This is a genomic window from Actinoallomurus iriomotensis, assembly GCF_030269445.1.
Classification (GTDB): Bacteria; Actinomycetota; Actinomycetes; order Streptosporangiales; family Streptosporangiaceae; genus Actinoallomurus; species Actinoallomurus iriomotensis.
In genome coordinates this window covers 114,019-157,857 of sequence record NZ_BSTJ01000007.1, presented here as the reverse complement: position 1 = coordinate 157,857, position 43,839 = coordinate 114,019, and the positions used below count along the sequence as shown (strand labels likewise).

The following is a 43,839-nucleotide window of genomic DNA, read 5'->3' as shown; positions in this document are numbered from 1 at the left end:
GGACGAAGGAGGGCCCATGACCGGCGCCCGCCTGTATCGGGGGCCGGATTGTCCGAGGGGCCTGAGGGGCGGGCGCCGGGCGGCTAAGGTGGGCGACCGTGCGTCTCGTCATCGCCCGGTGCAGTGTCGACTATGCCGGCAAGCTCACCGCCCACCTGCCCATGGCCCCTCGGCTGATCCTCATCAAGGCCGACGGATCCGTCTCGGTCCACGCCGACGACCGGGCGTACAAGCCGCTCAACTGGATGAACCCGCCCTGCGCCCTCAAGGAGGAAGAGGGCAAGTGGACGGTCACGCACGGCAAGTCCGGTGAGCAGCTCATCCTGACGATCGAGGAGATCCTGCACGACACCAGCCACGAGCTGGGCATCGACCCGGGGCTGCAGAAGGACGGCGTGGAGGCCCACCTGCAGGAGCTGCTCGCCGAGCACATCACGACGCTGGGCGACGGCTGGAAGCTGATCCGCCGGGAGTACCCGACCGCGATCGGCCCGGTCGACATCCTCTGCCGCGACGAGGCGAACGCCACGGTCGCCATCGAGATCAAGCGGCGCGGCGAGATCGACGGCGTCGAGCAGCTGACCCGCTACCTGGAGCTGCTCAACCGCGACCCGCTCCTGGCCCCGGTCCGCGGCGTGTTCGCCGCCCAGGAGATCAAGCCGCAGGCGCGCGTGCTGGCCGCGGACCGCGGCATCGGCTGCGTGACGCTCGACTACGACGCCCTGCGCGGCATCGAGCGCGACGACACGCTGTTCTGAGCCGGCGTCGGTCAGTCTCCGACAAAAAGATCAGCGTGCTGGGTCTCGGCACGATGGGCACCGCGATCGCTCGCGCATGGCACGCCGCCGGATACCAGGTGACCGGCTGGAACCGCACCGCGAGCCGAGCCGCGCCTCTCGCCGCCGAAGGCGCGAAGGTCGCCGCGACGGCTCGTGAGGCGCTGGCCGCGAGCGACCTCGTGGTCGCCTGCCTCCTCGACGGCGCCTCCGTCGGCACGGCCCTCACCGACGCCGACCTGGCCGGAAAGGACCTGGTCAACATCACCACCAGCACCCCGGGTACGGCGCGGGACCGCGCCGAGTGGGCGGCCGGACGCGGCGCCCGCTACCTGGCCGGCGGGATCATGGCCGTCCCCCCGATGATCGGTGCCCCGGAATCCGGCGCCTACGTCTTCTACAGCGGTTCGCCGGAGCTGTTCGCGGACCGTCACGACGCGCTGGCCGTCCCGGCGGCCACCCGGTACGTCAGCGCGGACCCCGGCGCGGCCGCCCTCCACGACGTGGCGCTGCTGAGCGCGATGACCGGCATGTTCGCCGGGGTGTCACACGCCTTCGCGCTCATGCGCGGGACGCGGGTCGCGCCCAAGGAGTTCGCGGCCCTTCTCGTCGAATGGCTCACCGCCATGGCCGGCCACGCGAACGGGGTCGCCGTGCACCTGGAGACCGGCGACTACCCCCTGGGGTCACCTCGAACCTCGCCATGATGGTGCGGGCCAACGAGACGCTGCTTCGCACCGCCGAGGAACGGGGCGTCAGCCCGGAGCTGCTCAGGCCGTTCCTGACGCTGATGGAGCGCCGCCTCGCCGACGGGCACGGTGACGAGGGCACCACGGGCGTGGTCGACCTGCTGCTGCGCTGAGCCGTCCCCCGGATCCCGGCTCCGGTCTAGGCGGTGAGGTCGGCCGCGTGGTCGCGGGCCCACTGGGCGAACGTACGGGCGGGCCGGCCGGTGACCGCCTCGGCGGTCGGCATCGGGGGGTACTCGGAGGCGTCGCCGCGCGGTGCCGCGTCCGGTTCGACCTCCTGGCCTTCGTAGTCGGTGAAGCCGAGCAGGAAGTCGGCGTTCGCCGCGGCGAACCCGCCCATGGCCCGGTAGAGCTCCCGCGCCTCCTCCCGGCCGATCCGGTCGAGACGGACGTCGCGGCCCACGGCGGCGGCGATGGCGGCGACCTGCTCCCGCCGGGTGATCCACTCCGGCCCCAGGACGGTGTACGCCGCGCCGGCGTGGCCGTCGTGGAGCAGCGCGCACACGGCGACGTCGGCGACGTCCCGCTCGTGCACGGGGATCCCGCCCTGCTCGGGGAGCGGGTCGCGCACGACGTTCTCCGCGCGGATCGACTCGCCCCACAGCCAGAGCCGGTTCAGCATGAACTCACCGGCGCGCACGTGGGTCCACTCCAGCCCCGACTCCTCCACGGCCCGCTCCACCGGCAGGTGGAAGCCCGTGTCCAGGCCGGCGGTCACGGCTCCCGAGGACAGCACCACGATCCGCCGTACTCCCGCGCGTTTCGCCCGGTCGACCACGTCCTGGGCGGTCTCGGGGTGCGGGAACAGGTACAGGCGCTCGACACCGGTCAGCGGCCCGGCCAGCGTCGCCGGGTCGGCGAGGTCTCCGTACCGGGCCTCCACGCCCTCGGGGAACCGGGCCTCGTCCGGGCGGCGGGTGATCACTCGCACCCGCTCCCCGGCCTCCACGAGCCGCTCGACCACGATCCGCCCGATGTTCCCGGTGCCGCCGGTGACCAGGATCGTCATGACCCCTCCTCATTCTCGTATGACCTACGGGAATATTAACCGTACGGCATACGAGAAATTAGGATCAAGTCATGACGGTGGAACACAGCGGCGGCGGTGACCCGGAGCGGACGCTGGCGCTGCTGTGGCGCGACCGCGCCGCCGGGCGGACGGACGGCAGGCCGCCCCGCGGACGCCGGCCCAAGCTGACGGTCGACCAGATCGTCCGCGCCGCGCTGGCGGTGGCGGACCGCGAGGGCCTGGCGTCCATGTCGATGGTCCGGGTCGCGGACGAGGCCGGCGCCGGCACGATGTCGCTCTACACGTACGTGCCGGGCAAGGCGGAGCTGATCGACCTGATGGTCGACGCGGTGCTCACCGAGCGCGACCTGCCCGGCCCGGGCGATCAGCGGCCCGAGGGGTGGCTGGAGCAGATCGAGCTGTACGCGGAGCGCACCCGCGCGGCGTACCGCCGTCACCCCTGGCTGCGGGAGATCTCCACGGTGCGGCCTCCGCTCGGCCCCGGCCTGATGGCCCAGCAGGAGTACCTCCTGTCCGCGCTGTCCGGGATCGGCCTGTCACCCCGGCAGATCACGGCGGCGGCCGGAACGATCGTCACCTTCGTCCACGCGGCCGCGGCGGCCGAGGCGGAGTACGAGCAGTTGGAGCGGACGGGCGAGTCGGCGGCCGACTGGTGGGCGGCGCGCGGGTCGTTCTGGGAGGACTATTTCGACGTGACCCGGCATCCGACGATCGCGAGGCTCTGGCGCGAGGGCGGCTTCGACGCGGGCACCAAGGGCGCGAACGCCGAGGCGTACGAGTTCGGCCTCCGGCGGCTGCTGTCCGGCATCCAGGCGGCCGTGGAGCAGGCCCGCGACGAGCCCGCCCGCCCCTGACGGCGGAATACCTGCCGTCAGCTGTCAGGAATCTCCAGCAGGATCGTCACCTATGACAAAGCACGCAGCGGGAACCTTCGTCCTCGACGCCTTCGACGCCGGCGAGCCGTACGACGTCCACCAGGAGACCAAGATCGCCCGGGTGCACGTCGAGAAGACCTTCAGCGGCGATCTCACCGGCACCAGCACGGCCGAACTACTCACGGTGGCCACGGGAGAGACTCCGCGGGCGTACGTGGCGATCGAGCGGTTCGAGGGCACGCTGGACGGGCGCAAGGGAGGATTCGTCCTCCAGCACAACGCCGGCGGCGAGAACGGCGAACCCTGGCTCTCCTGGAAGATCACCGAAGGCACGGGCACCGGCGACCTGGCGGGCATCACGGGCGAGGGCCGAATCGTCATCGGCCCGGACGGCGGCCACTCCTACACCCTCGACTACAAAATCGCCTGAGCCCAGCGGACAACCCGCCCCGCCCGGGACACGCCCCGCCCGGGACACGCCCCGCCCGGGACACGGCCCGCCCGGGACACGGCCCGCCCGGGACACGGCCCGCCCGGGACACGGCCCGCCCGGGACACGCCCCGCCCGCCCTGGGGCTCCAGCCCACTTCCATTGTCCAGTGCTCGGGCTCGCCGTAGGAAGGTGGCGGGGCCACCTGTGGAAAACCTCTGGCGTGCGTACGGCCGGGTAACCTGCGGGGCATGCCGCAGGCTTCCCAGGTCCGTCAACGGATCGTGAACGCCGCCGAGGAGTGCTTCGCGCGGTACGGCGTCGCCAAGACCACGGTCGAGGACATCGCGGCGTCCGCCGGGCTCTCCCGGGCCACCGTCTACCGCAGCTTCGCCGGTGGGCGGGACGAGGTGATCCTGGCCGTCGTCCTGCGTGACCTGCGGCGTTTCCTCGACCGGCTGTCGGAGCGGCTGCGGCATGAGCGGTCGGTGCCGGACGCGATCGTCGAAGGCGTCGTGGACGCCGTCGCGTTCATCCGCGGGGAGCCGCACGTCGCCGCGCTGCTGGCGCCCGACGCGGCCGGGCACACGCAGGCCGCGGTCGTCGGCGGCGCCGAGCGGCTGCTGCACCTGTGCTCCGACTACGTACGGCCGCACTTCGACGCCGCTCAGCGGGCGGGAACCCTCCGGGCGGACATCACCGTTGAAGGAGCGGTGGAGTTCCTTTTCCGCATCATCTCCTCGATGATCGTCATGCCGCGCGAGGATGAGCCGCGCGAGTTCCTCCGCACCTACGTCGTGCCCGCCCTGGCAGAGAGCAGCTGAAGAGTTCACCGATGAGCAACGTCACCGCCCTGCGGTCCTCCGTGCGGCCCAGCCCCATCTTCCTGTTCGTCGTCGGCCTGTTCGCCCTGTCCGGCCTGGCCACCTGGCGGTACGGCACGGACGTGGGGCACGCGGCCCGGTTCCTGCTGTTCGTCTTCGTGGTGTCCGGCTGGATCGTGTCCCTGTGCCTGCACGAGTTCGGGCACGCGTTCTTCGCCTGGCGTTCGGGCGACCGCAGCATGGCCACCAAGGGTTATCTCACGCTCAACCCGCTGAAGTACACGGACATGGCGCTGAGCTTCCTGCTGCCGGTGCTGTTCCTGCTGCTCGGCGGCATCGGCCTGCCCGGCGGCGCGGTCTACATCGACCGGGGGGCGATCCGGGGCCGGCTGCGGCACAGCCTGATCTCGGCGGCCGGCCCGCTCGCCAACCTCGCCTTCGCGATCGTCCTCGGCGTCGTGCTGACACAGCTCGCGACGAGCCTGGACCACGCCCTGTTCTGGAGCGGTCTGGCGTTCCTGGCGTTCTTGCAGGTCACCGCCGCGGTGCTCAATCTCCTGCCGGTGCCGGGCCTGGACGGCTTCGGCATCGTCGAGCCGTACCTGCCGCGCAGCTGGGTGGCCCAGGCGAACCGCGTCGGCGGCTACGCGTTCATCGCCCTGATGGCGCTGCTGTGGATCGGCCCGGTGAACCGCGCGTTCTTCTCGGTCATCTACCACCTGACCGACCTGTTCGGCATCAACTCCGACCTCACCACGGTCGGCCACGCGCTGTTCCAGTTCTGGCAGAAGGTCGGGCTGGGCTGAGGTGTCCGTCGTTCGGTGGACACCGGAATGACCGGTTCGCCGATCGCGTGAGGCGCCGGCCGCCGCGACGCTGGCGGTATGGACGAAACGGCGGTGCGCATCCGCGGTCTGCGCAAACGGTACGGCGACGTCGACGCGGTGGACGGCGTCGACCTGGACATTCCCCGGGGTGAGGTGTTCGCCCTGCTCGGACCGAACGGGGCGGGCAAGAGTACGACGGTCGAGATCCTCGAGGGACACCGGCGGCGGACCGGCGGCGAGGTCGCGGTGCTCGGCGCCGACCCCGGGCGGCCGACGCGGCGCTGGCGGGCCCGCATCGGCATCGTGTCGCAGACCTCGGAGGAGCGGCCCCAGCTCACCGTACGGGAGACGGTGCGGCACTACGCCGGCTACTACCCGGCCCCACGCGATCCCGACGAGGTGATCGAGGCGGTCGGGCTGACCGAGAAGGCCGGCGCGCGCCTGGCGCGGCTGTCCGGCGGACAGCGGCGGCGCGTCGACGTCGCGCTCGGCATCGTCGGCGACCCCGAGCTGCTCTTCCTGGACGAGCCGACGACCGGCTTCGACCCGGACGCGCGCCGGCAGTTCTGGAAGCTGATCGAGAGCCTCGCCGGAGACGGCACGACGATCCTGCTGACGACCCACTACCTGGACGAGGCCGAGGCCCTCGCGGACCGGGTCGGCGTGATCGCGCGCGGACGGCTCGTCGAGGTCGGCACGCCGCGGGAGCTGGGCGGCCGTGCCACCGCGAAGGCGCACGTGAGCTGGACGGGCCCCGAGGGTCCGCGGACGCTCGAGACCCACTCCCCCACCCAGGTCGTGGCCGAGCTGAGCCAGAAGTTCGACGGCGAGGTCCCGGAGCTGACGGTCACCCGGCCCACCCTGGAGGACACCTACCTCACCATGATCGGAGCGGCGCGATGACCGCCCAGGCGATGCCGTCCACCCTGCGGATCGGGCTCTCGCGCGGCGCACTGGAGCTGAGGACCTTCATGCGCGACCGGGAGGCGGCGGCCTTCACCTTCGCGATGCCGATCGTCCTCATGCTCATCTTCGGCACCATCTTCAAGGGCGAGATCAAGGGCACGGGCGTGGACTTCCGGCAGTACTTCGCCGCCGGCATCATCGCGAGCGGGATCGCCTCGACCACGTTCATCAGCCTCGGCGTCGGCATCGCGCAGGAGCGGGACGACGGCACGCTCAAACGCCTGTACGGCATGCCGATGCCGCCGGCCGCGTACTTCATCGGCAAGACGATCACGGCGCTGGTGCTGTCGGTGGCCGAGACGGTGGTCCTCTTCCTGCTCGGCCACGTGATGTTCGGGCTGAACCCGCCGGGCACGCCCGAGCGCTGGTTCACCTTCGTCTGGGTGTTCGTGGCGGGCGTGACCGTCTGCACCCTGCTCGGCATCGCGGTGAGCAGCGTGCCGCGCTCGGGCCGGGGCGCGGCGGCGGTGCTCAACGTGCCGTACCTCGTGCTGCAGTTCATCTCCGGCGTGTACTTCACCTTCACCGAACTGCCGAAGGGCGTGCAGGACGCCGGCGCGGTGTTCCCGCTGAAGTGGATCTGCCAGGGCCTGCGGTCGGCGCTGCTGCCCGACACCCTGCTGCCGGTCGAGCCCGCGCACGCGTGGGAGCACGGCAGAATCGCACTGGTGCTGGCGGCCTGGGCTGTAGCAGGCTTCGCACTGTGCCTGACGACCTTCCGCTGGAAGCGACGCGACGACGGATGAGCGGCGAAGACGCGTGGGAGCTGGGACTCGGGCGGTGGGAGGCGTACTTCGCCCTGGTCCTGGCCTCCACGGTCCTCTATGTGACGACGGAGAACGGCTCGTGGCCGGACGGCCCGATCGCGGTCGCTCTCCTGTTCGCCATGGTCCCGTGGTACCTCTTCCTCGGCCGGCGGCTGCTCGGCGCGGAGCGGGGCGGGATGCTGCCGTACGTGTACGTCGCCGGGCTGGTCGTCCTGTCCTCCGCGGCGTCGTCGGCCGTGCCGGAGAGCGCGCTGATCCTGTTCGCGCTCTGCCCGCAGTGCTACATCATCGGCGAGTGGTGGCGCGCGAGCATCGCGGTGATGCTGCTCAACGCCGCTCCGGCCGTACGGTTCCTGCGGGACGTGCACAGCGGCGGCTCCTTCGCCTCGTTCCTGACCTGGACGGTCGTCAGCATCACCTTCTCGGTGTTCTTCGGCCTCTGGGTGGAGCGCATCATCCGCCAGAGCACCGAACGCCGGGAGCTGATCGAGCAGCTGGAGGCGACCCGTACGGAGCTGGCCGAGGTGAGCCGGGAGGCCGGGGCCATGGCCGAGCGCGAACGCCTCGCCGCCGAGATCCATGACACGCTCGCGCAGGGCTTCACCAGCATCCTGATGCTGGTGCAGGCGGCCGAGCCGCGCATCGACTCCGACCCGGAAGAGGCGAGGCGGCAGCTCGGCCTGGCCGTCCGTACCGCGCGGGAGAACCTCGCCGAGGCCCGTGCCCTCGTGGCCGCGGTACCGCCCGCCGCCCTCGGCGACTCGTCGCTGGACGAGGCCGTACGCCGGCTGTCGGACCGCCTGGGAGAGGAACTGGACGTGGACACCGAGTGCGTCGTCTCCGGCGAGCCGCGCCGGCTGGCCGCCCGGACGGAGGTGGTCCTGCTGCGCGCCGCGCAGGAGGGCCTGGCGAACGTCCGCAAGCACGCCAAGGCCGGCCGCGTGGAGATCACGCTGCACTACGCCGAGACGGCGGTACGCCTGGAGGTCCGCGACGACGGCCGGGGCTTCGACCCGGCGACGGCGAGCGGCTTCGGCCTGCGCGGCATGCGGGACCGCGCCGGGCAGGTCGACGGCACCGTACGGATCGTCAGCCGGCCCGGCGAGGGCACCTCGATCAGCGTGGAGGTACCGGCGTGATCAGGATCCTGCTGGTGGACGACCACCCGGTCGTACGCGAGGGGCTGCGCGGCATGCTCGCGGCAGAGGACGACCTGGAGGTGGTGGCCGAAGCGGGCGGCGCCGCCGAGGCGGTCGCGGCGGTGCGCGCGCACGAGCCCGACGTGGTGCTGATGGACCTGCGCATGCCCGGCGGCGACGGGGTGGAGGCGACCTCGCGGGTGCTCGTCCAGCGTCCGGGGACGCGGGTCGTGGTGCTGACGACGTACGAGACCGACGCGGACATCCTGCGCGCCGTCGAGGCGGGCGCGGCGGGCTACCTGCTCAAGGACGCGTCGCGGACCGAGCTGGCCCAGGCGATCCGCGCGGCGATGCGGGGCGAGACCGTACTGGCGCCGTCGGTCGCGGCCAAGCTGGTGTCCCGGATGCGCTCGCCGGTGGAGCTGTCGCGGCGCGAGATCGAGGTGCTGCGGCTGGTCGCCCGCGGCCGCACCAACGCCGAGATCGGACGGGAACTGCTGATCAGCGAGGCGACGGTCAAGACCCATCTCCTGCGGACGTTCGGCAAGCTGGAGGTGTCCGACCGTACGGCCGCGGTCACCGCCGCGCTCGCACGCGGCATCCTGCCCCCGCCAGGCGGGTGAACGGCGACCGGCACGCCGGCCGCCGAGACGCTAACATCAGCCTTCGGATCGCGGCATTCACGGTTATGCGGACGGCGAGGTCATGACTGGAGAACAGCCCTTTCACGAGCTTTCGTCGGCCGACGTGATCGACACGCTGCCCGTCATCGTCGCCGTGGATGACGACGACGGCCACACGATGGGCCTGTTCTCCGGCGCGGACGGCGCGGCGGCGCTGCGGCAGATCCCGGTCGACGCGCTCAAGGAGAACCTCCGGCGCACCGTCGGCTCCCTGCGGGCCGTCTTCGACGAGCTGGCGGCCGAGGCGGGCGATCTGCCCCTCAAGGAGGCCCAGATCGGGCTGGAGGTCTCGGCCGAGGGCGGCGTCCAGCTCGTCGGCACCGCCAAGGTCGGCGCCAAGGCCGCGATCACTCTGGTCTTCGGCCGCTGAGACCGGCGCGATGGACCGGTTCCGCGCGCTGCTGCTGGGTGTCGCCGAGTACGACGACCAGGGCATCAAAGACCTCCCCTTCGTCACGGACGACCTGGTCAACGTGGCGATGGCGCTGGAGTCCCGCGGATTCTCCACCGACATCCCCGGCGACGGCGGCCGGCTGGGCCAGATCCGGATCAGGACCGAGGTCAGCCGTTTCCTGGCCACCGCCCGCGAGGGCGACACGCTCCTGGTCTACCTGAGCGGTCACGGCGCCCACGGCGACGGCGTCGACTACCTGCTCCCCAGCGACGCCGACCTGCGCTGGCTCCGGCTCGCCGACGTGGCCGTCCCCCTGACCGCGTGGGGATCCGCGATCGACGGCAGTCCCGCGGTCGGCATCGTCTTTCTCGTGGACGCCTGCCGGGAGGGTTTTCACGAGAACACCAAGTCGGTCGCGGCACGCACCGCGTGGGCCCCGGAGAAGATCGCGAGATCGGCCCGGCGGAGCGTCGCCTGGCTGTTCCCCTGCTCACCGGGCGAGGTCGCCCGGTACGTCCCGGACGAGCCGGAGGGCAAGCCGTTCAGCCTGTTCGCGCGCGCCGTCGAACGCACGGTCGCCGAAGGATCGACGTCCACCACCCTGGCGCGGTTCGCCGACGCGCTCGCCGACCACATGACCGCGCTCACCACCGAGCACCGCCTCCCGCCCCAGCGGATCCGGCTGGCCGGCGAGGCGGACCACGACGCGTTCGTACTGCTCCCCGGCCTGCCCTCCGCCGACCACGAGGCCGACGACTGGGTCGCGGCGGCGACCGCGCACGTCGCGTGGCAGAAGGCCGACGGCGCGCACGGGTACGAGTCGCTCCGCGACGACGTCATCGCGCTGGTGCGCACGCTGGCGGCCGAACGCCGGACGGCCGGGGCGCGGCTGACGGCCGACCCGTGGGACGACACGCGGTTCGCCCTGCGGATGACCGAGCGGATGAACTTCATCCTGGGCTCGCTGCTGACGGACCTGCGCCTGTCGGCGGCGGAGGCGGCCCTGCTCGTCGCCCTGCCGTTCGTCCATGACGCCCACTGGGCGCGGGTGGCGGCCGGCGCGAGCGCGGTGCGGCCCGCGGACCTGACGGACGGCGCCGCGCCGGTCCCGGAGCGGGAGGCGTTCGAGGCCTACGCGCGGAAGCATCCCCGCCTCCTGCGCCGCGCGGCCGGTGCCGCCCAGACCGGCGATCGGGAGGTGGCGGGCCAGATCGGCTGGTGGTTCCTGCACCGCTGGATCACCGGACGGGCCGACGCGCTCACGCCTCGGGCGGTCGGCGCGTCGCTCCCCGGAGGCGCGGCGGGCGGCCCCCTCGCCAAGGAGGTGCTGTCCGCCGACCGGCTCAGCGAGATGATCCGGATGCTGTACGCCGATCCGGGCTTCATCGCCCGCACGGACCGGCCGCAGGGGCTGTCCTCGACCCTCGTCATCGCCCCGGGCCGCATCGGCGAACAGCGGCTCCGCGAACGCATGGTGAGCTACCTGCTGGTCGTCGCGCACCGCCTGGCGATCGAGGTCACGCGCCTGCCCGCCGTGGTCATCGAGCACGCCGGAATCGCCCACCCGGTCGTACCCGCGGCCGTGAAGCAGGCGCTGGAGGAGGCGCGCTGGGAGCCCAGGGGCGCCGGGCGGGCGCTGCGGGCGGCCTGCCCGCATCCCGCGGTCGAGGTCGCGCTCAGAGAGCACGTCACCGCGCTGGAGCGGCTCCTCACCGACATCAAGAACTCCGACGACCCGTCCCTCCGAACCCTCGAAGGCCTGCCCGGCCACGTCGACGCCGCGCAGGTACGGGCGGCCGAGGTCGACGGGACGGCCGCCTACACCTCGGCCGGCATCCGGTTCCAGCTCGACGAGGAACGCGTGCAGGAACTCCTCATGGGCGAGCAGCTGTACGGCGACGTGAACCTGGCCATCCGGGAGATCTACCAGAACGCCCTCGACGCCTGCCGCTACCGGCAGGCGCGCACCGAGTACCTGGGGCGCACCGGAACGGACCTGCCCGAGTGGACGCCGCGCATCCGGTTCACCCAGGGCATCGACGACCAGGGCCGCCCGTACATCGACTGCGAGGACAACGGCATCGGCATGGAGGTCCGCGAACTCCGCGACGTCTTCGCGCAGGCGGGCGGCAGGTTCGCCGAGCTTCCGGAGTTCATCGAGGAGCAGGCGGAGTGGGAGGCGCTGGAGGATCCGGTGCGGCTCTACCCGAACAGCCAGTTCGGGATCGGGGTGCTGAGCTACTTCATGCTCGCCGACGAGATCACGGTGACCACCTGCCGCCTCGGCCGGGACGGCACCCCGGGCCGCCGCCTGCGGGTCTCCATCGCCGGACCGGGCACTCTCTTCCACATCCAGTCCCACGGCCCGGGCACGGACGCCGGCACCGTCGTACGGCTCCACCTCCGCACCACCGGCGACCAGAGCCCCGTGTCATGCACCGTGATCCTGAGCCAGGTGCTCCGCTACTCGGAGTTCCGGACGGACGCGGCGGATGGAGCGTTCGTCGAGCGGTGGGAACCCCGCCGGCTGCGGGACTCACGTGACGACGCGCTCCATCCCGTGGAGGGCACGTCCGTGTGGTGGTGCGACGGCCAGGGCGCCGTGCTGGCCGACGGGCTGAACACGCTCGAGGACTGCTTCGGTGTCATCGTCAACCTGACCGGCGAGAACACTCCGCAGCTCTCGGTCGACCGCACGCGGCTCCTCGAATCCGCGCGGAACCGGAAGATCCTCACCCGCGTGTTGTCAGGCGCGGTCCACGTCTTCGCGGAGCCCGACCGCGCCTTCCCCACCTTCGACTGGCTCTGCGAGTTCGCGGAAGAGCAGCCGGTCGTCGCCGACCTGGCCTTTCACACGATCGTCGAGTCCGGGCGCGCGCTCACCCCGTGCGGCTGGGACCTGGACACCACCGCACTCGGGTTGTTCGCTCCCGATCGGCACCTCATGCGGCCGCACCGCTCCTATCGCAGGCCGGAGTACGCCCTTCGCAGCCAGGCCCGACGCCGCGAGACGCGGGGCGCGGAGCCCCTGCCGGACCACCTGGTCGCGTGGCGGGTGGCGGCCATCGAGTCGGCGCGTGGCACCCGACCCTCCGCGCCGGGCGTACGGGCGCGCCCCTCGGACGCGAACATCCTGGACACCGAGCCGCGACAGGGCTACCTCGCGCATGGGCGGGAACACTGCTGGCTGCCCGTCGACGCCCCCGTTCCCACCCATCACATCGTCACGGCGGCGGCGCACACCGGGTACTCCATCGGCGAGGTGGCACGTCGTCTCGGCGAACTGGGATACGACGTCCCCGCCATCGCCGACTCCATGGGAGACGCCGAGCCGGCCGATCTCATCCTGCTCAGCCGCGACCTCGACGGCGTCTGGCCATGGCTACGCACCCACGACGGCGACGCGACCCCGATTCCCGTCGACATCGGACACATCATCGCCGCCGCCGCACAACTGGGCCGGCCGATCAGCCAGGTCACCGACCGGCTGGAGGCCTTCGGATTCACCATGCCGGCCGAGCCGCCGGGCACCGACAACGCCGAACCGGCGGACCGCATCCTGCTCAGCAGGCATCTGGAGGGCGGGGCTCCCTGGCTGAGGCGGTACGACGAAGCGGGCCGGCCGATCCAGGTACCCGCGGGTCACGTCATCGCCGCCGCGGCACAGCTGAACCGCGACGTCGGCCGCGTCGCCGCGCGTCTGGCGGAGTTCGGCTTCACCGTCCCCGACGACCTGGTGGACGGCGGACCGGTCCCACCGGAGGATCGCCGGTTGATCAGCCAGAGCCTGGACGGGCGCCCCCCGATGCGGTCCGGGACGGCGATCGTCCCGATCGGGCACGTGATCCTCGCCTCGCAACGGCTCGGGCTGAGCGTCGGCGAGGTGGCCCGGCGCCTGACCGGACTCGGATTCGACGTCCCGGAGTCGCTCGACCAGGCGAGCGTGCCCGACCTCGCGATCGTCAGCGTGAACTGTGACGGCGAGGCGCCCTGGCTGTCCATGGAGCACCGGGTCCTCTCCTGGCAGGTGATCGAAGCGGCCAGGAGTACCGAACGTCCGGTGGGCGAGGTCGCGGGACGTCTCGCGGAGCTGGGAGTCCACGTCGCCGCCGGGCTGCCGGACGCCGGAGAAACCCAGCCGGGAGACCACCTCATCGTCACCCGGAATCTGACGGGAGACGGCCCGGTTCTGCGCCAGTGGGACGACGACGGTGTCCCCATTCCCGTCTCCGCTGGCCATGCCGTCGCCGCGGCCGAGCGGCTGGAATGTTCCATCGGAGCGGCCGCGCGCCGGCTCGCCCAGCTCGGGTACCTGGTGCCGCCGCACCTGCTCGACCTCGGCGCGCTGCGACCCGGTGACCGCGTGCTCATCAGCCGGGACCTGACCGGTGAATGGCCCTGGCTCCCCGACGAGGTCGTCCCGGTGGGCCATCTGGTCACGGCCGCTGAGCGGTCGCGCCGGACGACGGCGGAGGTGGCCTTCCGTCTCGAGGAGCTCGGCTTCGCGCTTCCGCCTCTTCCGGGGAGACGGGTCGACACGAACGACCTCATCCTGATCAGCCGCGAACTCGCCGTTCTGCCGTCGCCCGACGCGCTCCACTCACGCCGTAACAGCGACTGCGGCTGGTGGCTGCGCCAGGAGGCGTCGGTACCGCTCTGGAACCTGGTCGCCGGCGCCGCCCAGACGAACCTCCCCATCCCGGATATCCGGGATCGTCTGCGGTCGCTCGGCTTCGATGTTCCGGAGACGCCCTTCCCCGAGGACGTGTGGTCCTTTCCCGGCGGCTAGCTCTGGTGGCCGTACTCGGGGTAGCCGTAGCCGACGACGTTGTCGGTGCTCCGGGTGCGGATCTTCACGGCGTCGTCCGTGTTGCCCTCGACGGTGCGGATGGTGCCGTCGTGGTTGTCCTTGATGACCATGCCGACGTGGTCGATGTCGCCGATCGACCTGCTCCCGCTCCAGGAGAAGAACACGACCGCGCCGGGCTTGGGGACGGTCCCCCAGCGGCCCTGGTCCTGGAACCACCGGGCGTGCGACGGGGTGAACGCGTCGCCGCCCATCCCCTTGACGCCGGCCTGGACTCCCACCCAGGACACGAACATGTCGCACCAGCTGGCGTTCGCGTAGTCGCCGACCGACCCGCCGTCCCGCTCCACGCCGGCGCGGGCGTACGGCGAGGACATGAACCACTCGTTGAACTTGCTGCCGCCGGCGGCGTTCTCCGTGGTGCCGACCTGGGAGACGGCGACCTTCAGCGCGTCGGCGGCGGTGGGGAGGGGGCGCTGGATCCCGACGACCGCCGCGATCACGATGGTCACGGCCGCGACGAACGCCATGACGCCGGCGACGACGACGGCGAGGCGCCCGCGCAGCGGCATGGCGAGACGCCCGCGGAACGGGTCGGCGAGACGCTCGCGGAGGGGGATCGCTGCGTATCGGGGGGAAAGGGACACGAGGGCACTCCTTGGCTTCCCGCCGCATCCGGGATCAGGGGACGGAGAGAAGACGATCTACGGCACGAGGGATGTGCTCAACCGAGGACTTGCGGGTGACTCGGGGGTGAACCGCAAGATTTATCGCAACGTAGCAAGACAAAAGCCCTGGTCAGCGACCCTGGGATGTGATACGGGCCACATTCTCGCTTCTCGCCGTCACGGTGGGGAAACGCGTGATGCCTGGGGCGTACGTTGCTCCGGCCGGGGCCCGGAACAGCCAGGCCAGGCCGGATCGGTTGCGGTAATTTTACGAACAACAGAATCTCCTTCTAGTGGGTGGTGGCGATGACAGCGACCATGGATGCCGAGACCACGGAGAGCTTCCAGTCCCTCAGCCCGGCGACCGGCGAGATCGTCGGCGAGCATCCGGTCCACGGGAAGGAGGCGGTCGACGCCGCGATCGAACGCGCTCGCGACGCGGCCGTGTGGTGGGCCGGCCTGGGATGGAAGGAACGCCGGATCCGCCTGCTGAACGTCAAGGGCGCGCTCACGCGGTCGCTCAACCGGGTCGCCACCCTCATCCACCGGGAGACCGGCAAGCCGATCGAGGACGCGCAGCTCGAGGTGGTGCTGGCCATCACCCACCTCGACTGGGCCGCGCGGAAGGCGGAGAAGGTCCTCGGGCCGCGCCGGCTGTTCCCCGGCCTGTTGTCGATCAACCAGAAGGCCGTCCTGGAGTACCAGCCGCTCGGCGTCGTCGGCGTCATCGGACCGTGGAACTATCCGCTGTTCACGCCGATGGGCTCGATCGGGTACGCCCTGGCGGCGGGCAACGCCGTGGTGTTCAAGCCGTCGGAGTACACCCCCGGTGTCGCGACGCTGCTCGCCGAGATCGTCGCGAGCGTCGTGCCCGAGCAGCCGGTCCTGCAGGTCGTGACCGGCTTCGGCGAGACCGGCGCGGCGCTGGCCGGCGGCGCCGTGGACAAGATCGCCTTCACCGGCTCGACGCCGACCGCTCGCAAGGTGATGGCCGCCTGCGCCGAGCGCCTCACCCCGATCGTGGCCGAGTGCGGGGGCAAGGACGCCTTCATCGTCGACGCCGACGCGGACGTCGACGGCGCCGCGGACGCCGCGCTGTGGGGCGCGATGTCGAACGCCGGCCAGACGTGCGTGGGAGTCGAACGCGTCTACGTGGTGGACAGCGTGTACGAGACGTTCGTCGACAGGCTGACCGAGCAGGCGCGGGCCCTGCGCCCCGGCGAGGACCGCGGCGCGTCGTACGGACCGATCACCATGCCGGGCCAGCTCGGCATCATCAAGCGCCACATCGACGACGCGGTCGCCCAGGGCGGCAAGGCCGTCGTCGGCGGCCCCTCGTCGGTGAAGGAGCCGTACGTCGAGCCGGTGATCCTCCTCGACGTGCCGGACGACTCGTCGGCGGTGTGCGAGGAGACGTTCGGGCCGACCATCACCGTGCACCGGGTCAAGAGCGTGGACGAGGCCGTCGCCCGCGCCAACGCGACCCCGTACGGCCTGGCGGGCACGATCTTCTCGGGCAGCAGGTCGGCCGCGATGAACGCCGCACGGCGCCTGCGCAGCGGCATGACCTCCATCAACGGGGTGATCGCCTTCGCGGCCATCCCCGCGCTGCCGTTCGGCGGAGTCGGCGACTCGGGCTTCGGCCGCATCCACGGCGCGGACGGCCTCCGCGAGTTCGCCCGCGCGAAGTCGATCACGCGGCAGCGGTTCTCGTCGATGAACCTGACCTCGTTCCAGCGCAGCGACAAGGACATGGCCAGGGCGCTGCAGCTGGTCAACCTGCTGCACGGGAAACGCTACAAGTGACGCCCTGGCCGCCGTGCCTTCGGACGCGGCGGCCCCGGCACTTTTGTCCCATGTCTTGGTCTAAGGCCCCACCTGAGGCCCCGGGATAGTGCATAGTCCCCATGTGGGAGTGGCCGCCTTAGCCCGACGCTTGCAGGGCGGGCACCGGACGAGGTCTGCGCACCGCCGTCGAATCCCGCTCTGGTTGGGACGCCCTCCGGCCGGACGGGGTTCGTCGCCGGTGCGCAGCTCCGTACGCGAGCCCGGCGTTCCGATCGTCCGCTCCCACGCGGAACTCAGCGCTCGGGCGGCACCTGCGCGGCCCGGCCTTCTCCGGAACCGGCGGAGTCCAGGCGGCACACGCTCGCGATCTCCGGCATCAACTCGGCGAACGGCAGCGGACGTACGGCCTGCTGCATGAGGGTGCCGAGCAGGTACGAGAACAGCGCGTGGGCACGCCCGGGCGGGTCGTCGACCGGGATGTCGGCCAGCAGGTCGCGAAGCACACCGATCATCGCCTGGTGCATCCGATCGATCGGCTCGAGACGGGACTTCTGTCCCACGTCCACCCAGTAGCTGAACCACAGCAGTGCCGCGTTCGGCCGCTCGGCGAATATCTCCAGGTACGTCCGGACAGCGGCCCAGAAGCGGTCGACCGGCCGCTCGTGCTCGTCCGCGGCCGCGCGGATGCGGTCGAGGCACCCGCTCATGTGACGCGCCATCGCACCGTCGATGATCTCGTCCATGTCATCGAAGTAGTAGTGGATCGCGCTCTTGGTCAGCGGGCTGGCGTCGGCCACCGCGCGCGCCGTGCACGCGGCCAGGCCGTCGCGCGCCAGGACCTCCTTGGCCGCTTCGATGATCTGCTCCTGCTTGGCGCGCTGATTCGGCGACCACCGCCTCGCCCGGCTTTCCGAGGATGACCCCATGAGGCAGGAGCGTACTCGCTCGTTGCGTTATCAGGACGCGTGTCCTAATGTTCGGGACGCATGTCCTGATTTACGTGTGCGGACGGCACCGCACCGACGAAGAGAGGCAGTCGTGGCCCAACCGTTCTTCTTCATGGACCTCCGGACCGGCGACCTTGAGGTCTCGCGGCGTTTCTACGCCGAGTTGTTCGGCTGGACGGTCGCCGACGTCCCGGCCGGACCCGTCACCGTTCCGATGTTCGTCGACGCCGACGGCCCGTGGGGAGGCGTCACGCAGCTCGCCGACGGCGACGATCGCCGGCCGCAGTGGATTCCGTACGCGCTGGTCACCGACCTGCAGGACGCCGTCGAGCGTGCGACGGAGCTCGGCGCGACCATCGTGCGGCCGCGGGTGGACCTGCCGGCCGGTTCCGTGATCGTCATCGAGGATCCCGAAGGCGCCACGATCGCCCTGTGGGAACACGCTCCCGCCGCGAGCAGGTCATGACGCACCGCCCCGGCTACTCCTGCGCGCTCCCGCCGACGGCCGATGTCGTCGGCCGGGCCAGGCTCGCCGAGCGGCTCGGCTACCAGCGTGTCTGGCTGTTCGACTCACCGGCGCTTCACGGCGACATGTGGGTGGCGCTCGCGCGCATCGCGGCCGAGACCGATCGGATCGGGCTCGCCACCGGCGTGGCCGTACCGAGCCTGCGGCACCCGATGGTGACCGCGTCGGCCATCGGCTCCGTTCACGAGCTCGCGCCCGGCCGGTTGGCCGTCGCCTTCGGGACCGGCTACACGGCCCGGCACGCCCTGGGAACGAAGCCCATCACCTGGGCCGACCTCGCCCGCCATGTCCGGCAGGTGCGGGCGCTGCTCAGCGGCGAGGTCGTCGACATCGACGGCCGGCCGGGGCAGATGATGCACCTTCCCGGCCTCGGACCTCCGCGGCCGATCGACGTGCCCCTGTGGGTGGCGGCCTCAGGCCCGAAGGGATTCGCCACCGCACGGGACCTCGATGTGCCACGCGTCGTCATGACCGGCATGCCGCCGGAAGGTGATCGTGGCTCCCGCCTCGACTGGGCGGAGTGCGCGCTGCTCAGGTTCGGCACGGTCCTGCGGCCGGGTGAGGATCACACCAGCCCTCGCGTCATCGAGGCCGCCGGCCCCGGCTATGCCAGCATCGTTCACGCCACGTGGCAGAGCGCCGGGGAGGCCGTCGACGCCATACCCGGCGGCAAGGAGTGGCGTGCCGCGATCGAAGCCGCGCGGCCCGAGGGCCAACGCCACCTCATCGCCCATCAGGGTCACCTTTCCCGGCTGACCGAACGCGACCGTCCCCTCGTCACCGCGGCGGGACCGGCGATCCTCAAGTACGGCTGGACAGGTGACGCCGCGTCCATCGCCGCCCGGTTCGACGAGGTCGGCACCGCCGGCGTGACCGAGGTCGTGTACGTCCCGGCCGGTCCGGACGTCCCCGGCGAGCTCGAGGCGTTCGCCGAGGCGGCCTGCTCGTAAGCCGGACCGCGACGGAGTCACTGCCGCCACTGGTAGATCTGCCGGCCCGGCCCCGCCTGGATCTGCCGGTTCGTCAGCTCCCCGAACCTCTGGTATCCGAGTGGGTTCGGATGAAAGCTGCGGGTCGCCACGAACTCGCTGACGCTGAGGTCGAGCGCGTTGAGGTACGGCTGCCCGGTGCCGAGTTCGTGGCCGGTGAACGCCTGGTACGTGTCCACGAACTCCACGCTGCCCGGCTTCCGCGCCGCGACGAGACGCCGGTCGGCGTCCCGCGCGGCGAGGTAGATCGTGTTGTCGAGATCGTGCACGACCCCGTTGAGGAACCCCTGGTCGGCGGCGCCGATGTTGTCGACGGACCGCTGCGGCGCGACCGGGAACGGCCGCGGGTAGCCGAGCACGAGGACCCGCGCGTACGGCGCCCGCTGAGCGATTCCGTCGAGGGCCGAGCGGAGCGACGTGGGCAACGCGGCCATCCGCGTGCGGATGTCGGTGTCCTGGGCGCGGCACGCCGACGACCAGGGCAGCTTCACGACGCACCTCTCGACGATCTCCGAGAAGCCGATGTCATTGCCGCCGATGCTGAGCGTCACGAGGCTGGTGTCGGCCGTCAGCCGGTCGAGCTGCGGGGGCTCACCGCGCGCGTCTTCCACGCCGGCGACGGCAACCTGCATCCGCTGGTGCTGTTCGACGACGCGGTGCCGGGCGCGTTTCCGACGTTCAGCAGGTTCTCGGTGCGCGCGCCGCTGCACGCCCAGAAGCCCCCGGTCTTGGCGAACCTGTACGCCTGCGAGACCGTCGGGAAGTAGGACTGTCGCGAGCGGTGGCAGCTCTCCGCGCCACCGTTGACGTACGCGCGGTCGGAGCTCGGATTCCAGGCGCCCTCGCCGGAGGAATAGGAGTCGCCGAGAGCGACGTACCCGCCGCGCGTGGCGGCCTCCAGCGGGGTGAGCGCCCGGGGCTGCGGCTTGGGCCGCGGGCGCGGCGTCCGGCAGCCCTGCCCGAAGACCCGGCATCGCTGCGACAGCCCGACCGGCACCGCGACGACCGCGGCCAGCAGCGTCAATGCGAGAGGAAGGGCGACAAGGGCTCCACGCCGCGTACGAATCCGGCGCCACAGCGCTGCCATACCCCTGCCTTCCCGACACGAAAAATAGTCCTGTACGCCCGCTAGATCGACGCTCGTGACAGGGCCGTGGGTTCCCGGAGGAACCTTCCTTCCTGTCGGCGACGTCTTAACTGGCATGTTCGCGACCCTGACCGGGCTCGGCCTGTCCGCATCGGCCGGTCTGAACGCCTATATCCCGATCCTGGTGGTCGGTCTGCTCGCCCGCTTCACCGACGCGATCGCGCTGCCGCACCAGTTCGCGTGGATGAGCAACGGATGGGCGCTCACGGCCGTGGTGATCCTGCTCGCCGCGGAGGTCGTGCTCGACAAGGTCGCCGTCGTCGACCATGTCAACGACGCGATCCAGACGTTCGTACGGCCCGCGGCCGGCGGTGCCGTCTTCGCCGCGTCGGACGCGGCGGCGAAGGTCGACCACTCCGCATGGATGGCCGGTCATCCCTGGGTGGGCTGGGTGCTCGGCATCGTCGTCGCACTGTGCGTGCACCTCACCAAGGCCGGTGCGCGTCCCGTCATCAACGCCGGCACGGTCGGGCTCGGCACGCCCTTCGTGAGCGCGGCGGAAGACGCGATGTCACTGGGGATGAGCCTCATCGCGGTGCTGGTCCCGGCGCTCGTCATCCTGGTCCTGATCGTGTTCGCCCTGATCGGATGGCGGCTGATACGAAGAGTCCGCAGATGGCGCCGCGGACGCCGCTCGCCGGAGCGGATCGGCTGACCCGTGGAGGGACGGTACGCGCCGGCACCGGTCAACGCCTTCCGCCGTGTACGGCTGCCGGTTCCGCCGGCCCGGACGAGTACCGCATCCCCTCATCTCACAAGATGAGGGGATGCGGGTATCTCGGCTGATCTCCTTGGTGTTGCTGCTTCAGTCTCGTGAGGCGATGACGGCCGCGGAGTTGGCGCGCGAGCTGGAAGTATCCGAGCGAACGGTGTATCGGGACGTGCTGGCGCTCTCCGCGGCGGGCGTGCCCGTCTACGCCGAGCAGGGCCGAAATGGCGGCTACCGCCTGGTCGGCGGCTATCGGACCCGGTTGACCGGGCTGAGCCGCGCCGAGGCCGAGGCGCTGTTCCTTTCCGGGCTTCCCGGTCCGGTCCAGGAGATGGGGCTGGCCGATGCCGTCGCCGGTGCGCGGCTGAAGGTGATCGCGGCGCTACCGGCCGCGTTGCACGACGCCCCGGCGCGGGCCGGGCAACGGTTTCATCTGGACGTTCCCGGCTGGTTCGCCGCCGCCGATCCGCCGCCGCTCCTGGCCGACCTGGCCCAGGCGGTCTGGCGGGACCAGGCCGTCGAGCTGCGCTACCGCCGGGGCCGGGAGAACGGCCGCGAGGTGTCCCGTACGGTGCATCCGTACGGGCTCGTGCTCAAGGCGGGTGTCTGGTACCTCGTGGGGCGGGTGGGGACGGACTACCGGACCTACCGTGTGGACCGGATCGTTGCCGTCGAGTCGGCTCAGACGCCGTTCGACCGTGACGAGTCCTTCGACCTACCGGGGTTCTGGGCCGAGCACACCGCGCGGTTCGTCGCCTCGTTGCTGGCCGAGCACGTCACCATCCGGTTGAGTCCGCGGGGGATGCGAACGTTGCGGTTCGCCGTCGAACCACCCGCCTTCGAACAGGCACACGAGGCCGCCGGGAGTCCCGACGAGCAGGGGCGGGTGACCACCCGGCTGCCCGTCGAATCCCTCGACGTCGCCTATGACATGCTGCTACGGCTCGGCCCCGAGGTGGAGGTCCTCGACCCTCCGCGACTGCGCACCCGCATGGCGGAGGCGGCGGACCGGCTCGCCCGGATGTACCGGGCTCAGCGGTAACCCGTCGCATCGGCAGGCTTGCCGGCGTCCTGTACCTCGACGAGGTAGCGCCACGCGTCAGGCCGGCTTCCGTCCACATCGGTGAAGCCGTAGACACCGGCGAGCTGCCCGCTGGACAGCGACTCCCCGTTCCACCGCGCGACCTCGGGATCGGCCGCGAGCGCCGCGACCGCACGCCCCACGTAGGCAGGCGTTTCCGAGATGACGAAATGCGGTTGTCTGTCCAGCGCGTCGCGCCAGGTCGCCTCCGTGACGCCGAACGCGTCCAGCATGATCTCCGAGCGCATCCAGCCCGGTGTCAGGGAAACGGCGGTCACCCCGTACGGCGCCAGCTCCTTCGACTGCGCGAACGCCAAGCGGTTCACCGAGGTCTTGGCCAGGTCGTAGAACACGGAGATGCGGTAGTTCTCCGCGTTGTAGGCGGTGGTGCCGTCGGTGACCTCGACGACCAGACCGCCCGGTTCCCGGATCATCAGCGGCAGGGCGTAGTGGCTGGTGATGATGTGGGTGTCGATCGCCAGGCGCAGGATGCGCAGGCCTTTGTCCAGCGAGTGCTCCCACACCTTCTCGTTCCAGCCGAACAGCAGCTCGCCGCCCCAGATGTCGTTGACGAGGACGTCCAGCCGCCCGTGCCGGCGATCGATTCGCTCGATGAGGGACTTCACCTGGTCCTTCTCCAGATGATCTACCTGGACGGCGATCCCCTGACCGCCGGCGGCGGTCACGAGCTCGGCGGTCTCCTCGATCGTCTCCACCCGGTCCATCTCCGAGCGGTGTTCTCGTGTACTGCGGCCCGTCACGTAGACCGTGGCCCCCGCCGCGCCCAGCTCGACGGCGATGCCCCGGCCCGCGCCCCGTGTCGCCCCCGCGACCAGAGCGACCTTCCCTGTCAACGTGTTCTTCATGGCAGGAATGCTCACAGAAATACCTGACAGCGAACGTCTGACTTTTCGCGCGTCCGGCGTCACCAGGGGACGACGCCCTCGTCGTCGAAGAAGCCGCCGCGCGGACCGTCATCCGGCAGCGTGGCGAGCCGGATCGCGATCGCGGCCCCCTGCTCGGGCGTCCGCGGCGCGTTGAAGCCGGTGAAGTCGGTCGCCACGTAGCCGGGGCAGGCGGCGTTCACGATGACATTCGTCTCGGCGAACCGGCGGGCGTACTGTGCCGTGACGCTGTTGAGCATCGACTTCGACGGTGCGTACGCGGCCATGATCGGGCCGGTCCGCAGCGTCAGCGAGCCCATGTTGCTCGACATGTTGACGATGCGTGGGGAGTCCGCGCGGCGGAGCAGCGGAAGCATCGCGTTCGTCACCCGGACGACCCCGAACACGTTCGTGTCGAGGACGGTGCGGACGACGTCGAGGTCGAGGGTCGTCGGATCCTGCGCGCCACCGTCGGTCCGCCCGGAGATGCCCGCGTTGTTGACGAGCACGTCGAGCCGCCCTGCCCTCTGCTCGATCGTCGCCGCCGCCGCGGCGACGCTGTCGTCGGAGGTGACGTCGAGGGCGACCCCGAACGCGTCGACGCCCGCGGCGCGCAGTCGCTCGACGGCCTCCTCGCGCCTGGCGTCGTCGCGAGCCCCCACCGCGACCGTGAAGCCGAGCGCCCCGAGACCCTGCGCGACGGCGAAGCCGATTCCCTTGTTCGCGCCGGTGACCAGCGCGGTCTTCGTGTCGTTCACTCGATCCATGCTCGGCGAGCCGCGCGCTCATCGTCCAACACCGCCTCGATCCGCTGTGATACTCACCGGGTATCACTCGGTAGGCTGCTCGCGTGGACGACCTCGAGACCCGCGAGCTCCGATACTTCGTCGCCGTCGCCGAAGAACTGCACTTCGGACGCGCCGCCGATCGGCTCGGGATCGCACAACCGCCGCTCTCGCGCGCGATCCGCCGGCTGGAGCGACGGCTCGGCGTCCAGCTCTTCGACCGGAACCGTCGTGGCGTGGCGCTCACCGACGCCGGCGGAGTGCTGCTCCGGGAGGCCGGAGGGGCCCTCGACGCGGTCGCGGCCGCTGCGCGCCGGACGCGACGTGCCGGAGACCCGAAGCGGCCGCTGGTGCTCGTGACGAAGGCCGGGGCGTCCCACGAGCTGCTGCGACGGCTCCTCGACGCGCAAGCGAGCGAACCCGGTGCGGCACCGGTCGAGGTCCTCCTGTGCGAGGTCGGCGAGCAGGCACGGCTGCTCCGCGACGGGCACGCCGACGTGGCGCTCATGCATCGCCCGTTCGACGACCTCGCCGGGTTCGACACCGAGGACCTCTGCGTCGAAGGCCAGGTCGCGATCCTGCCCGCGGCGCATCCGCTCGCGTCCCGCGATCGGCTCACGCTGGCGGATGTCCGCGACGTGCCGGACCTGCCGATCGCTCGATGGCCCCGGCTCGACGGGTCCTACCCGGACGGACCCGGACCGGAGGTGCGCACCCAGTCGCAGCTCGCTCAGCTCGTGGCGCTCGGCAGAACGCTGCTGGTCATCCCCGCCTCCAGCCGTGCCTGGCAGTGGCCCGAGCACGTCGCGGTGCCCGTCGTCGACGCGCCGGAGGTCACCACGGTGATCGCATGGCCGCCGAGCAGCCGCTCCCCGGCGGTCGCGTCGCTCGTCCGCTCGGCGGCCGGGCTGCGCGACGCCGCACCGTCTTCGTCCACGGGCCGGTAAGACCCGGCCGCGCATGCCCTAAGACCTTCTAAGGCGGCTGGGGGCTCACCGGGGGGCGCGGATAGTGCATCGTCCCGATGTGCCGGTACCCCTCTTAGCCCGAATCTTGAGAGTGCGAGGCCGGACCGACCGGTTCGCACCACGAGGAGCCACGATGCACCCCGAGATTCTCAAGGCGATCATGAACGAGCACGTTCGCGACCTCAGCGCGGACGTACAGGACGCCCGCCGGGCCCGCAAGGGCCGGGCGCGGTGACGCCGCGGCCGTCTGAACACCGAGTCCCGCCCGGTCCGGAATCTCTCCGGACCCGGCGGGACTTCTCGTATGACCCGGTTCAGTCCTCGTCGGCCACGGGCTTCGCCGGCGCGGTCGGCTCAGCGGGCTCAGGATCCGCCTCGACCGGTTCGAGCACCGTCGTCTCCTCGGGACCCGCCTCGACCGGCCTCATCACCGTCGTCTCCTCGGCGTCCGCGCCGACCGGCTTCATCACCGTCGTCTCTTCGGCGTCCACCTCGGCCGGCGCGAGCACCGTCGTCGGCTGCGCGTCCGTCCCGACCGGCTCCAGCAACGCCGTGGCCTCCGCCGCTCCGGCGGTCAGGTCGGCGGGAGGCAGAAGCGGGCCGCCGATGATCAGGTCGGCGGCGCGTTCGGCGATCGCGATGGTCGGGGCGTTGGTGTTGCCGCGCGGCACGGCCGGCATCGCCGAGGCGTCCACGACCCGCAGCCCGTCGACGCCGCGGACGCGCAGCTCCGGGTCGCACACCGCGTCGTCGGTCCCGCCCATCGCGCACGTGCTGGTCGGGTGGTAGAGCGTCACGACCTCGTGCCGGATCCAGTCGGTCAGGTCGCTGCCCTCCCCCGGGCTCGCCTCGCCGCCGCTGATCCGCGCGAACGGGCGGTTGCCCGCGATCTCCCGCGCCTGACGGACGCCGGCGAGAAGCACCTCCAGGTCGGCGGTCTCCCGAAGGTACGCCGGATCGATTAGCGGCTTCCAGCGCGGATCGGCCGACCTCAGCGTGATCGTGCCGCGGCTCGCCACGGCGACCGCCGTCACGAACACCGAGATCATCCGTTCCGCCACCTCGACCAGGCCCTGGCCCACGTACGGGGTGCCGAGCACGTGGTACTGCAGGTCCGGCGCCGGCAGGCTCGGCGACGTCCGGACGAAACCGCCGGCCTCGGCGACGTTCGAGGCGTACGGCCCGCGGCCCAGCGACTGCCAGAGCAGCAGGCTCCGCAGGTTCGCGCCCTCCCAGAACGCCTTCGTGCCCGGCGTGTGCCACATGACCGGAACGATCGGGTGGTCCTGCAGGCCGGTGCCGACGGCGGGCAGGTCGGCGACGACGTCGATGTCCAGTGACCGCAGATGGTCGGCCGGGCCGAGGCCGGACAGCATCAGCAGCTGCGGCGAGTTGACCGCGCCACCGCACAGGACGACCTCGCGCTGGGCGAGCGCGTCCTCCGTGCGGCCGCCGGTCAGGTAACGTACGCCGACCGCCCGGCCCTTCTCGACCAGCACCTTCGTGGCGAGCGCGTCGGTCCGCACGGTGAGGTTCGGGCGGTCGAGCGCGGGCCGCAGGTACGCGTCGGCGGTCGACCAGCGCCGGCCGCGCCGCTGGGTCACCTGGTAGTGGCCGACGCCGTCCTGCTCGGCGCCGTTGAAGTCATCGTTGGCCGGCAGGCCGAACGCCTGCGCGGACTCGACCCACGAGCGGGTCAGCGGATGCTTGTACCGCAGGTCCTCCACCCGCAGCGGGCCGCCGACGCCGTGGTACTGCGACTCGCCGCGCTGCTGGTCCTCGGCACGGCGGAAGTACGGCAGCACGTCGGCGTACCCCCAGCCCTTGCAGCCGTACTCGTCGCGCCAGGTGTCGTAGTCGTGCCGGTGACCGCGGATGTAGATCATCGCGTTCGTCGACGAGCTGCCGCCGAGCGTGCGGCCGCGCGGCCAGTAGACGCCGCGCCCGTGCGCGTTCTCCTGCGGTGTCGTCGTGAAGTCCCAGTCGTACGGGCCCTTGAACAGGGTCTGCAGCCCGGCCGGGATGTGGATCTCGGCTGCGTCGTCCGGCGGTCCGGCCTCCAGGAGCAGGACACGCGCGCTGGAGTCCGCGCTCAGCCGGTTGGCGAGCACGCAGCCCGCGCTGCCGGCACCGACGATGATGTAGTCGTACACGGCCGCCTCCGGGGCGTGGGGGAACCTCGGCAAACCATACCGATATCGGGACGTACGAGGTCAGTGCACCGAACGCGATTCTAGAGAAACAGACGTAGATCCGCAGCACGAGTGGGTCACGGCATCTGGCCGGGGGATGACTGCCGTGTCAATCTCAGGTGCATTACCTCCGCTTTACCCGTTAGAAGGGGCGCTCGTGCGCACAATCGCCATCGGTACCCTCATCGGCCTCGCCGCCGTCTCGGTCGCCACCGCGGCTCCCGCCGACGCGGCCGGCCACGCCCGCCTGGACCGGCTGGTCAAGCTGCAGGACATCCGCAGACACCAGCACGACCTGCAGACCATCGCCACGTACAACGGCGGCACCCGCGCCGCCGGCGAGCCCGGCTTCGAGGTCTCGACCCAGTACGTCGTCAAGCAGCTGAAGAAGGCGGGTTACCAGCCCACCGTCCAGGACTTCCCGTTCGCGTACTACAAGGAGAAGACCCCGGCCGTCTTCGAGCGCCCCGGCGGGCCGACCTACAAGTACGGCACCGACTTCGAGACGCTGGACTACTCCGGTTCGGGCGACGTCACCGCGGTGGCCCGCGCCATCGACCCGGACGGCGCCGGAGTGGGCAGCGGCTGTGAGCCGGCCGACTTCACCGGGCTCGCCAAGGGCGAGATCGCGCTGGTCAAGCGGGGCGGCTGCACTTTCGCCGACAAGGCCAGCAACGCGCAGACCGCCGGCGCCGCCGCCATCGCGATCTACAACGACGGCACCGCACCGGACCGGACGGGACCGGTCTCCGGCACGGCGGGACAGGCCTGGCGGATCCCGGTCATCGGCCCGAGCTTCCAGCTCGGCACCGACCTGGTGAAGGCGGCGGCCGCGGGCACCCTGACGCTGCACGTCAAGACCAGCACGATCAATGAGCAGCGCATCGCGCACAACGTGATCGCCGACACCGAACGCGGCCGCGACGACAACGTGGTCGTCATGGGCGCCCACCTCGACAGCGTCACCAAGGGCCCCGGCATCAACGACAACGGCAGCGGCACCGCCACGGCGCTCACCGTCGCCGAGCAGATCGGCCGGCTCGGCGACCAGATCAAGAACAAGGTCCGGTTCGCGTTCTGGGGCGCCGAAGAAGAGGGGCTGCTCGGCTCCACGTACTACGTGACGCACCTGACCGCCGCCCAGCGCGCCACGATCGCGCTGAACCTCAACTTCGACATGCTGGGCTCGCCCAACGGCCGCCGGGGCGTCTACGACGGCGACGACTCCGAAGGCGCCGGCACCAACCCGCCCGCCGGCTCCGGCGCGATCGAGAAGGTCTTCCTGGAGTACTTCGGCGCGCGCAAGCTGCAGACGTCGCCGAGCACCTTCGACGGGCGCTCGGACTACGGGCCGTTCATCGACAACGGGATCCCGGCCGGCGGGCTCGACTCCGGCGCCGAGAAGCTCAAGACCGCCGAGGAGGCCAAGATCTACGGCGGCGAGGCCGGCCAGCCGTACGACGGCTGCTACCACCAGGCCTGCGACACCTACGCCAACAACAACGACACGATCCTGGACCAGCTCGCCGACGGCGCCGCGCACGCCGTCCAGGTGTTCGCCAAGAGCACGCTGCCGGTCAACGGCGACCACGCCACGGCCCGTACGGCCCTGCTGCCACAGGCGAAGCGCGCGCCCGCGAACCTGGTCACCGGCTGAGCGAGGGCGTACCCCGGCCGCTCCGCGCGGTGCGGCCGGGGGCACGCGATATCGTGGCGCCCGGCACGCCCCCGAGGTCCGCCGGGCGCCACTTGTCAGGCCGGCCCGCGCGAACGGCTACGGAACGGCTGTCACCTGGGAAGACGCACCAGACGCCACCCGACGTTGCCTACACCGGCGAATCGATTCTCTAGGGTGGGTGACATGGCCAAGGACCGCGACGACCAGCCGGTCGTGCTCTCGAAGATCTACACCCGCACCGGTGACGACGGCACGACCAACCTCGGCGACATGAGCCGTACCGCCAAGACCGACCCACGGCTCGTCGCGTACGCGGACGTCGACGAGGCCAACAGCGCGATCGGCGCGGCGATCTCCCTCGGCGGCCTGCCCGGCGCGATCGCCGCCGTCCTGCGGCGGGTGCAGAACGAGCTGTTCGACGTCGGCGCGGACCTGTGCACGCCGGTCGTGGAGAGCCCGGAGTTCCCACCGCTGCGGGTCACCGAGGAGTACGTCACCCGGCTGGAGGCGGACTGCGACGAGCACAACGAGGGCCTGCCGACGCTGCGCAGCTTCATCCTGCCGGGCGGCACGCCGGGCGGCGCGCTGCTCCACGTGGCCCGCACGGTCGTACGGCGGGCGGAGCGCTCGACGTGGGCGGCCTTCGAGGCGCACGACGACATGAACCCGCTGACCGCCCGCTACCTCAACCGCCTGTCCGACCTGCTGTTCATCCTGGGCCGCCTCGCCAACGCCGAGACCGGCGACATCCTCTGGAAACCCGGCGGCGAACGCTAGAGCTCGCCCGCCGCCCGGTGCGGGTCGCCTCCGGCCCGTTCCATCAGGGCCTCCACCGACCAGATGAGTGTGCCTCCGGCGCCGGTCGTCCGCAGCGTGAGCCCCGTCTCGAGCAGCGTGGAGAACACCGTGGGGTCCGCCGCCGGGCTCCGGTCGTACACGGCGTCGAGCAGCGCCGCGGCGAAGTCGTCCCGCCGCAGCCGTGCCGCCGGGTCGCACTCCCGCAATGCCGTCGCGACCGGAGCAGAGGCCGCGTCGTACCCGGCCAGGTGCGGCAGCAGCGCCGGGTCGCGCAGGCACGCGGCGGCCTCCAGCCCCCACGAATAGATGCCCTGCTCCGCGTCGAGGAGCTCGATGACGAGGGCGGTGGCCCGGGGATCGCGCCGCCGCGCCAGTCCGAAGACCGCCTCGGCGTGCACGTCCTCGCCGTCGTCGCCGACCCGTGCCCAGAGCGCCTCCCGTACGGCGGGCGTGTCGGCGTCGGTCTGGCTGCCGAGGCCGAAGGTCGCCCAGTTCCGTACCTGCGGATCGGGATCGGCGGTGAGCCGGATCAGCGCGCCGGCCACCGCCTCTCCGGCCGGCATCGAGGGCAGTGCCTGGGCCGCCTTGAGGCGGACGTCGGGGTCCGGATGCGCGGACAGGAAGACCAGGACGGGCTCGGCCCGGTGGTCGAATGTGCTGCCGAGGGCCTGCGCGATCGACCAGAGCACGTCGACATCGGTCTCGGACGGCGCGAGAGTGAGCAGTGCGGACGCGGCGTCCGCGCGGACCGTCTCGTGCCGTTCACTGGCGCGGCCCAGCAGGTCACACCCGACCGCGCGGACCACCGGATCGGGTGAGGCGAGCAGGTCCACGCCGGCCAGGAGCGACGCCGGCCCGTCCTGCGCCATCTCGCCGAGGACCGCCCAGACGGGCGTGTAGTCGTCGTCCCCGACGTCTCGGGCCAGCTCGACGGCCCGGCCGACCAGATCCTCCACCCCGGCATCCTCACCGGCCGGGCGCCCTGATGCCAGCGGTTTTCCGGCGTCTCAGTTGAGCGACGAGCCCGGCGGGGAGGCCTCCAGCCAGGCCAGGAAGCCGGTCAGGGCGGCGCCGCTCATCGCGAGCTCGACGGTGAGCCCGTCGTCGCGTACCTCGACGATGCCCGTGTCCGGCTGGAGAGCGGCCTCTTCTTCGGCCTTCGGCGTGCGGCGGCCGGCGACGACGAGGCCCCGGCGGTGAACCACCCGCCGGGGCCTGAACCGAAAACCGAAGATCGCGAACCAGAGCAACTCGTCACCGTTGTAGCGGCCGATGCCCAGCCGCCACACGCCGCGGCCGTCCGGCTCGCGCAGGCTGCACTCCACCGTGCCGCCACGGCGTTCGAGCAGCCAGCGTCGTACCGAGAGCATGGCGAACACGACGATGACCGCCAGCAGGGCGGCGGCAAGGGCCGCCCCCACATCGAGTGCCAGGTGCCCGCCCACTCCCCCCTGCTTCCCCCGCGGAGATCGGTGCCGATCAGACTTCTTGGCCGGCGGCCCTCAGCCGCGCCCGCGCGCGGCGCTGCGCCGCGGCGGCCTCCTCGCCCTCCTGCGCCGACACGCGTTCGTACTCCTCGCGGGCGGCGCGGACATCGATCTCGCCGCCCAGCTCGGCGTACTCCGCGAGTACCGACACCTCGTTGGAGGCGACCGAGAAGAACCCGCCGGAGACCATCGCCGCGACGGGATCACCGCCGTCGGACGGGTGGATGCGCACCACGCTGCCGTCCACCATCACGCCGAGGACCGGCGCGTGGCCGGGCAGGATGCCCATCTCACCCTCGATGGTCTTGGCCACGACCATATCGGCTTCGCCGGCCCAGATCTCGCGCTCCGGCGAGACCAGCTCCACGCGTAGCTTTGCCACTTCGTTCTCCTCCGAACGGCTCTGAGCTACTTCTGGAGCTCCTGGGCCTTCTTCTCGGCCTGCTCGATGCCGCCGACCATGAAGAACGCCTGTTCCGGCAGGTGGTCGTACTTACCCTCGGTGATCGCCTTGAAGGACGCGATCGTCTCGCTCAGCGGGACGTTCTCGCCGACCTGGCCGGTGAACGCCTCGGCCATGTACATCGGGTGGGACAGGAACCGCTCGATGCGGCGCGCCCGCTCCACCGTGACCTTGTCCTCTTCGGAGAGCTCGTCGATGCCGAGCAGGGAGATGATGTCCTGCAGCTCCTTGTAGCGCTGAAGGATCCGCTTCACCTCCTGGGCGACGTCGTAGTGCTCCTGGCCGAGGATGACCGGGTCCATGATCCGCGACGTGGAGTCGAGCGGGTCCACCGCAGGGTAGATGCCCTTCTCCGTGATCGCACGCGAGAGCACCGTGGTGGCGTCGAGGTGCGCGAACGTGGTGTGCGGCGCCGGGTCGGTGATGTCGTCCGCGGGCACGTAGATCGCCTGCATCGAGGTGATCGAGTGACCGCGGGTCGAGGTGATCCGCTCCTGCAGCTCGCCCATCTCGTCGGCGAGGGTCGGCTGGTAACCCACCGCGGAGGGCATACGGCCCAGCAGCGTGGAGACCTCCGAACCCGCCTGGGTGAACCGGAAGATGTTGTCGATGAACAGCAGCACGTCCTGGTTCTGGACGTCGCGGAAGTACTCCGCCATGGTCAGCGCGGACAGCGCCACCCGCAGACGGGTGCCCGGCGGCTCGTCCATCTGGCCGAAGACGAGGGCGGTGTCCTTGAGGACGTTCGCCTCCTCCATCTCCAGCAGCAGGTCGGTGCCCTCACGAGTGCGCTCGCCGACGCCCGCGAACACCGAGGTGCCCCGGTGGTTACGGGCGACACGGGTGATCATCTCCTGGATGAGCACCGTCTTGCCCACGCCCGCGCCGCCGAACAGGCCGATCTTGCCGCCCTTGACGTACGGGGTGAGCAGGTCGATGACCTTGATGCCGGTCTCGAGGATCTCGGTCTTGCTCTCGAGCTGGTCGAACGCCGGCGCGTGCCGGTGGATCGGCCAGCGCTCGGTGACCTCCAGCGAGGCGGTCGGCACGTCGAGGGACTCGCCGATCGTGTTGAAGACGTGGCCCTTGACCCCGTCGCCGACCGGCACCGAGATGGCCGCACCCGTGTCGATCACCGGGGCGCCGCGGACGACGCCGTCGGTCGGCTGGAGCGAGATGGCGCGGACCATGTTGTCGCCGATGTGCTGGGCGACCTCCAGGGTCAGCTTGCGCTCCTGGCCGCCGAGCGTGACGTTGATGTGCAGTGCGTTGTAGATGTCGGGCATCGTGTCGACGGAGAACTCGACATCGACGACGGCACCCGTGACACGGGCGACGCGACCCGTCGCCGTGGAGGTGGCGGTCTCTTCAACCGAAGCAGTCATGGTGGCTCTCACTCACTCCCCGCGGACGTCTCGGCCAGCGCGTTCGCGCCACCGACGATCTCGCTGATTTCCTGCGTGATCTCGGCCTGGCGAGCCTGGTTGGCCACCCGCGTCAGGTTCTGGATCACATCGTTGGCGTTGTCGGTCGCCGACTTCATGGCCCGCCGGCGCTGGGCGTGCTCGGACGCGGCCGCCTGGAGCAGCATGTGCCAGATCCGGCTCTCGATGTAGTTCGGCAGGAGCGCGTCGAGGACGGCCTGGGCCGACGGCTCGAAGTCGTACGCCGGCAGCGCGCCGTGGCTCCGCTGCTCCTCGGGGAGGTCTTCGGCCTCCTCGATCTCCAGCGGCAGCAGACGGTGCACCTGGGCGGTCTGCGTCAGCATGGACACGAACTCGGTGTAGACGACGTGGATCTCGCCCACGCCGCCCTCCTCGACCGGCTTGCCGAACTCCTCGACGAGCGTGCGCCCGATCGTCTCGGCGTTCTCGAACCGCGGGTTGTCGCTGAACCCGGTCCACTCCTCGGCGTACTCACGCTCGCGGAAGCGGTACCAGCCGACACCCTTGCGTCCGACGATGTACGGGACGGGCTCCTTGCCCTGCTCCCGCAGCAGGGTCATCAGACCCTCGGCCTCACGGATGACGTTGGCGTTGTAGCCGCCGGCGAAGCCGCGGTCGCTCGTGATCAGCAGCACCGCGGCCCGCTTGCTCTCGGGCCGCTCCGCCAGGAGCGGGTGGCTGACGCCGACGTTGTGGCTGACCAGCGCGGAGATGGCCCGCGTGATCTGCCGGGCGTACGGCCCCGACTCCCGCACCCGCTGCTGTGCCTTGACGATCCGCGACGAGGCGATGAGCTCCTGCGCACGCGTGATCTTCGCCATCGACTTCGTCGAGGCGATGCGGCGCCGTACGACCCGAAGCTGGGCACCCATCGGCTACTTCTTCCTCACGCGGGTGATCTTCTCCTGCTCAACGTCCTCCGCGTCGATCGCCTCGACCGTCTCCTCCTGCACCAGGAGACCGTGGCTGGTCGTCTCGAAGCCCTTCTTGAACTCGGAGATGAGATCCTTGAGCTTCGTCGCGGTGTCGTCCTCGAACTTGCCGGTCTCCCGGATCGTCTCGAGCAGGCCACTGTCGGTGCGCTTGATGTAGTCGAGGAACTCGGCCTCGAAGCGACGGATGTCCTCGATCGGCACCTCGTCCAGCTCACCGGTGGTGCCGGCCCAGATCGAGACGACCTGCTCCTCCATCGGGAACGGGGCGTTCTGCGGCTGCTTGAGCAGCTCGACCAGGCGGGCGCCGCGGTCGAGCTGGGCGCGCGAGGCCGCGTCGAGGTCGGACGCGAACGCCGCGAACGCCTCCAGGTCGCGGTACTGCGACAGGAACAGCTTCAGGTTGCTCGTGGCCTTCCTCATCGCCTTGGTCATCGCGGCGCCGCCGACGCGGGACACCGAGATACCGACGTTGATGGCCGGGCGGACACCCTGGTTGAACAGGTCGGTCTCCAGGAAGACCTGCCCGTCCGTGATGGAGATGACGTTGGTCGGGATGTAGGCGGAGACGTCGTTGCCCTTGGTCTCGATGATCGGCAGACCCGTCATCGAACCGGCGCCCAGGTCGTCGGAGAGCTTCGCGCAGCGCTCCAGCAGACGCGAGTGGAGGTAGAAGACGTCACCGGGGTACGCCTCGCGGCCCGGCGGGCGCCGCAGCAGCAGCGAGATCGCGCGGTAGGACTCCGCCTGCTTGGACAGGTCGTCGAACACGATCAGGACGTGCTTGCCCTCGTACATCCAGTGCTGGCCGATGGCCGAGCCGGTGTAGGGGGCGATGTACTTGTAGCCCGCGGGCTCGGAGGCCGGCGCCGCCACGATCGTGGTGTACTCCAGCGCGCCGGCGTCCTGCAGCGTGGCCCGCACCTGCGCGATCGTCGAGCCCTTCTGGCCGACGGCGACGTAGATGCAGCGCACCTGCTTGCTCGGGTCGCCGCTCTCCCACGCCTGCTTCTGGTTCAGGATCGTGTCGATCGCGACGGTGGTCTTGCCGGTCTGCCGGTCACCGATGATCAGCTGGCGCTGGCCACGGCCGATCGGCGTGAGGGCGTCGATCGCCTTGATGCCCGTCTGCAGCGGCTCGCTCACGGGCTGGCGCTGCATGACGCCGGGCGCCTGCAGCTCGAGCTCGCGGCGACCGCTCGTCTCGATCGGGCCCTTGCCGTCGATGGGGTTGCCGAGGGAGTCCACGACGCGGCCGAGGTAGCCGTCGCCGATCGGGACCGACAGGACCTCGCCGGTGCGGCGGACCTGCTGGCCTTCTTCGATAGTGGAGAAATCGCCCAGGATGACGACACCGATCTGCCGAACGTCAAGGTTCAGCGCGATGCCGCGCGTGCCGTCCTCGAACTCAAGAAGCTCGTTCGCCATGGCCGAGGGAAGACCCTCGACGAAGGCGATGCCGTCGAAGCACTCGACGACGGTCCCGACCTCTTCGCTCGCGGCCGCCTCCGGCTCGTACGCCTGGACGAAGCGCTCGAGCGCACTCCGGATCTCCTCCGGCCGGATCGTCAGCTCCGCCATTCTTCTTCGTCTCTCTCCGTGAGTTCGATGCTTGGTCAGCTCGCCCGCTCGATGCGCCGGCGGATGTCGCCCAGCCTGCGCACGATGGTGCCGTCGATTTCCTCATCCCCCACTCGGATGGACATTCCACCCAAAACGGAGGGATCAACCTCGATGTTCAGCTGAACATCGCGGCCGTACTGCGCCGAGAGCACGGCGTTGAGCCGCGCCTTCTGCTGCTCGCTCAGGTCCACCGCGGTCCGGACGACCGCGATCAGGCGGTTGCGACGCTCGGCGGCGATGCGACCGAACTCCGCGAGCACACGCTCCAGACTACGTCCTCGGGCATGTGTCACCGCCTCGGTGACCAGCCGCAACGTCGCCGGGGTCGTCTTGCCCTCCAGCAGCTCGGTCACCAGCACGGCCTTGCGCTCACCCGACACGCGATGATCGACGAGCACGCCGCGCAGCTCCGGCTGCGCCTCGACGATGCGGCCGAAGCGGAACAGCTCGTCCTCGAGGTCGTCGAGCCGGCCCGCCGCCTCAGCGCTCGCCACCTCCGCGACCACGGCGAACCGCTCGATCGCGTCGGTGAGGTCGATCGAGCGTCCCCACCGCAGTCGTGCGAGCTCGGCGACGAACTCGGCGACCGGGCGAGACACCTTGCCGTCGAGCACCGCCAAGGCGAGCCCGGCCCGCTGGTCGGCCGGCCGGGCCGGGTCCGCGAGCGCCCGCCGGAGCACGTGCTCACGGTCGAGCAGCCGCAGCACCGCGAACAGCTCGTCGCCGATCGCGCCGGCGTCACCCGCCGACAGCACGGCCTCGAACCGCTCACCGGCCTCTGCCAGCGAAGCCCTACTCGCGCCCCTCATCTAGGCCTCCGCCCGTGCCCGGTCCTCGAGCTGGTCGAGGAACCGGTCGACGGTGCCGCGCCGGCGGGCCTCGTCCTCAAGGGACTCGCCCACGATGCGGCTCGCCAGGTCGACGGCCAGCTCACCGATCTCGGTGCGCAGCCGCGTGAAGGCCTGCTGGCGGTCGGCCTCGATCTGGGCGTGCGCCTGGTCGATGACGCGCTGCGCCTCGGTCTGAGCCTGCTCGCGCATCTCAGCGATGATCTGCGCGCCCTGCTCGCGGGCCTCCTCGCGGAGACGAGCGGCCTCGTGCCGCGCCTCGGCGAGTTGCTCCTTGTACTGCTCGAGCACCCGCTGGGCCTCGTCCTGCGCCTCTTCGGCCCGCTTGATGCCGCCCTCGATCGCGTCGGTGCGCTCGGCGAGGGTCTGCTGGATCCGCGGGATCAGCATCTTGCCGAGGACGAAGAGCACGATGAGGAACGCGATCGTGCCGAAGATCATCTCGGCCGCGTCGGGGAGCAGAGGGTTCGGGTTCTTCTCCGCGGCGGCGACGAACCCGGCGGCGTGTTCGGCCAACATCATGGCGTGCACAGCCTTCCGTCAGAGTCGGACCTCGGTCAGGAGGTGTAGATGAACGGCGCGACCAGGCCGATCAGGGCGAGCGCCTCACTGAAGGCGAAGCCCAGCAGCATGTTCGTGCGGATGGTGCTCGTCAGCTCCGGCTGGCGGGCGATGGCGTTGACGCCCTGACCGAAGACGATGCCGACGCCGATGCCCGGGCCGATGGCGGACAGGCCGTAGCCCATCGCCTTGAGGCCGGGGTTGATGTTGGTGGTGGCTTCGGCGAGGAAAGACATTCGGATTCCTTTTCGCTAGGCCGGCGGTCGTCTCCGCCGGTCACGTGTTGACGTTCGCGGTCGGGTCTCAGTGGTCGGAGTAGAGTCCGGCACTTATGTAGAAGGCGGCGAGCAGCGTGAAGACGTACGCCTGCACCGCCTGGATGAACAGCTCGAACGCGGTCATGACGATCGTCAGGACCGCACCCAGGACGCCCACCCCGAAGCCGAGCGGGGTGACCTTCTCCCAGAGGAAGTGGAAGCCGACGGTCGCGAAGAGTGCGATCAGCAGGTGACCGGCGAACATGTTCGCGAAGAGCCGCACGGCGTGGGTGAACGGCCGGATGAAGAACGTCGAGACGAACTCGATCGGGATGACGATGATGTAGAGCGCCCAGGGGAGGTCGGGCGGCATCGTCGCGTTCTTCAGCAGGCCGAAGAAGCCTTGGTTCTTGATTCCCACGACCCAGAAGGTCAGGTAGATCAGGACCGCCAACACGAGCGGGAACGCGATGCGGGAGTTGACCGGGAACTGCGCCACCGGCACCACCGACATCAGGTTGCCGAGCCACACGAAGAAGAACACCGGGATCAGCAGACGCATCCACTTTTCCGAGTCCTTGCCCAGGAACGGCCGGCCGATCTCGTCGCGGACGAACATGTACGCGACCTCGCCGACGTTCTGCCAGCCGCGGGGCACGAGCTTCGGCTTCGCGAAGGCGGCCCAGAAGAAGGCGATGACGATGATCATCACCAGGGCGCAGAGCACGATCGGCTTGGCGACGGCGAACGGACCTATGTGGAAGAGGGGCTTCCACTGGAACAGGCCGAGTCCCGGGGCTTCGAAGTCTTTGGCGAGGATGTGCGGGGCACTCACCCGGTTTTCCTTTCGCGGTCGTAGCTCATCAAGGCGGCAACCTTGCTGTCGTCTCGGTGGGCCACGGCTCCGCTCGGCGCGCTCAGCGGCCGTAGCGGACGTAGACCAGGTATCCAGCGAAGACCAGGCCCAGCACCAGGAAGACGGGTAGCAGCGCCGTGACGTCCAGCCAGCGAGCGAGGAGCCAGCCCACGCCGCCGAAGACCAGCATCCCAGCCAGAATAGTGGCGGGGGCGGCCGACACGGCGTTCGCGAACTCGCGGTCTTCCGACTCGGTGGGCAGACGCCCATTTCCAGTCATCGCGCTCCGGACGATAGCAGGCTACCCGCCGCATAGTCATATTGGAGTAGTCCAATGTCATCATGTGCCCGGTTTGCCGAGGTCACGGGATGCGTGGCCTGATTCGACGTACGGCGTGCGGGCGTTGATCGTGGCATTCACCTCGGCGGCGAGCCAGACGATAGTGAGCGAGAGCACAGTCCAGCCGAAGACGTGCGCGTTCCATACCGTCACATGGTTGAGCGCCGCCACCAGCGCGAACACCGCCACCAGTTTGACGAGATAACCCAGCAGCCCGGCCATCATCACAAGTTGTTGCGACAATCTCGAGACATAGCTGACGACGAGCATGCCGAGGGTGAAGAATACGAGTACGAGGGCAACCCCGATGGCCGCGCCCAACGCGCCCTTGCCTCCTGCGAACAGGAGGCCGGCGATGATCGCGACGAGCCCTGCGAGGCCTGTGGGGATCGCGGCGCCACGGAGGATCCGGGCGTCGGTGGACTGCATGAGTGCTCCGGGGTGTTCACACTGTGTTGGCTACTTGCCGCTCGTGAAAGATATCACAAGCTTCTCAGACCCTGGTTTCCGCGTCAAGTTATGGCAAAGTGCGCAGTTCAGGCAGGTTGTCGCGGTCGGTGATCAGACTGCTGCTCCGCCGTCCCGCGACGTCGGCGCCCGTGCGGCCGGAGCTGAGGGAAGGCCATCACGACCAGCGCCGCGATCGCCACCAGGCTCGCCACGCTGAGCACGATCAGCGGTGACTTGACCGCCGAGAGCGCCACCACGCCGAACGAGAACAGCGCCGTCCACAGGTACATGACCAGGGCCGCGCCCCGGTGCGAGTGGCCGAGGTCCAACAGCCGGTGGTGCAGGTGCTTCTTGTCCGGCGCGAACGGCGACCGCCCGTCGTAGGAGCGCCGGACCACGGCCATCAGCATGTCGGCGTACGGCACGACCAGGATCGCGATCGGGATCAGCGGCAGGATCGTGGGGAACCGGTTGATCGACCCGCGCAGCGCGACCGGGTCGAACCCGGAGACGGTGATCATCGAGGTGGCGAGCAGTAGCCCGATCAGCATCGAGCCGGTGTCGCCCATGAAGATCCGGGCCGGGCTGAAGTTGTGCGGGAGGAAGCCGGCGCACATGCCGGCCAGAACGGCCGCGATCAGCGCCGGCGCCGACTGGTGGTCGAGGTGGACGACGACCGTGACCAGGAAGGCGTAGAGGAAGAACGCCATGGCCGACACGCCGACGATGCCCCCGGCGAGGCCGTCGAGCCCGTCGATGAAGTTCACCGCGTTGATCGTGGCGACCACGACGATGATGGTCAGCGGCACCCCGTACGACGGGGGCAGCACGAAGGTCGCGCCGGGCAGCGGGATCCAGGAGATCTGGACGCCGTTCATGATCAGCAGGCCGGCCGCGGCGACCTGACCGGCCATCTTGGTCAGCGCGTCGATCTCCCACCGGTCGTCGGCGATGCCGACCACGACGAGCAGGCCGCCGGCCGACAGCAGGCCGATCCAGGTCGGGCTCTCGGTGAAGACCTTGTGCAGGTGGGGCAGGCGCGAGGCCATGAGCAGGGCGGCCAGCATGCCAGCGAACATCGCCAGGCCGCCCATCCGGGGCGTCGGGATCGCGTGGACGTCGCGGTCGCGCACCGGGGTCATGGCCTTGAACCAGATGGCGATCTTCAGCACCAGGGGCACGAGGAGGTAGGTGACGATCGCGCCCGTCAGGAAGGTGAGGATGTACTCCCTCACTCGTCCACCTCCATGCGACGCGCTGCTTGCCACCCGTTACCGACCGGGCACCAACTCTATTGCTCCCGGCCCACCAGGGAGCGCCGTCCCACAGGTATCACCGTGCGCGACCGCCTCGTCACGTTTCGGCGATATCACAGGCGACGCCGCAGCTCAGCGCGGGTGTTCGCCGGAGCGGCGACGGGAATCCGGCTGGTCGGCGCGTTCGTTTCCGCGCCCGGCGCCATCGAGCTCCGCCGCGGGACCGATCCACGCGTCGAGCTGTACGACACGGCCGACGTCCCGGCCGGCCTCGCGCGAGCGCGCCGCCGCGGGCCCGGGCGTCCATCGGCACTCACGTACCGGCTCCGCGCCTTCGCGGTGGCGGGCGAGCGCGCCGTCGCCCGGCTGAGGGTTCGGCTTCACGGTGAACATCGCTCCTCCATACGCGTCGGCGCTCCTGCTCCCTCCCGCGACGGGAGTCGGGGAAGGCGCCGTCCTGACCGGTTAGATCCGTGCGCGACCGCATTGGTTTGTGCGCGGTGGTCACGAATGCGTCACGTGCCGCCCAGCCGTGTCCCGCACGGCCGCTGACCGGCGTCTTCCGCGGGAAGAAACCGGGGTGCCCGGGCCGCCGTCTTCCGCCCGGAGGAGACGACCTTGGGGGGCCGATGCGGCGTGTCGCGATGACTCTCGTGGCCGGCGTGCTGCTGACCACGCTCCCGCCGGTCACGCCCGCGGCCCGCGCCGACAGCGGCTTCTGGCGCTCGGCCGGCCTGCCCGGCGTGGACGCCTTCGGCGTCTACCGCAGGCGCCCGGCGAAGGTGACGCTGTCGTTCTTCCTCAGAGGCCCGGAGAAGGCCGGCCGTGACCCCGCGGTACGCCTCACCTTCACCGGACGCCACCGGGCCGCCGTACGGGTCGTGGCGCTGCGCCACGGGGGGCCGAGGCGGCGGTGGCACACCGTCGTTTCGGCGAACACCGGCCACCTGTACGCCCAGGAGTGCGTCGGCCGCTGGCGGAAGAAGAGATTCCGGATCGGCAAGTGCGGCGGCTGGCGCCGTCGCTACTGAGCGGGCTTGTCCGCGTCGCCGGACCGCTCCGCCTTCGCCGTCTCTTCCTTGACCGGCTCGTCGGCCTTGGCGGACTCCCCGTCCTTGACCGGATCACCGGCCTTGGCGGGCTCCTCGGCCTTGGCGGGCTCCTCGGTCTTGTCGGACGTTTCGGCGGACTCGGTCGGTTCGGGCTCGTCCTCGTCGCTGAGCAGGACGCCGCACACCTCGCGGAGCCGTGCCTCGGAGATGGCGCCGGCGCGCAGGAGGCGCGGCACCGCTCCGGTCAGGTCGACGATCGAGGAGGGCGCGCCATCGCCGCTCGGCCCGTCGTCGAGGTAGACCTCGACCGAGTCGCCGAGCTGCGCCTCCGCGTCGGCCACGGTGCGGGCCGGCGGGGCGCCGGAGCGATTGGCGCTGCTCACCGCCATCGGCCCGGTCTCCTTGAGCAGCTCCAGCGTGAGCTGGTGCAGCGGCATGCGGATGGCGACCGTGCCCTTGGCGTCGCCGAGGTCCCAGGCGAGCGTGCTGTTGGCCCGGCAGACGAGAGTGAGGGCACCCGGCCAGAACTCGTCCACGAGGTCCTGCCCGTACGTGCCGAAGTCCTCCACGAGCGCCTGGGCCGCGCGCACCGAGCCGACCAGCACCGGGGAGGGCATGTCGCGGCCACGCCCCTTGGCCTCCATCAGCGCGTTCACCGCCGCGGGCGTGAAGGCGTCGGCACCGATCCCGTAGACCGTGTCGGTGGGCAGGACGATCAGCTCGCCGCGCCGTACCGCCGAGACGGCCTCGGCGATCCCCCGGGTGCGTTCCATCGGCTCTGAGCAGTCATAGCTTCGGCTCACGGCCGCCATTCTCCCACCGCCGCGGAGTCCTGCTCACGGGGGTTCAGTCAAGACCCAGGCGGGCGGTGACGAAGCGGTCGCGGCCGGTCAGGTCCTTGTGGTTGCGCATGTCGCGCCAGCCGTGCTCTTCGGCGAAGATCCAGTAGACGGGGTTGCCCTGCAGGTCGCTGTGCTCGACCGCGACCCAGCCGCCGGGGCGCAGCAGCCGCCGCGCGGTGCGCTCGACCACGCGGATCGCGTCGAGGCCGTCGTCGCCGCCGCCCCACAGCGCGGACGGCGGGTCGAAGTCGCGGACGTCCTCCGCGACGTACTCCCACTCCGACATCGGGATGTACGGCGGATTGCTGACCACCAGGTCGACGGTGCCGTCGAGGTCGTGCAGCGCGTCGGCGAAGTCGCTCAGGTGCAGCCGGACCCGGCCGCGCTCGTCCAGCTCCTCGACGTTGCGCGTCGCGTGGACATAGGCCTTGGGGTCCTTCTCGACCGCGTGGACGCGCGCTCGCGGGACCTCCTGGGCGATGGACAGGGCGATGGCTCCCGACCCCGTACCGAGGTCCACGACGAGCGGGTCGCCGACGTCCATCGTGCGCAGCGTGTCGATCGCCCAGCCGGCGACGACCTCGGTCTCGGGCCGGGGGACGAACACGCCCGGCCCCACCCGCAGCTCCAGGTAGCGGAAGAACGCCCGGCCCGTGATGTGCTGCAGCGGCTCACCGGCCTCGCGCCGGGCGATGCCCGCCCAGTACCGCGCGTCGAACGCGGCGTCCGGCACCGTGTGCAGCTCGGCGCGCTTGACGCCGTGCACGAAGGCCGCCAGCTCCTCGGCGTCGGCCCGGGGCGACGGAATCCCCGCGGCGGCCAGGCGTGCCGTCGCGCGGGCGATCTCGTCAGAGAGCAGATGGCTCATGTCATGTCAGGTCAGGTCGCTTGGGCGAGCTTGTGCTCCATGTCGGCGTCCACCAGTGCCTGGATGACATTGTGCAGGTCACCGTCGAGCACGTGGTCGAGGTTGTAGGCCTTGTAGCCCACACGATGGTCGGAGATGCGGTTCTCCGGGAAGTTGTAGGTGCGGACCCGTTCGGATCGGTCCACCGTGCGCACCTGGCTCTTGCGCTCGGCCGCCGCGGCGGCGTCGGCCTCCTCCTGCGCGGCGGCGAGCAGCCGGGCCCGCAGGATGCGCATCGCCTGCTCCTTGTTCTGGAGCTGGCTCTTCTCGTTCTGGCACGACACGACGATGCCGGTCGGCAGGTGGGTGATGCGGACCGCGGAGTCGGTGGTGTTGACGCTCTGGCCGCCGGGGCCGCTGGAGCGGAACACGTCGATGCGCAGGTCGTTCGGGTCGATCTGGACGTCGATGTCCTCGGCCTCGGGCATGACGAACACGCCCGCCGCACTGGTGTGGATGCGGCCCTGGGACTCGGTCGCGGGAACGCGCTGGACGCGGTGCACTCCGCCTTCATACTTCAGGCGGGCCCACACGCCCTCGGTGGACGGGCGGGACTTGACCGCCACGGTGACGTCTTTGTAACCACCGAGATCGGAGGGCTGGGCGTCGATGATCTCGGTCTTCCAGCCGATGCGCTCGGCGTGGCGGAGGTACATCCGCAGGAGGTCGCCGGCGAACAGCGCGGACTCCTCGCCGCCCTCACCGGCCTTGATCTCGAGGATGACGTCCTTGTCGTCGTTGGGATCGCGCGGCACGAGCAGCCGCCGGAGGGTCTCCTCCAGCTCCTCGATGCGCCGGTCGAGCTGGGTCGCCTCTTCGGCGAACGCGGGGTCCTCGGCCGCCAGCTCGCGCGCGGTCTCCGCGTCGTCCTGGGCCGCCGTCAGGTCACGTGCCGCCTCGACGACCGGCCGAAGCTCCGCGTAGCGCTTGCCGAGACGGCGCGCCTCGGCCTGGTCCGCATGTACGGCCGGGTCGGCGAGCCGCTTTTCGATGTCGGCGTATTCGCTGGTCAGATCGTCGAGGTTCACGTCATGTCCTGGTCAGGCGCTGGACGGGCACGGGGCAGACAGGCCGACGCCGACCGGAGAAATGC

At 70.7% G+C, this 43,839-nt stretch carries 45 protein-coding genes and 1 pseudogene; 21 read left to right on the top strand and 25 right to left on the bottom strand.

Features of this window, described 5'->3' with window-relative positions:
* Positions 1-98: 98 nt before the first annotated feature.
* A complete protein-coding gene (gene nucS / locus QSK37_RS27380) occupies positions 99-758 on the top strand; it encodes an endonuclease NucS (RefSeq protein ID WP_285579715.1) in 660 nt (219 codons plus the stop codon).
* Between the two features lie 53 nt (positions 759-811).
* Positions 812-1,638 (top strand): annotated as a pseudogene (locus tag QSK37_RS27375) (NAD(P)-dependent oxidoreductase).
* A gap of 26 nt (positions 1,639-1,664) precedes the next feature.
* On the opposite strand, the gene QSK37_RS27370 reads toward QSK37_RS27375, so the two are convergent.
* Entirely contained in the window at positions 1,665-2,534 is an 870-nt protein-coding gene (locus QSK37_RS27370; protein WP_285626484.1) for an NAD(P)H-binding protein, read from the bottom strand.
* Positions 2,535-2,605: 71 nt separating this feature from the next.
* On the opposite strand from QSK37_RS27370, the gene QSK37_RS27365 reads away from it, so the two are divergent.
* From QSK37_RS27365 to QSK37_RS27320, 10 genes are all read left to right on the top strand, one after another.
* A complete protein-coding gene (locus tag QSK37_RS27365; RefSeq protein WP_285626481.1) occupies positions 2,606-3,409 on the top strand; it encodes a TetR/AcrR family transcriptional regulator in 804 nt (267 codons plus the stop codon).
* Between the two features lie 52 nt (positions 3,410-3,461).
* Positions 3,462-3,860 (top strand): DUF3224 domain-containing protein, encoded by a 399-nt coding sequence (locus QSK37_RS27360; protein ID WP_285626479.1) that lies wholly within the window; start codon positions 3,462-3,464, stop codon positions 3,858-3,860.
* Positions 3,861-4,111: 251 nt separating this feature from the next.
* On the top strand, positions 4,112-4,684 hold the full coding sequence (locus QSK37_RS27355; RefSeq protein WP_285579705.1) for a TetR/AcrR family transcriptional regulator: 573 nt from the start codon (positions 4,112-4,114) through the stop codon (positions 4,682-4,684).
* Positions 4,685-4,695: 11 nt separating this feature from the next.
* Entirely contained in the window at positions 4,696-5,490 is a 795-nt protein-coding gene (locus QSK37_RS27350) for a site-2 protease family protein (RefSeq protein ID WP_285579703.1), read from the top strand.
* A 78-nt stretch (positions 5,491-5,568) separates the two neighbouring features.
* The gene (locus QSK37_RS27345) at positions 5,569-6,414 is read left to right on the top strand and encodes an ABC transporter ATP-binding protein (RefSeq protein WP_285626477.1); all 846 of its coding nucleotides are present in this window, start codon (positions 5,569-5,571) and stop codon (positions 6,412-6,414) included.
* On the top strand, positions 6,411-7,223 hold the full coding sequence (locus QSK37_RS27340; protein WP_285579699.1) for an ABC transporter permease: 813 nt from the start codon (positions 6,411-6,413) through the stop codon (positions 7,221-7,223). The genes QSK37_RS27345 and QSK37_RS27340 overlap by 4 nt, the downstream gene beginning before the upstream one ends.
* A complete protein-coding gene (locus QSK37_RS27335; protein WP_285626474.1) occupies positions 7,220-8,383 on the top strand; it encodes a sensor histidine kinase in 1,164 nt (387 codons plus the stop codon). Before QSK37_RS27340 ends, QSK37_RS27335 begins: the two co-directional genes overlap by 4 nt.
* The gene (locus tag QSK37_RS27330) at positions 8,380-9,006 is read left to right on the top strand and encodes a response regulator (protein WP_285579697.1); all 627 of its coding nucleotides are present in this window, start codon (positions 8,380-8,382) and stop codon (positions 9,004-9,006) included. Before QSK37_RS27335 ends, QSK37_RS27330 begins: the two co-directional genes overlap by 4 nt.
* 82 nt (positions 9,007-9,088) lie before the next feature.
* Complete coding sequence (locus QSK37_RS27325) at positions 9,089-9,436, top strand: Pepco domain-containing protein (RefSeq protein WP_285579696.1); 348 nt, start codon at positions 9,089-9,091, stop codon at positions 9,434-9,436.
* 10 nt (positions 9,437-9,446) lie between these two features.
* Complete coding sequence (locus tag QSK37_RS27320) at positions 9,447-14,249, top strand: wHTH domain-containing protein (protein WP_285626471.1); 4,803 nt, start codon at positions 9,447-9,449, stop codon at positions 14,247-14,249.
* Here QSK37_RS27320 and QSK37_RS27315 read toward each other — a convergent pair.
* Positions 14,246-14,914 (bottom strand): CHAP domain-containing protein, encoded by a 669-nt coding sequence (locus QSK37_RS27315; RefSeq protein WP_285626468.1) that lies wholly within the window; start codon positions 14,912-14,914, stop codon positions 14,246-14,248. The two genes, QSK37_RS27320 and QSK37_RS27315, sit on opposite strands and share 4 nt — an antisense overlap.
* A gap of 327 nt (positions 14,915-15,241) precedes the next feature.
* Here QSK37_RS27315 and QSK37_RS27310 point away from each other — a divergent pair, with 327 nt between their 5' ends.
* Entirely contained in the window at positions 15,242-16,741 is a 1,500-nt protein-coding gene (locus QSK37_RS27310; RefSeq protein WP_285626466.1) for an aldehyde dehydrogenase family protein, read from the top strand.
* Positions 16,742-17,016: 275 nt separating this feature from the next.
* On the opposite strand, the gene QSK37_RS27305 is transcribed toward QSK37_RS27310, so the two are convergent.
* Positions 17,017-17,649 (bottom strand): TetR/AcrR family transcriptional regulator, encoded by a 633-nt coding sequence (locus QSK37_RS27305; protein WP_285626464.1) that lies wholly within the window; start codon positions 17,647-17,649, stop codon positions 17,017-17,019.
* A 112-nt stretch (positions 17,650-17,761) separates the two neighbouring features.
* On the opposite strand from QSK37_RS27305, the gene QSK37_RS27300 reads away from it, so the two are divergent.
* Together QSK37_RS27300 and QSK37_RS27295 are read left to right on the top strand one after the other, a co-directional pair.
* On the top strand, positions 17,762-18,136 hold the full coding sequence (locus QSK37_RS27300) for a VOC family protein (RefSeq protein WP_285626462.1): 375 nt from the start codon (positions 17,762-17,764) through the stop codon (positions 18,134-18,136).
* Positions 18,103-19,146 (top strand): LLM class flavin-dependent oxidoreductase, encoded by a 1,044-nt coding sequence (locus tag QSK37_RS27295; RefSeq protein ID WP_285626460.1) that lies wholly within the window; start codon positions 18,103-18,105, stop codon positions 19,144-19,146. The genes QSK37_RS27300 and QSK37_RS27295 overlap by 34 nt, the downstream gene beginning before the upstream one ends.
* A 17-nt stretch (positions 19,147-19,163) precedes the next feature.
* Here the strand turns inward: QSK37_RS27295 and QSK37_RS27290 are convergent, their stop codons facing one another.
* Together QSK37_RS27290 and QSK37_RS27285 are read right to left on the bottom strand one after the other, a co-directional pair.
* Positions 19,164-19,796, bottom strand: coding sequence for an SGNH/GDSL hydrolase family protein (locus QSK37_RS27290; RefSeq protein WP_285626458.1), 633 nt, complete (start codon positions 19,794-19,796; stop codon positions 19,164-19,166).
* Positions 19,754-20,209, bottom strand: coding sequence for an SGNH/GDSL hydrolase family protein (locus QSK37_RS27285; RefSeq protein WP_285626456.1), 456 nt, complete (start codon positions 20,207-20,209; stop codon positions 19,754-19,756). The genes QSK37_RS27290 and QSK37_RS27285 overlap by 43 nt, the downstream gene beginning before the upstream one ends.
* A gap of 178 nt (positions 20,210-20,387) precedes the next feature.
* Here QSK37_RS27285 and QSK37_RS27280 point away from each other — a divergent pair, with 178 nt between their 5' ends.
* Positions 20,388-20,987, top strand: coding sequence for a DUF4126 domain-containing protein (locus tag QSK37_RS27280; RefSeq protein ID WP_285579666.1), 600 nt, complete (start codon positions 20,388-20,390; stop codon positions 20,985-20,987).
* 112 nt (positions 20,988-21,099) lie between these two features.
* Positions 21,100-22,083, top strand: coding sequence for a helix-turn-helix transcriptional regulator (locus QSK37_RS27275; RefSeq protein ID WP_285626453.1), 984 nt, complete (start codon positions 21,100-21,102; stop codon positions 22,081-22,083).
* Here the strand turns inward: QSK37_RS27275 and QSK37_RS27270 are convergent.
* Positions 22,074-22,988 carry an SDR family oxidoreductase gene (locus QSK37_RS27270; RefSeq protein ID WP_285579664.1) on the bottom strand — a complete coding sequence of 305 codons (915 nt, stop codon included), beginning with the start codon at positions 22,986-22,988 and terminating at the stop codon, positions 22,074-22,076. The two genes, QSK37_RS27275 and QSK37_RS27270, sit on opposite strands and share 10 nt — an antisense overlap.
* 59 nt (positions 22,989-23,047) lie before the next feature.
* Positions 23,048-23,773 (bottom strand): SDR family oxidoreductase, encoded by a 726-nt coding sequence (locus QSK37_RS27265; RefSeq protein WP_285626450.1) that lies wholly within the window; start codon positions 23,771-23,773, stop codon positions 23,048-23,050.
* Positions 23,774-23,856: 83 nt separating this feature from the next.
* Between QSK37_RS27265 and QSK37_RS27260 the strand changes: the two genes are divergently transcribed.
* Positions 23,857-24,738 carry a LysR family transcriptional regulator gene (locus tag QSK37_RS27260; protein ID WP_285626448.1) on the top strand — a complete coding sequence of 294 codons (882 nt, stop codon included), beginning with the start codon at positions 23,857-23,859 and terminating at the stop codon, positions 24,736-24,738.
* Between the two features lie 335 nt (positions 24,739-25,073).
* Here QSK37_RS27260 and QSK37_RS27255 read toward each other — a convergent pair whose 3' ends face one another.
* Positions 25,074-26,912, bottom strand: a complete 1,839-nt coding sequence (locus QSK37_RS27255; RefSeq protein ID WP_432705610.1) for a GMC family oxidoreductase — start codon at positions 26,910-26,912, stop codon at positions 25,074-25,076.
* Positions 26,913-27,108: 196 nt separating this feature from the next.
* On the opposite strand from QSK37_RS27255, the gene QSK37_RS27250 reads away from it, so the two are divergent.
* Positions 27,109-28,608 carry a M20/M25/M40 family metallo-hydrolase gene (locus tag QSK37_RS27250; RefSeq protein WP_285626444.1) on the top strand — a complete coding sequence of 500 codons (1,500 nt, stop codon included), beginning with the start codon at positions 27,109-27,111 and terminating at the stop codon, positions 28,606-28,608.
* 204 nt (positions 28,609-28,812) lie between these two features.
* Positions 28,813-29,406 (top strand): cob(I)yrinic acid a,c-diamide adenosyltransferase, encoded by a 594-nt coding sequence (locus tag QSK37_RS27245; protein ID WP_285626442.1) that lies wholly within the window; start codon positions 28,813-28,815, stop codon positions 29,404-29,406.
* Here QSK37_RS27245 and QSK37_RS27240 read toward each other — a convergent pair.
* The 14 genes from QSK37_RS27240 to QSK37_RS27175 all read right to left on the bottom strand — a co-directional run bounded on the left by QSK37_RS27240 (position 29,403) and on the right by QSK37_RS27175 (position 40,338).
* Entirely contained in the window at positions 29,403-30,383 is a 981-nt protein-coding gene (locus QSK37_RS27240; protein WP_285626440.1) for a HEAT repeat domain-containing protein, read from the bottom strand. The two genes, QSK37_RS27245 and QSK37_RS27240, sit on opposite strands and share 4 nt — an antisense overlap.
* A gap of 51 nt (positions 30,384-30,434) precedes the next feature.
* Positions 30,435-30,872, bottom strand: coding sequence for a DUF2550 domain-containing protein (locus tag QSK37_RS27235; protein WP_285579657.1), 438 nt, complete (start codon positions 30,870-30,872; stop codon positions 30,435-30,437).
* A 34-nt stretch (positions 30,873-30,906) separates the two neighbouring features.
* Positions 30,907-31,296, bottom strand: coding sequence for a F0F1 ATP synthase subunit epsilon (locus tag QSK37_RS27230; RefSeq protein ID WP_285626438.1), 390 nt, complete (start codon positions 31,294-31,296; stop codon positions 30,907-30,909).
* 26 nt (positions 31,297-31,322) lie between these two features.
* On the bottom strand, positions 31,323-32,762 hold the full coding sequence (gene atpD / locus QSK37_RS27225) for a F0F1 ATP synthase subunit beta (protein WP_285626436.1): 1,440 nt from the start codon (positions 32,760-32,762) through the stop codon (positions 31,323-31,325).
* Positions 32,763-32,770: 8 nt separating this feature from the next.
* The gene (locus QSK37_RS27220) at positions 32,771-33,694 is read right to left on the bottom strand and encodes a F0F1 ATP synthase subunit gamma (protein ID WP_285626433.1); all 924 of its coding nucleotides are present in this window, start codon (positions 33,692-33,694) and stop codon (positions 32,771-32,773) included.
* Between the two features lie 3 nt (positions 33,695-33,697).
* Positions 33,698-35,335, bottom strand: a complete 1,638-nt coding sequence (atpA, locus tag QSK37_RS27215) for a F0F1 ATP synthase subunit alpha (protein WP_285626430.1) — start codon at positions 35,333-35,335, stop codon at positions 33,698-33,700.
* Positions 35,336-35,370: 35 nt separating this feature from the next.
* On the bottom strand, positions 35,371-36,186 hold the full coding sequence (locus QSK37_RS27210; protein WP_285626427.1) for a F0F1 ATP synthase subunit delta: 816 nt from the start codon (positions 36,184-36,186) through the stop codon (positions 35,371-35,373).
* A complete protein-coding gene (locus tag QSK37_RS27205) occupies positions 36,187-36,744 on the bottom strand; it encodes a F0F1 ATP synthase subunit B (protein ID WP_432705609.1) in 558 nt (185 codons plus the stop codon).
* A gap of 38 nt (positions 36,745-36,782) precedes the next feature.
* Positions 36,783-37,022 (bottom strand): ATP synthase F0 subunit C, encoded by a 240-nt coding sequence (gene atpE / locus QSK37_RS27200; protein WP_285626421.1) that lies wholly within the window; start codon positions 37,020-37,022, stop codon positions 36,783-36,785.
* 67 nt (positions 37,023-37,089) lie between these two features.
* On the bottom strand, positions 37,090-37,878 hold the full coding sequence (gene atpB / locus QSK37_RS27195; protein ID WP_285579649.1) for a F0F1 ATP synthase subunit A: 789 nt from the start codon (positions 37,876-37,878) through the stop codon (positions 37,090-37,092).
* Between the two features lie 82 nt (positions 37,879-37,960).
* Complete coding sequence (locus QSK37_RS27190) at positions 37,961-38,089, bottom strand: hypothetical protein (RefSeq protein ID WP_349497992.1); 129 nt, start codon at positions 38,087-38,089, stop codon at positions 37,961-37,963.
* A gap of 150 nt (positions 38,090-38,239) precedes the next feature.
* Positions 38,240-38,668, bottom strand: coding sequence for a Cg1360 family ATP-synthase-associated protein (locus QSK37_RS27185; protein ID WP_285579646.1), 429 nt, complete (start codon positions 38,666-38,668; stop codon positions 38,240-38,242).
* A gap of 107 nt (positions 38,669-38,775) precedes the next feature.
* The gene (locus QSK37_RS27180) at positions 38,776-39,924 is read right to left on the bottom strand and encodes a glycosyltransferase family 4 protein (protein WP_285626419.1); all 1,149 of its coding nucleotides are present in this window, start codon (positions 39,922-39,924) and stop codon (positions 38,776-38,778) included.
* Between the two features lie 153 nt (positions 39,925-40,077).
* Positions 40,078-40,338 (bottom strand): hypothetical protein, encoded by a 261-nt coding sequence (locus tag QSK37_RS27175; protein WP_285626415.1) that lies wholly within the window; start codon positions 40,336-40,338, stop codon positions 40,078-40,080.
* Between the two features lie 251 nt (positions 40,339-40,589).
* Here QSK37_RS27175 and QSK37_RS27170 point away from each other — a divergent pair, with 251 nt between their 5' ends.
* Positions 40,590-40,976, top strand: coding sequence for a hypothetical protein (locus QSK37_RS27170; RefSeq protein ID WP_285626412.1), 387 nt, complete (start codon positions 40,590-40,592; stop codon positions 40,974-40,976).
* Here QSK37_RS27170 and QSK37_RS27165 read toward each other — a convergent pair.
* From QSK37_RS27165 to prfA, 3 genes are read right to left on the bottom strand one after another with little or no spacing between them, the layout of a single operon-like run.
* The gene (locus tag QSK37_RS27165; RefSeq protein WP_285626409.1) at positions 40,970-41,800 is read right to left on the bottom strand and encodes an L-threonylcarbamoyladenylate synthase; all 831 of its coding nucleotides are present in this window, start codon (positions 41,798-41,800) and stop codon (positions 40,970-40,972) included. The genes QSK37_RS27170 and QSK37_RS27165 overlap by 7 nt on opposite strands.
* A 43-nt stretch (positions 41,801-41,843) precedes the next feature.
* Entirely contained in the window at positions 41,844-42,707 is an 864-nt protein-coding gene (gene prmC, locus QSK37_RS27160) for a peptide chain release factor N(5)-glutamine methyltransferase (RefSeq protein ID WP_285579636.1), read from the bottom strand.
* 11 nt (positions 42,708-42,718) lie between these two features.
* A complete protein-coding gene (gene prfA / locus QSK37_RS27155; protein ID WP_285626406.1) occupies positions 42,719-43,774 on the bottom strand; it encodes a peptide chain release factor 1 in 1,056 nt (351 codons plus the stop codon).
* Between the last annotated feature and the right edge of the window lie 65 nt (positions 43,775-43,839).

What these genes read in the sequence shown, in the direction of transcription:
- QSK37_RS27370 (WP_285626484.1), bottom strand. Translation starts at nt 2,534, where the DNA reads ATGACGATCCTGGTCACCGGCGGCACCGGGAACATCGGGCGGATCGTG.
- QSK37_RS27365 (WP_285626481.1), top strand. Translation starts at nt 2,606, where the DNA reads ATGACGGTGGAACACAGCGGCGGCGGTGACCCGGAGCGGACGCTGGCG.
- QSK37_RS27360 (WP_285626479.1), top strand. Translation starts at nt 3,462, where the DNA reads ATGACAAAGCACGCAGCGGGAACCTTCGTCCTCGACGCCTTCGACGCC.
- QSK37_RS27355 (WP_285579705.1), top strand. Translation starts at nt 4,112, where the DNA reads ATGCCGCAGGCTTCCCAGGTCCGTCAACGGATCGTGAACGCCGCCGAG.
- QSK37_RS27350 (WP_285579703.1), top strand. Translation starts at nt 4,696, where the DNA reads ATGAGCAACGTCACCGCCCTGCGGTCCTCCGTGCGGCCCAGCCCCATC.
- QSK37_RS27345 (WP_285626477.1), top strand. Translation starts at nt 5,569, where the DNA reads ATGGACGAAACGGCGGTGCGCATCCGCGGTCTGCGCAAACGGTACGGC.
- QSK37_RS27340 (WP_285579699.1), top strand. Translation starts at nt 6,411, where the DNA reads ATGACCGCCCAGGCGATGCCGTCCACCCTGCGGATCGGGCTCTCGCGC.
- QSK37_RS27335 (WP_285626474.1), top strand. Translation starts at nt 7,220, where the DNA reads ATGAGCGGCGAAGACGCGTGGGAGCTGGGACTCGGGCGGTGGGAGGCG.
- QSK37_RS27325 (WP_285579696.1), top strand. Translation starts at nt 9,089, where the DNA reads ATGACTGGAGAACAGCCCTTTCACGAGCTTTCGTCGGCCGACGTGATC.
- QSK37_RS27320 (WP_285626471.1), top strand. Translation starts at nt 9,447, where the DNA reads ATGGACCGGTTCCGCGCGCTGCTGCTGGGTGTCGCCGAGTACGACGAC.
- QSK37_RS27310 (WP_285626466.1), top strand. Translation starts at nt 15,242, where the DNA reads ATGACAGCGACCATGGATGCCGAGACCACGGAGAGCTTCCAGTCCCTC.
- QSK37_RS27305 (WP_285626464.1), bottom strand. Translation starts at nt 17,649, where the DNA reads ATGGGGTCATCCTCGGAAAGCCGGGCGAGGCGGTGGTCGCCGAATCAG.
- QSK37_RS27280 (WP_285579666.1), top strand. Translation starts at nt 20,388, where the DNA reads ATGTTCGCGACCCTGACCGGGCTCGGCCTGTCCGCATCGGCCGGTCTG.
- QSK37_RS27275 (WP_285626453.1), top strand. Translation starts at nt 21,100, where the DNA reads ATGCGGGTATCTCGGCTGATCTCCTTGGTGTTGCTGCTTCAGTCTCGT.
- QSK37_RS27270 (WP_285579664.1), bottom strand. Translation starts at nt 22,988, where the DNA reads ATGAAGAACACGTTGACAGGGAAGGTCGCTCTGGTCGCGGGGGCGACA.
- QSK37_RS27265 (WP_285626450.1), bottom strand. Translation starts at nt 23,773, where the DNA reads ATGGATCGAGTGAACGACACGAAGACCGCGCTGGTCACCGGCGCGAAC.
- QSK37_RS27245 (WP_285626442.1), top strand. Translation starts at nt 28,813, where the DNA reads ATGGCCAAGGACCGCGACGACCAGCCGGTCGTGCTCTCGAAGATCTAC.
- atpD (WP_285626436.1), bottom strand. Translation starts at nt 32,762, where the DNA reads ATGACTGCTTCGGTTGAAGAGACCGCCACCTCCACGGCGACGGGTCGC.
- QSK37_RS27220 (WP_285626433.1), bottom strand. Translation starts at nt 33,694, where the DNA reads ATGGGTGCCCAGCTTCGGGTCGTACGGCGCCGCATCGCCTCGACGAAG.
- atpA (WP_285626430.1), bottom strand. Translation starts at nt 35,335, where the DNA reads ATGGCGGAGCTGACGATCCGGCCGGAGGAGATCCGGAGTGCGCTCGAG.
- QSK37_RS27210 (WP_285626427.1), bottom strand. Translation starts at nt 36,186, where the DNA reads ATGAGGGGCGCGAGTAGGGCTTCGCTGGCAGAGGCCGGTGAGCGGTTC.
- QSK37_RS27205 (WP_432705609.1), bottom strand. Translation starts at nt 36,744, where the DNA reads ATGTTGGCCGAACACGCCGCCGGGTTCGTCGCCGCCGCGGAGAAGAAC.
- atpE (WP_285626421.1), bottom strand. Translation starts at nt 37,022, where the DNA reads ATGTCTTTCCTCGCCGAAGCCACCACCAACATCAACCCCGGCCTCAAG.
- QSK37_RS27190 (WP_349497992.1), bottom strand. Translation starts at nt 38,089, where the DNA reads ATGCTGGTCTTCGGCGGCGTGGGCTGGCTCCTCGCTCGCTGGCTGGAC.
- QSK37_RS27185 (WP_285579646.1), bottom strand. Translation starts at nt 38,668, where the DNA reads ATGCAGTCCACCGACGCCCGGATCCTCCGTGGCGCCGCGATCCCCACA.
- QSK37_RS27175 (WP_285626415.1), bottom strand. Translation starts at nt 40,338, where the DNA reads ATGTTCACCGTGAAGCCGAACCCTCAGCCGGGCGACGGCGCGCTCGCC.
- QSK37_RS27170 (WP_285626412.1), top strand. Translation starts at nt 40,590, where the DNA reads ATGACTCTCGTGGCCGGCGTGCTGCTGACCACGCTCCCGCCGGTCACG.
- prmC (WP_285579636.1), bottom strand. Translation starts at nt 42,707, where the DNA reads ATGAGCCATCTGCTCTCTGACGAGATCGCCCGCGCGACGGCACGCCTG.